Raw genomic sequence first — 44,835 nt, forward strand, 5'->3', positions numbered from 1 at the left:
ACTACAAGGCGGTAACGGCACTTTACGGTGAATATTATTCGTCTTTGATAGTTGGTATTTGTAGTGGTGCCTCTTAGCTTATAGCCAAATTTGATATATCACTACATTTGATGCTACAAAAGTTTTACCTGTTCGGTTTACAATATCAAGTAGCTTGACAATACCTGCTATCAATTTATCATAATTAAGAGCCATACCGACAAGTAACCAAATGGATTCAGTAAACACTATTGTGCCTTATCAATCTGCTTACACTAAGGTTAGGCAACGCAACGGAGAAGATATGGTTCACGTTTGCAAAAATACACACTAGGCATTAACAAGGCTACGGTCATAGATATTGTGATACGAGGAAAATTAAATGAAATGCAAAAAGCTAACTATTGTTGGTACCTTTCTATTACTTGCCTTTCTGACTGCCTGCAATCCGTTGGAGCCCTTATCAGAAACGCCAACGGATGGAGAGTCTGATAGCTCTAAACATAGCAACACTGGTGACAGCGCATCGAGTGAGTTAGTAAGTCCTGTCGATGAGCTGTACGGTTCAGATCACAGTACTCAAAATGTCGTGGATTGGGACGGTAGCTACATTGGCACTTTGCCTTGTGCCAGTTGCCCCGGCATCGAAATTGTGCTCACCATCAATGACGCGGGCTACTATACCTTAAAAGAAACTTACCTCGCAGAAAACGATGCAGTATTCAGAAGCCAGGGGAGATTTGATTGGGATGCATCCGGCAGTCGTATCACATTTCGAGGCGATGACAGACGTGTTTGGGTGATTGGAGAGGGCACGGCGTGGTTGGTGGGAGAAGATAACAAACTCGCTGACGAGTATTCTCTAAATAAGCAGCACGGACAAACAAGCTTCAGTCCCCCCATTGTACAAAATACCGGTACCAAACTAGAATTGATGGTAGGGACAGTTATGATACTTGAAGGCTTGTATACGTGGGGCCATGAGGTCGTGTCATTTGAGCCATGTGGTTCAGGTTCGTATTACTGGGCAACCGGTGAAACAGCAATTATCAAGTCATTAAACGACGCAAGCCTTAAGAAAGCCAAAGCGCAAAACAGCCCCTATCAAGCAGTTTTCATTAAGGCTGAGATCAAAGTATTGCCGTCGGCGACCGACGGGTTTGCCGAGAGTTACGATGGAGTAATTGAAATTTTGAGTGTGAAGGAGTTTTCAGCAGATAGATATTGCAGATCAAAAAATAGTCATAAGATAGCGACGTGATGAACCAACCCTTCCCCACGACCTAGCATTAATGACATAGAGTATAGGTTTCAAATGGGAAGGTTCGCCTTAGGGATCAGCTAGATTTACTGATTAATTCAGGTTCAAATTCGTACTGAGCATAACGGGTAATACAAGCATCTAATAAGTCTTCATCATCATAAAATGCAGAAACCATGTCAACAATTGTATGTAATGCATCTTTATCTTCACTATGAATAGTAAATATCATCGTTTCATCGCCAAAAGTCAGTTTTTCTAATAAGCTTGGGTCCTTCTCTGATAGCATATTTTCTAACAGCAACGCCCAATCTTCACCATCACCTAAAAAGTCATGAGTTTCAAAAGCTTTCCATTTTAAATCACTTAGCATCAAGCTATGGTCGCGTTTGAAAGTTGAAAACAAAAATGGATAGTAAACATTTACTTGCTTCATAATATCTCTCTAATATGATGGGAATTATCATTTAATAACTTCTCCGAAGAGATCAAGAAGTTAAAGTATCTCCACCCTACTCTCTGTATTTAAATTAAATGATAGATGCATCATGTTTTGCCTTATTACCATTAAGAATGGCATATTGAACCACAGCTATTTATGATATTTGTGAGCACAGAGATGACATTAACGAAAAGTGAGAAAATAAGAAGAACTTGCTAAAGCACGTTAATGTAATTCCTAGTACCGACAAAAACTTAACGCAAGAAATAAAGCCAGTGGACAACGACTTCTTTTAACAAAGAATTCATCATCCGCTGGCTTTAATTCTCTCAATTTTGTTACATGGCTTTCGTTATATAAGAAGCATTACAAAATGAGTAACCCCTAGCCTTTCACACCTCCAGATGTTAAGCCACCAACTAACCAACGTTGTGCAAGTAAGAATACGATAGTGATTGGTAATGCAGAAAGCACTGCTGCTGCTGCAAAATCACCCCACAGGTAGTTTTGTGGATATAAATACTGTTGCATGCCAACAGCTAAGGTGTAGTTATTCACATCAGACAATAATAACGAAGCTACTGGTACTTCTGTTACCGCTGCAATAAACGCAAGAATAAAGACCACAGCTAAAATAGGCACTGACAAGGGTAACAACACCAAACGGAATGCTTGCCAAGGCGTAGCGCCATCCAATGCAGCCGCTTCTTCTAATGAACCATCTATCGACTCGAAATAACCTTTAATTGTCCATACATGCAGTGCAATACCACCCAGATAAGCGAAGATCAAACCGCCATGAGTATTCAGCCCTAAGAAAGGTATATACTGGCCTAACTTATCAAACAAGGCATACAAAGCCACCAATGCTAATACTGCTGGAAACATCTGGAAGATCATCATCGCTTTTAAAATAGTGTCTTTACCACCAAAACGTAAACGTGCAAATGCATACGCAGAGGTGGTCGACAACGCCACAATCATCACCGACGATATCGCAGCTACTTTTACCGAGTTCCACAACCACAACAACACAGGGAATGGTGGCGGTGTAATACTGCCATCCGCATTCGTTACCGAGAACCCTAACGCTAAACGCCAGTGATCTAATGTCGGTGATGTAGGAATAATGCCACCCGTCGCAAAGTTACCTTCACGCAACGAAATTGCCACTACCATAACCAAGGGGAAAATAATCACCACCAGCAGTGCACACAGTGCTAGGTGAGCAGCCCATACCCGATATTTTAATGATTTACCTTGTACCATAGCCATACTGTTACTCCTCATATTTTGTAGGTTATTGCTGTCGATTACTTTTCTGACAGTTTGGTGAAACGTAAATTAAAGAGCGCTAAACCACCCACTAATAAGAAGATAAGCGTTGTAATTGCACTGGCCAAACCAAAGTCTTGACCACCAGCACCTTCAAAGGCAATACGATAGGTATAGTTGACTAACAAGTCGGTATAACCCGCCGGCTCGCTGGTCCCAATCATGTTTGGTCCACCCTGTGTTAACAGCTGAATCAATACAAAGTTATTAAAGTTAAACGAGAAGCTAGCAATCATTAACGGCATTAATGGTTTCATCATCATCGGGAACGTAATGTTTTTAAAGTTTTGTAACGGCCCAGCGCCATCAAGCGCAGATGCTTCGTATAAATCATCCGGTATTGATTTCAACATGCCCATACTTAAGATCATCATGTATGGAAAACCAAGCCAAATATTAACCATTAATACCATAGCTTTCGCAGAAATAGGATCCGAAAACCAACTTGGCGAAAGACCAAATAAAACTTCTAACACCATATTAATTTCACCAAAGCTTTGGTTGAATAACCCTTTGAAGATCAAAATAGAAATGAATGACGGTACGGCGTAAGGTAAAATTAACAGCATGCGGTAAATAGCGCGACCACGTAACGCTTCCCATTGCACAATACTGGCCAGCACCAACCCTATGATCACAGTAGCCACCACAGATAATCCAGAGAAAATAATCGTCCAAAAGAAAATACTAATGAAGGGTTCTTTAATACCATCATCTTGCCAAATACGTTCAAAGTTGGCGGTACCGATAACTACCGTAAAACCAGGTGATAATGGATCGCCAATATAGTTCCCCTTGGCATCAATGGTTTGATAAAAACCGGTGTCCATATTCGGGATCAATACCGTTTTATCTTTATTATTGATTAACGTAGTCCCGTCGCTTTCAACACTGTAAAGCGGTTGCACTGCGGCAAATTTACGTAACCCGCTCATGCGAATTTCATTACCATTAGGTAATATCAAATCCACCGAGTTTAACGTTGCACGGTTTTTGACAATTTCTTTTATTTTAGCCTTACTGCCAACAACGGCATCTACCGCGGTAAGCACTAAACGTCGGTTTTCTGGTAACTTTAACTTTAAATTTATCTCGTCAGTCACTAATAATTGTGCACCGTCTTTAATCGCAAGACGGTAGCCATTTTCACTGCGATACAAATCGAATTTATAATTGTCACCGCTTTGATAAGTACTATCAAGTAACACTGACTGTGCACGTTCAAAAGACAGTTGGTTTTTGGCACTGTAATTGGTAAATGCGATACCCACCGTATACACCAGCGGAAAAACAATAAACAAGATCATGCCTGCGACACCAGGGTAAATATAGCGGTGTGCGTAGGTTTTTTTACTACCAAAAATATACAAAGCTAACGAGGTTAAAATAAGCGTTAATACCGCAAATGACGTCTCGCCACGTGAGTACATCAATACCGATGCATAACCGTTCATTAACCCAATAAGTGTGAGGGTGCACCATTTAATAAAATGCGGAGAAAAAAATCTAGAATTGACTTGGTCGCAAGTCTGTTGAGAGTCTGGTGTATCACCCAGAATTTCAGCTACTTTAACAGTCTGCATGGAAGAACCTACCTCATAATACCAATCACACTAAATAGATGATCATTATTTAATGCAACTGGTATAAACAGCAAAAGGAGAGATAATCTATCCCCTTATTTTACAACTTCCTATCACTACAACAGAAAGTACTTAAAAACACTATCTCGTCATCTGTTTTTCTGCATCACTTAATGCAGCATCAATCGATTGACGACCATCGACAATGTTAATAATGGCGTTTTTAGTTGCGCCCCAGAATGCATTCATTTGTGGAATGTTCGGCATGATCTCGCCGTTCATCGCATTATCCATCGTAGCTGCAATACGGCTATCACTCGCTAACTGTGCTTGGTATGACGTCAGTGCCACCGCACCTAATGGTTTGTCGCTATTCACTGTAGCCAGACCTTCATTGGTCAATAAATAATTTTCGATAAACTCAACCGCTAGATCTTTATTTGGTGACGCAGTGCTAATACCCGCCGTTAATACACCCACAAACGGTTTAGAGTGATTACCATTAAATCTCGGTAACTGAGCAACGCCATAATTAATCTCAGACTTGTCTATATTGCCCCATGCCCACGGACCATTAATCGTCAGTGCCACATTGCCTTTGATAAACTCAGACTCTGATACCGAGTAATCCATATCCGGTGAAATGACTTTATCGGCTAATAGTTTTTGTACTAACTGCATACTGCTTTTAACGCCTGCATTATTTACACCCGCATCTTTCACATCATACCCGTTGGCACTCGCTTTAAAAGCATAACCACCGTCTGCAGCCATTAGCGGCCAAGTGAAGTATGGTTCTTTTAGATTCCACATAATCGCAGACTTACCTTGGGTTTTAAGCTGCTTGTCTAATGCTGCGAGATCTTCCCAATTTTTTGGCGGGGTTTTAACTAAATCTTTATTGTAGATAAGTGATAACGATTCAACTGCCACTGGATAGCCGATATATTTACCCTTGTATTTAACCGCATCCCAAGTAAAGGCAATCATGCTGTCTTTTAACTCTTTTGATGGTTTAATTTCGGCTAATAAACCCGCTTGAGCATAACCTCCAAAACGATCATGAGCCCAAAATACAATATCTGGACCATCACCTGTAGCAGCAACTTGAGGGAATTTATCTTGTAAGCTATCTGGATGTGAAACAGTCACCTTAATGCCGGTATCAGCTTCAAACTGCTTACCCACTTCAGCAAGACCGTTGTAACCTTTGTCACCATTAATCCAAATCGTTAACTGGCCTTCTTCAATAGCAGCAAAAGCAGAAAAAGAGTTCATTGCAGTTAGCAGTGCTACCGCTGTTAAGGTTTTTCTCATCACTTATATCCTTACTAAATTAGCTTTCAAACTTACCAGACAAGTTGTCTGCGTTGGAGGATATAGTCATACAATAGTCCATTTCCCACATCCTCCTTTATCCTACGCCTATCCTCTACAAAGCCAAAAGCGTGAACTTGAACAATTAATTTTACTTAGTTGGTTAATAAAGGCGATAAAAATGCGATGGCTCGCACATTAAAATGCGATCAGGTACCTATTTGGAGTGATAATTAGACAGCTGTTGTTAAAATGTGATCCATGCACTCCTCCTGTCTTCTCCACCCTAAAAGTTTTTACCAAGGATGATGCAGTATAAGGGCATATAAAACACACTATCAACATCGAATAATGCTGTGTAAGATATTATAATTAATCATAAAAAGGACTCGCGAGATGGCAAATGTCACGTTAAAAAATGTATGTAAAGCATATGACGATGTACTTATCTCTAAAAACGTAGATCTCGAAATAAATGATGGTGAATTTGTGGTTTTCGTTGGTCCATCAGGTTGTGGCAAGTCAACCTTACTCCGTTGTATTGCTGGTCTTGAAGATATCACTTCTGGTGACTTATTTATTGGCGGCAAACGTATGAATGATATCGAACCCTCAAAACGTGGTGTCGGCATGGTATTCCAATCTTATGCCCTTTACCCCCACTTAGATTTAACCGATAATATGTCATTTGGCTTAAAATTAGCGAAAGCAGATAAACAGCTAATCAAAGATCGCGTTAAACATGCCGCTGACATTCTGCAACTAACACCATTATTAGATCGTAAACCGAAATCCTTATCCGGAGGTCAACGCCAACGCGTGGCGATTGGCCGAACCTTAGTATCACAACCAAAAGTATTTTTATTAGATGAACCGCTGTCGAATTTAGATGCGGCATTACGCGTAAAAATGCGTATTGAATTAGCTAAACTACACAAGCAACTGGGCTGCACGATGATCTACGTGACCCATGATCAAGTTGAAGCGATGACGATGGCCGATAAGATAGTAGTACTCGACGGTGGTGATGTGGCCCAGGTAGGTGCACCATTGGAGATTTATCATTACCCTAAAAATCTTTTTGTTGCAGGTTTTATTGGCTCACCAAAAATGAACTTCATTAACGTGCATATCCAAGCAGTCGAAGCTGAACGTGTTGAAGTACTGTTACCGAATTGCCAGAGTATTTGGATCCCGGTTGACGGAAAAACAGTGAATGCCGGAGATGAAATGCTCCTCGGTATTCGCCCTGAACACTTAGTCCCAGTTGAAGATGCTGATATCGTCATTGCGGGCGAAACTATCGTGGTAGAAAAATTGGGTAATGAAACGCAAGTCTATTTACACATTGAAGGCAGTGACGAAGATGTGATTTATCGTGTCGCAGATACCCTGTCGATTGATGCAGATGAGAAGCTAGATATTGGTATTCCAGCACACCGCTGCCACTTGTTCCATAAAAATGGTTTAGCTTGCCAACGTTTGCATAAAGAAACGACGCGCTAGCCGATACTCTCGCTCACCTCTCCCCACGAACGAGTTAGCTAGCCTTGCTAACTCGAAATATCCCTTTCTGTATTCGCACTTCAACGTCCTCAAAATATACTAATACCAATTTCCCATATATTTTCTCACACTAGAATATGAGTGGCGGTCAGATAAACCAGTGAACAAAACCGATACTTCTAAAGGGTAGTAACAAATGTTGGTTAAATGTTGTATAAATGTGACACAGGTAGATAAAAGTATTATTCGACCAAGCAGTTTTGGTGAAAGCACTTCTATTCATACCATCCGTGATGTAGGGTTTATAAAGTTTATGCAAACTGAGATGCTTGTCAAAAACTTACAACTCAATCGCCTTTTCAACAGAATTTATTAGACAGTAGGTACTTAGCTTGAATTTATTTAAAAACTTAACACTATCATTTAAAATATCAAGCCTTGTCATTGTTTTACTGTGTTCGTTACTGTTTATTTCTGTCAATCTCATCGTTAATAGTCGAGCCGTGGTTGAAAACATCGTCTTAGATTCTGAAATTAGGCAATTTTATTCAAACATTAACAATAAATGGAAAGACATTCTCAAAGCCTATAAATTTTCAGAAGATATGGGTATGAAGTTTTCAGCAAGAGCAGTGGAACAAGCAGAACTAGAAGAAGCAACCACTAAAGTTGAAACGCTGATTAACGATTACGTAACCAGTTTATTGGCTGCGAACACAACGCTTGAAAATGAATGGAATTCGGTACTGAAACTCAGTCAAGAGGACGGCGTATTTTATACTCGGGACCAGCTTGTAGCGCAAGCAGAACACCTTAATTCATCACTAGCAACATTAACCAATGTTTGGCTAACCAAGGCAACGTTTGTAGTCCGAAAAAAAGCAGAAAAGGCGGCTAACCTCGCTTTTCCACCGGTTGTTGAAACCATTGAAGCTATCAATCTGATGCATGACGAATTAGTCAGCATACGGTCAGAAAAAATTATTACAGCTCAAAATAAAATTGTTATTCAATCGACTATTCTAGCAATCAGCATTTTCTTTATCGTTATTATTATGTCCTTCTTAATGCTTCGAAAACTGAAGAGAGATTTACAATCCATTGTGTCAGTGACACATTGCCTAGCCAAGGGTGACCTTAGTCGAACGCTCGAAGCAGGAGACGATTTGGACGAAATTAGTGAAATAAAAAGATCGGTATTCAGCATGACTGACAACCTGAATAATATTTTTAAGTCTGTCACGTTACTCGCTAACAATTTAAACGAGTCAACAGATGGCCTGCTCAGTGACAACAAGCAAAGGATTAATGAAGCAGAATTCCAGCATTCACAAATGACCAAACTTTCTAGTTCTGTCGACGCGCTTTATTCCGTTTCAACACAAGTGTCTGAGCATGCAGACGACGCACTGACTAAATCAGATAATGCGATTGAATCGGCCAAAAAAGGAAAAACAATCGTCAATGAAACCATTACGTCTATTGAAAATTTAGCAGGCGAAATTGAAAATTCAGTCTCTGCCATTCAGCAACTGGATACTGAAGCCGATAGTATTACTAGTATTCTTGAGGTCATCAAAAGCATTGCCGAACAAACCAATCTCCTGGCGTTAAATGCAGCCATTGAAGCGGCTCGTGCTGGTGAACAAGGTCGTGGCTTTGCTGTCGTTGCTGATGAAGTCAGAAATTTAGCGAAACGGACTCAAGATGCGACAGCAGAAATTCAATTGACACTTGAGACGCTTAAGAAGAGTACCCTTGTCGCGGTATCAACCATCAATAACAGTCATACAAAATCACTGGAAAGTGTGGAATATGTATCAAATGCTGGCAACGTGATAGATGAAATTAATATGTCCGTTAACCAAATTAAAGACATTGCTAAAGAGACATCGGCGGCGTCATTACTGCAAACTAACACACTTGATGAGATCCAGACCAATGTCAACGATGTCAATCAAGTCACCGAGGAAAACACGACTCGCGCCCAAGTATCTATGACTTCAGCATCTTCACTATCAGGTCTTAGCAAGGAACTAATCAGTTCGATCAGTTACTTCAAATTAAAGTAACTCGCCAGCTGCGTAATGTAACTAAAAAACATATATTCTACCTAAATATAATTTAGTCTCAAAATTCAGCACAAAACATTGAATTTCAAGATTAAAAGACCAAAACATAGTGCGTAAACAGCTATAGTGAATACCTGTAAGTAAATTGGTTCCACATCAAAAAAGACCATGATTATAAACCAAAAGTCAACTGTTAATATATCTACATTGAGATGTTAATTGTGTTACCTTGTATATCCCCCCTACCGCTTAGTAGGGACTTCTCATATTTTCCGACGTTGTATTTCGGCACTTTTCAGTCGCCCTCCTAAGCCTTAAAGCACTAGGAAATACTATGTCTGATTCAACTCAGAATTTAACGAATATCTTTCCGTTTAATAAACCAAAAAATCTAGAAACAGGTAATTTTATCACACCTACTGCGATTATTTATTGCGAAGGACACTTTGGGGAAATTGATGGTAAAACGGCAAATGGCCTTGTTAGACATTCTCACAATTATCGCATTCTCTCTGTGATTGATAGCAAAACGGCAGGTTTAAATTCAGGTGAAGTGCTGAATGAAGAAAAAAATGACATTCCCATTTTTGCTAACATGGAGGCAGCACTAACACATGCAGGCACAATTCCTGACTACTTCATTTTTGGGATTGCACCATCAAGTGGTTTGTTATCCGATGCAGAAAAAACGATTATTTTAGATGCTATGTCATTAAAAATGAATATAGTTAATGGATTACATGAATTCCTAAGCGAGGACCCTACTTTTTTAGCGGCAAGCATAAAACACAACGTCAGTATTTTAGATATCCGAAAACCTAAAAATAAAGAAGAATTGCAGACATTTAGCGGAGAAATACATAATGTAAAATGTCCACGTATCGCGATTATGGGAACCGATTGTGCTATCGGAAAACGGACGACAGCCACAATATTAACGAATGCACTACAAGAAAAAGGGCTTAACGTTGTCATGATTGCAACGGGACAAACGGGCATTATTCAAGGCGCCCCCTATGGTGTTGCGTTAGATGCAGTTCCTTCTCAATTTTGTGCCGGTGAACTCGAAGCTATTATCGTCAAAGCGTACGAACAAGAAGATCCAGACCTGATCATTATTGAAGGACAAGGCTCATTAAGCCACCCCGCATTTTCTACGAGTTCTTTTATACTCCGCGGCAGCTGCCCAACAAGTGTCATTCTGCAACATGCGCCTAAACGTTTATACCGTGCTGATTTCCCTAAAGAAAGAATGCCTTCAGTCGCTTCAGAAATAAACCTTATTGAAACATTTTCAGATACAAGCGTGATAGGCTTAACACTTAATCATGAAGATATGTCCTCACAAGAAACACGAGGCGCGATTGATGACTTCGCTACTGAATTAAGGATACCAGTTACCGACGCGCTATCCCAACCAACAGACCACCTTGTACAAATCGTTTCTTCTGCTTACCCTCACCTAGAACGCAAAATGATGTTAACGTCTTGAACTACCCTAGGGTAGACATCGACTGCACTAAAATTTACCATAATACTCAAACATTGATAAATCGACTAAGTCATAAAGGCATATCGATAACCCCCGTCACCAAAGTGTGTTTAGGCCACCCTATCATTGCGAATACTTTGATTAACGCAGGGGCCCAGATGATTGCGGATTCCCGTGTCGAGAATATTGAAAAAATGAGGGAGTCGGGCATGTCATTACCGACTATGCTGATCCGAACACCTATGTTAAGTCAGGCTGCAAGCGTTGTTAAGTATTGTAATATTAGCCTTAACAGTGAAATAGCTGTGATTGAACAACTATCCCGTATTGCTAACCAAACAAATATTATCCATGGCATTATCATCATGGTTGAGCTAGGGGATCTGCGGGAAGGCGTAATGCCTAACAATTTATTGGCATTTATCGGTAAGATAATTAATTTACCGAACATAGTAATAAAAGGCATAGGTACAAATTTGGCCTGCCGCTATGGTATATCACCTGATGATGACAAAATGTCTCAACTGTCTGCACTTGCAGATGAAGTCGAAAAAATCTTTTCTATTCAGCTAGACATTATATCGGGCGGTAATTCGGCCTCGATTAGTTGGGCACTTAATCATGGTAAAAACAGCCGCATTAACAACCTACGAATAGGTGAAGCCATTTTTCTCGGTTGTGAACCATTATATCAAGAGCCTATTGAAGGGTTATTTACCGATGCCATCACGCTCACGGCTGAAGTTATAGAGTCGAAAATAAAACCGTCTTTACCTTGGGGTGTTCGCGGAAAAAATGCTTTTGGAGAAAAACAAGCTATCCCAAATAGAGGGGATGTGTCACAAGCACTGATCGCATTAGGTCGCCTAGATGTCAATATTGCAGGGCTAAAGCCGCCGACAGGCATAACAATTGTTTCATCAACCAGCGATCATCTGGTTATTGAAACATCAGGAGAATCCTTGTTCGTCGGCCAAAAAATACAGTTCAACTTAGATTATGGTGCAGTTTTACTTTCTATGTCCTCGCCTTATACGCAGAAATCGTTTAACCATCGGAATTTTGATACATAATTAAAAACGATAACTTTGTATATCACTAAGCGATGACTAACTCGATTCATCTAATAAACTAGATATGACAAAAAATGCCTAACAGTTTTCACTGTTAGGCATTGTTATTATTCGGGGATTTTTGTCTGCAAACAAAAATTAACCCCCTTTAACTATCTTGCTTTCTACTTATGCCAGTTATACACGAGGTATTAGAACCAAGCTTCAACTTGCATACCTATAGTATAGTCGCTGTCACCTTTACTTGATCCCAAAGTAGTTCCTTTATCATCAGTAATATACGACGCAAATACACGCAGTTCAGGTCTAGCCCAGAAACTCTCGCCCATTGACCATGCTTGTGCAATAGTCGCTTTGCTGCCACCTTTATCTGTAGAACCTTGAGATTCAGAGAACACACCTAATTCCAAAATGGTTTTCATGTTCTGGTTCCATTTGTACACAGGACGTACCACAACACTAAACAGCTCATGCTCTTCTTTGGCCAAGCCTACATCAGCAGAATTTGCATACATTAATTGATGACCGACTTCGATTTTATCGCCAACACTAACCACACCCCAGTTGATTATGCGGTAACCTGTCGCATCATTTTGTCTTCCGGAACGGTCAAACCAAGCACCACTGCCTAAGTCAGCCATTTGGGCACCATAAGAACTAGTACCATATTGCAACACGGTTTGGTTAAAGCCGTTACTTAAGCCTTGTTGTAAAATAGCCGTTAACATCACGCCATCATCAGCTTCTAACGTTTGCTCTGCTTTTTCATTAGCAAAATTATAAACGGCTGCCACTTCTAAATTTGCACCACTCCATAATTCAAGACCTGAATAACGGACATCAAAAATATTACCATTTACCTGAGAATCATTAGACCATGAGTGGTCCTGTGATAACCCATTCGAACTCGCTTGACTACCTTCGTCTAGCATCCAAGCGGCAGACAATTTACCAGGACCGACGGTTAAGTTTTCAATACCACCACCAGCACCCGCTGAGGTATTTAAGTAGTAAAAATCAGTAATGTGAATATCTTTACGTTGGTAATAACGTTTACCAGCCCACATCGTGGCTTCTTTATCGCTAGCAATTAGCCCCGTCGCTTGTATGTTGAATTGAGCCACGTTGAAGTCACCATCTTCCCAACCATTATTACCTGAATTCCCTTGCGCAATCATTGCGTCAACAATCCAAGTTTGATCTTCCATTCCTGTTATTTTTGGTAGTTCTTGACGGAAACCAAACTCAGCATAAAGATCATTTTCATTACCTAAACGACCAATTTTATTTTTCTCAAAACTAATATTCTCACCATTATTTCCGCTAATACCAGTACCTGCTCGCATGTAACCATTAAAATCGACAGCGCCAGCCGCAAAAGAAAGTAAGGCTGCAGATACAGCAATCGCAACACGATTTAAGTTTTTCATATAATCTAAATCCTTGAATGAGTTTGGTTTCATTTTTCGATCCGTGACCAAGATACAATTGGCTCAGAAGACAAATTCATAGTAAGGAATTTTAAAATAACCACCTCCTCCGCCCTCTGTTAATTTAAGGAGGATGAAAAAGGCTGAGAAAAAAGTGACTGGCTTATTTTTATGAGGAAGATCACCAAAGTAAGGCGTATTTATATGTTTTTTAAATCATAACATAAAAGACACTGTTAACTGGATCATGTTTAATCGACTAAATCGCTATATTAATGCTCTGAATTACATAAAATGCAGCTAATTTATAAATGTGATCTAAGCTGCAAACTGAAGATTAATGAATTAATACTGATTTTATAAATGAACTCTTCAATCACACGATAGGCAAGATAATCACGACATTCTATCACGCTTGATAACAAGTAAATGAAAACAAATTAACAAAGAAATTGTGTTCTTTGCAAACTGCGAATTAAAATTGCATTTTGCGAAGATCCATTTTTAAAATGCGATTAATTTAACAAAAAAAAAACAACAAAAAAATAAATCTATGTTTTTAAAGTACAAAAAAGATGGCACGAGATATGCGATAACAAGGGTACCTATAATACTTACTTTTATACTTCGCAATCAAGGGACTGCTTATGAAAACATGTCAGTACAAGACACTATTATTAATGTCTACCTGCCTTTATAGCTTAAATGCTACATCGGCGCCTTTTGCTAGTTGCCCGACTGAAGCATTTCTATCCCAATACAAAAATGGCAGTACACATTATAAATCAGTGGACCTGAGTACAGGTTTAATCACAACGCTACAAACCGACGATGGCCTAGGCTCTGACTCAATTAATGCGATAGCCTTCAATAACACAGATAAATATATCTATGGTTTTGACCGCAACCAACTGGCATTAGTCAAATTTGATAGCGATTTTAAAGCAACCGTTTTGAACTTTACTAACCCACCAAACAATAACTTTTTTGTGGGTGATATAAAAGATAATAAGTTCTATTTCTATCGTCGCTACCTTGGTCTTTACTACACAAATCTAGACAGCAGTGCATCCGACTACCTCACCATTACAAAAATAGTAGGGTCGAATAAAAGCATTAGAATTGCTGACTTTGCATTTCACCCTACCGATGGCAACATCTATGCCGTAGAAGGTAGAACAGGTCACTTATATCGTATTGATCCAACGACAGGTGTTGCAACTAATGTAGCCAGCACTGGGTTTACATCCCCGCGCAGTGCATTTGGTGCTGCTTACTTTGACTCTGCTGGTTATCTTTATTTCCTCCGTAACAATGACGGTAATATTTACCGGACTGACATAACCGATCCGAACAATATTACTGGCGCATCCGTGTATTTTGCTAAAGCTTCAGCAAGTAACAGTAATGACGGTGCTCGTTGTTCAGAGGCAGCCGTTGTATCAACGAATACGGATTATGGTGATGCTCCAGATACGTACGGGACAACCTTAGCGGTAAATGGTGCAAGGCATCTCATTGACTACAACAACTATATACTTGGTAGCCTTATTGATTCTGAAGATGATGCTAATCTATCACCCAATTCTGACAATACAGATAACCTCGAAGATGAAGATGGTATTCTATTTCAAACCGCACTCGTTACAGGCCTAGATGCCCAAGTCAATGCAACGATCACAGGCGGTCAAGACAGTGCTTATTTCAATGGTTGGTTTGATTGGAATCAAGATGGTGACTTTGAGGATGCGGACGAGCATGTATTTAATAATCTGCAGTTAGATTCTAATTCACATAACATCGCTTTAACCGTACCAGCTACCGCATTAGTCGGCAATACTTGGTCGCGATTCCGGATCGGTGACCAAGCTAACATAACCAGTAGCGGTGGTTATGCTAATGGGGAAGTCGAAGATTATCCAATTACTGTTGTTGATGGTAATACCACCAGTATTTATTATCCAAGTGAAGACGATTATGTCACACTTGCTTACGAAGATCGCTGGCCTGAACAAGGTGACTATGACTTTAACGATGTCGTTATTTTTTATCGAGTAGTGCAAACAATTAGCAATAATCAAGTTTCTCGTATCGATATACAAGGTGAACTCATCAATTATGGTGCCTCATACTTCAACGGTTTTGCTGTCCACTTAGACGGAATACTACGTAGTAATATTGATCAAGACTTACTACAAGTCCGATATAACTCTGTATCCGCACCCACCACAGGTGTTTTAGAAGCGGGTCAGACCGATGCTGTTGTTATCGTTTCAGATAACTTAAAAACAGCGTTCACCTCGACTTGTGGAGAACTCTACTTTAATACCGAGCCTGCTTGTATGGGCAACACGAGTACTTATTCATTCGAAATTAATATTCCAATGATTAATCCCGTTGATATAGCTAGCATGCCAGCAATGCCACTGAATCCCTTTATCTTTGGCACCGAAAACCATACTAGAAATGTTTTCTTTGGTGAGCCTATTGGACGTGAGTTAGAGATTCATTTACCGGATTTACCTATCACAGATCTAGGTAGTAGTGATTACTTCGGACTACTTGACGATAATTCAAACCCACCGACTACCACATTCAGAACCTCAGCCAACTTGCCTTGGGCTGTTGAGATAGGCAATACAGAATGGAAAGCACCACTCGAAGAAACGGATATTTCTTCCGCTTATCCTGAATTCAATAAATTCATCACCAGTGGTGGCGTCAATAACGAATTTTGGTTTGATAACCCAGTTTTCCATAAAATAGTCGATTAGGAGCAGATCATGAAATTTATTCAAACACTGATTATTTGTAATATTGCCTTTATTTCTGCTTGTAGTGATAGTGAAAGCGACAGTCCGACGGGAAATGTAAGTACCCCCACAGCGAATGTTGTCACACCTGCAATCGATGGTCCTGAACAAGAGTTACTCTCTGACGATGATGGATTTATTTCCACAGAGAGTGATGACCTCAGATTACAGGATATAGAAGCACCGATAACACAAAAATTCACAGCAACTAAACAGCAAGAATTAATCATCACATCACAAGGAACCGACTCATGTTATATCAACGTATACACTCGATATGATAAAACGTCGGGATATAATTTCACCCCTTCAGGAGGAAGTCGCGTTGTACAAGTATATTCAGCAAATTGTGAATATTCGGGTACTATCTATCTATTAAATCAACAACATAAATTATTAATTGAGGTGGTCAATTTAAATCAAGAAGACACAACGAGTTATTATGAGGAAACAATAAAAAATACCGCCATTGAAGTTGCAATACAATAGTGGTGCGAACAGCACGTTAATTTAATTCCAAAAGTAATACTCCAAAAAAACCACCACACAATATTAATTGGTGGTGGTTTTTATTTTATCGCCAACATTCATTTCAGTTTATTTCACGATAAACAACCTCCTCTGTCGCGACCTGCTATTTAATTTTCCATAATCAGTCACAAGCACATATAATGATATTGATTCACTCATTCAAAGGTCACTTAAATGCGTTTAACCATTTTTCATAAATTGTTCATCTCTTTAATGCTAATTAGCTCAATTATGATGATTGGCATGGCATTATTGATTAACAATAGCTTTCAAAATGGTTTTCAACGTTATCTGAATCAAAGTGAAGTCGAACGCATTGAAAATATGGCTGAAAATATCAGTGATTATTATTCATCAGACCAAGGCTGGTACAAACTACAGCAGCAACCTGAATTATGGCGAAGACTATTAAGAAACATTGGTGAGCATCCCAGAAAACCAAAAAAAGTCACTGAAATGACATCAAGGAAAACCAGATCAAATTACAACCAACTCACACCTCGCCTTAACTTGCTAGATATAAATGGCAACACTATTATCGGCGCTCCTAAAAATTTTCATCGTTTACATGCAAATATACAAATTACTAAAGTTGCGATCACCAAAAATGAACAAACCATTGGTTGGCTATCTATTTTACAAAGAGAGAACATCAAGGGCCATTTAGCCGAACGTTTCTTAAGGCAACAACTCGACAACTTTTATTGGATTGCCGCTTGGGCCGCTTTATTTTCTTTTATCGTTGCTGCATTATTAGTTCGTCATTTTTTAAAACCGTTAAAAAAATTACACTCAGCAGCTAAATCACTGTCTAATGGTAATTTTGATTATCAAATTGACGTGCGCGGTAAAGATGAACTCGCCGAACTATCACTCGCATTTAATTTATTAACCACAACCTTAAAAACTCAGAAATTATCACGAGAGCAGTGGCTCGCCGATATTTCTCATGAACTGCGTACACCGATTGCCGTCTTGCTCAGTGAGATAGAAGCGATTGAAGATGGTATTCGTAAACCGGAACCTAAATATATTAAGTCATTACATAATCAAGTCATAACTCTAACCCGCTTAGTTGATGATTTATATTCATTATCTCAATCAGATAATGGCGTCCTTATCGATACATCACACAATGTCGATATCACCAATATAATTAACAATATCGCCAACCAAAACGAAGTACGTTTAGCAGACAAGCATATTGCAATACAACGTTTATACGATCACCGTCAGCCAATGTTATTAAATGCCGATGCCAAATCATTGGCTCAGCTTATCGGTAACCTGTTCGAAAACAGCTACCGCTACACAGATCAAAATGGGCAGATAAAAATCAACTTACAACAAACCAACGACAGCATATTACTAACTATTGAAGATAGTGCACCAGCAGTACCTGACGCAGCATTACCAAAGCTATTTGAACGCTTGTACCGCGTTGATAAATCCCGTAGTCGTGCCAATGGCGGTTCCGGTTTAGGTTTATCCATTTGTGAAAACATAATCAAAAGGCATAACGGTCATATCAGTGCACAGCATTCCAAACTTGGTGGCTTAAAAATAGCGATATCACTTCCGATTAAGGACAATTAACCCATGACAAATTTAGCAAAAAAAATACTTATGGTTGAAGATGAACCTTCCCTTGCTATCGTATTATGTGAATACCTCGCCCAGGCAGGATTTCAAACCCATATCATTGATAACGGCCTCGAGGTTATTGACTGGGTGAAACAAGAAAGTCCTGACCTACTGATCCTTGATTTAATGCTACCTAATCGTGACGGTTTAGATATTTATCGTGAATTACGTACTTTTAGCCAAGTCCCTGTCGTCATGGCGACTGCTCGTGTGGATGAAATAGATAGATTATTAGGACTTGAACTCGGTGCTGACGACTACATTTGTAAACCATATAGCCCACGTGAAGTCGTGGCGCGGATCAAAAATGTATTACGTCGCACTGTAGAGGCTGCTGCACCTCAACAAAATGGCTTGGTTATTAATGATAAACAAATGAAAGTCGCATTTAATGAGCAAGAGTTAACATTAACGCCCGCGGAATTCCGCTTACTGAGTTTCTTTAATCAGCACCCAGGACAAGTATTTAACCGTGACCAAATCATGCAAAAAATTTATGCTGATAATCGCTTAGTCACCGATCGTACCATTGACAGCCACATTAAAAATTTACGTAAAAAGCTACAAGATGCTAACCCAGACGGTGAATACATCAAATCTATTTATGGGGTTGGTTATAAGTTTACCTTGTGATTATCAATACTTTTTTAAATTACGATTAATCTCCATATTTTCTCCATAATTCCTGCGCATTTGTTGCTTATAGTTACCCCATCAACAGATTAACTCACACAGAGTTATCCTGTTTAAGACCAACAACAAGCAACAAAGTGAGATTATGATGAAAAAGACATTCTTTATTACCGCTGCTTTATTAACAGCGATGACAACCACAACGTTTACTTATGCAAATTCAAATAGCGATAACAATCAGCGTCATCACATGTCTTTTGAAAAAATGGACATCAATCAAGATGGTAAGATTACAAAAAATGAAGCGACAGGGCGAGTAGCTGACACCTTTGATAAATTAGATACTGACAACGATGGTTTCGTTAGCAAAGCAGATTTACCAAACAAAGGCAGGCATCACCGAGGTAAAATATTCAAAGAAATGGACACCAACAACGATGGTAAAATTTCCCGTGAAGAAGCAACCGGCCGTCTAGCCGAAGACTTTGATAAATTAGATAAAAATAGCGACGGCTTCATTACCAAAGATGAACTACCAAAACGTGGTAAACACCATAAAGGCATGATGTTCAAGAAAATAGACACCAACAATGACGGTAAAATTTCAAAAGAGGAAATGAATCAATACTTTGATAAATTAGACACTAACGGCGATGGCTTCATTTATAAAGATGAATTAATGAAACAACATAAAAAACGTTAATATAAAGGGGGACTTTGCTCCCCTATCCTCTAAAATACTATTTCTATTTAGCTGACCATTTTTCTTCATGAATGGCAGCCTCTATATCGCGACGTGGTAACCAACCTAACTTTTCTAGTTCCGGTTTATCATTGAAGTGAGAAACATACCCAACACACAAATAAGCAACAATATTAATCTCTTCGGGAATGCCTAGTGCATCTTTCAACACCGAATCATGGATAATACTGACCCAACCAACACCCAAGTTTTCTGCTCGTGCCGCTAACCACAAATTTTGAACTGCACATACCGTACTATATAAATCCATTTCATGATTAATGGTTCGGCCAATAACAGTAGGACCATTACGACTACGATCACAGGTAACACAAATACCCAATGGTGCGTCTAAAATACCTTCTAACTTCAACTTTCGATATTGCTCTGCTTTTTCATCGGTAAACATAGCGGCTGATTCAGCATGAGCTGATTCAAAGCCCGCTTTTATTTTTTCCTTCGTAGCACTGTTTTTAACCAAAATAAAATCCCAAGGTTGCATAAAACCAACACTCGGAGCATGGTGAGCGGCAGTTAATACCCGTTTCAATACATCATCAGGAATGAGCTCGGGTTTAAACTGGCCGCGTACATCTCGTCGAGAAAATATGGTTTTATAAACCGCATCTCTTTCATCTTCAGTTATTTTCATTCAGTCACGATCACGATAGTAATAAAATAGTGTATTGATTATCTAATTAAATAATAGAAGAAGTAAAGCCAGTGATACCGCCGTTTCCGAATAACTTAAACTACCAAGCCTCTAACTAGCCGTGTTTACATCATTTTTAAACGCGCATATGAAATATAATGTTAACTTGATCATGTTTATTCGTGTAAAAGCTCCTTTTAACGCCCTGAATTACATAAGATGAAGCTAACTTATGAATGTGACCTAGCTAACAAACTGAGTGATTTATGTCAAAACCTTATCCCCTTGGTGCGCACTTACAACAAGCCAACAATTTAACAAAGCAAGGCTGTAACTTCGCGATATACGCACCAGATTGCCGCAATTTGCAGTTGGTATTGTTTAATGACAAAACACAACGTAGTTTCACGATCAAAAACAAATATGCGGGTATTCACCATATATTTATCCCAGCTGTCACCGCTGGACAAGAGTATGGATTCTCAACCAATATTGACGGACAAGACTGGCTATTACTCGACCCTTATGCAAAAGCAGTCAGCGAAGCGCCTTATTATCAGCCTCCTTACGATGCTGAAAAAAGTTGGCTTCTAACTAAAGCTATTGTCATCGATAACGCGTTTGACTGGCAAGCTGTCCCCCAGCCAGATGTCCCCTTAGCTGAAACATTATTGCTAGAAACGCATATCAAAGGATTCACTCAATTAAACCCCGCTATTACCTCGGCAGAGCCAGGTACTTATCAAGCACTCGCCGATCCGGCCAATATTATATTATTAAAACAACAAGGCATCACTAGCGTACAACTCTTGCCTGTTGCAGTTTGCATGCACGAACCGCACTTATTAAACCAGCAAGGTGTAAATTATTGGGGCTATAGCACTCTCGCCTTTATGGCGCCAGATCCCCGTTTCGCTAGCAAAGATGCAGTAATCGAATTAAAAACAGCGATCAGAGAATTACATAAACACGGCATCGAGGTGATTTTGGACATGGTATTCAACCATACCGCAGAAGGTGGCCAAGATGGGCCAATATTCAACCTTAAAGCCTTGGACCACCGTTATTATTTGCATGATGAAAACGGCCTGAGAAACTACACTGGTTGTGGTAATAGCTTGGATCTAACCCACCAAGCTAGCCTTAATTTAGTCATGGATAGCCTACGTTATTGGGTAACTGAATATCATATTGATGGCTTCCGTTTTGATTTAGCCGCAACACTTGGCCGTAATGGCGACCGTTTCAATCAACAAGCACCATTTTTCCATGCTGTTGCACAAGATCCTATTTTACAGCCTACAAAACTTATCGCCGAGCCGTGGGACATTGGTCCTGACGGTTATCAGCTAGGATATTTCCCTGATGGCTGGAATGAATGCAATGATAAATTCCGTGATACAGTGCGAAGTTTTTGGCGAGGTGATAACGGTTATCTAAAAGATTTCGCGACGCGGCTCATGGGCTCTCGCCACTTCTTTAGTGGTGGACGTTGGCCACACAAACTCCCGGTAAATTATATCGCTTATCATGATGGATTTACTCTGCAAGATTTAGTGTCTTATAACGATAAGCATAATAACGCCAACGGTGAAAACAACCGCGATGGTCATGATGACAATCGATCATACAATTGCGGTATTGAAGGTAAAACAAATGATTTAGCTATTATCGCTTTTCGTGAAAAACAAAAACGTAATCTGATCACCACGTTAATGTTTAGTTTTGGTATTCCACATATATTAGCAGCCGATACAGTTTCTCATACACAAGATGGGAACAATAATGCCTACTGCCAGGATAATAAGATCAGCTGGCTCAACTGGGAAATGGACGAGGTAAAACAAGATTTTCAAGATTGGTTGAGTAAGATGATCAAAGCGCGCAACCAATACATGCTGCCGTTCATTAATGCGTTTACGGGTGATGGCCGTAATGACCACCGTATTAATTGGTACTGCAGTGATGGTAGTACCATGCAACAACATGACTGGGAGCACCAAACCTGCATGGGGTTACATCTAGGTCTAGACACTGATGGCGATGAATTATTATTATTATTCAATCAAGTCGATATCCCAGTCGATTTTAAGCTGCCTAATGTACCGCCAATTTGGCATCGTGTTTGTGATACCAGTTCGATGCAATTAGCAGCTCTAAATGTAAACGATCACTATCAATTATCAGGCCGTTCGATGGTGGTATTACAGCGCAGTGGGCTTGATTCCATCTAATGCACTAACCCGCTTAATTTCCTGAGGGGTAAAGTAAATCTCCCGCAATTGTGTAATTTCCAGCTGTTGTTGCTCACTAGTCGTATCATTGTCGCTATTATTAGTAGCGCTAGTAATCACAGCAAGTTGCTCTTTGTATTCATCTAGCTTGGCTTGCCACAGCTGACGCTTTTCATCAAGTGTTGCTAATCGATCAGCCACTTCGGGTGAAAATGACTGTTGAGTGAAGTCTTTCAATTCAGTCTGACTCGCCCCTTGTTCTTGCAGCGTCTTATATTGATCTCGGTATTTATTTAACAGATTGGCATTACGCTGTTGCGCCAATAACCACTCAGGTGCAGCAGCATCGAGTGCTGCTTTTGCTGATTGCTTTTCGGCAGTATCTAATTCATTATTTTTATTAATCATAGCCAGGCTTAACATGTAATCTTCGTACTCATCAGCTTGACCAAAAAATGCATCAATCACATCACTATCAAGATAACGGGTCCGAGCATCAAGTACCATTTCACGGACTTGAATAACATTATCTAGTGCATACTCACCCGTATTATTTGGGTCAATATTCTGTTCAAACTGCTGCTTAATTGCCGAAACTTCATTAAGGTACTGTAAATAACCCGTTAATATTTCCATGCCTTGTGTCAGTGCTGGATCAACGAGTTGCGATGTAAGGCTGTGTTTAATGCGTGTAACTATAATGTCTAAACTTTCCTCACCCATAGCTGATAGGTAAAAGTCGAATAAATGCTGAATTTTTTTATTAATGATCAGTTCCCCACTTTCACTAACATCAAGTGTTAATGGTAGCGTTGAACCCAATAATGAGCTTGGTAATAACAAAGGTATTACTTGTACTGGTTGAGAATCCAGTTCCTGAATCGAACTATCTCTTGCCACATTAACTAGCGCGTTAATTTTCTCCGTTGATAATGGATAAATATCTTGATTAGGCTCTAACGTTGGGGTTGGTTCTATGGCAATCGAGTTAGTATCACCTTCCGATAGAAATAATGAACCGCCGCCAACAATAGCAATACCACAGAATAATACAGTGACAACAAGAAGTGCGTTTGGTTTTAACGACATAACAAGTATCCTACGTAACTAAGCACTGCAATACATTTACAGTGCTTAGCCTTTTATTAAGATAAGTTGATTACAGGCCTGCGCTCGTTAAACGCTTAGCATGTGCAACATATAACGGTAATGGACTTGTACTACCTAAACCACGTAGACCAAACATACCATTAATTTCATCTGCATGGTTCATGGTATAATCATCACGGATTACTTTACCTAAATGTGTTGAACAACGACCCACAACACCATCATTTGCTTCATCAATCGTTAAATAGGTAACAGCAAGTAAACCATCAGCAAGGTCGAGTACGTTTGAATTGAATAACGGGTTGTATGTGCCACCCCATGAATAATACGACACACCATTCACATTATGGTCACCATCATTAACTGAATAGTCATACACCCAATTTGGCCACCACCACGAACCTGCGTTATAACTTGGCGTTGCTTTACACTCACCTTGTCTTAAACCTTCAGGATATTTGGCATTGAAAATAGCCGCATCTTTAGAATTCAAGGCTTCGAGTGAACCCATCGCATTGGCTTGCTGAGCATTATTACCAGTTACAATAGATAGCAAGCTTGCGACTGCATTGCCAATGGCCATCGCTGGACCTTCTAATGGTGAATCCTTAATTAAATCGGCAGTACCAGAACCACGATGTGGAGAGCCAACAGAGGTAACCGAAGCCACAAGTCCAGGTCGAACAGAGGCAACATAACGTGAATCAATCCCACCTTGAGAGTGACCAATTAAGTTAAATTTATTCGCGCCAGTAATAGCACTCAGTTCTTCTAAATAACTAAGTAACTGTTCGCCACGTACTTCGCTGGTATCATAACCACTGACTTGTGGTGTATATACTTCAGTCGCGCCAACATCTGCTAACGCTCCCTTCACACCATAAAAATAATCTGCTAACACACTATCAAATCCCGCCAGTCCATGCACTAATACCACCGGATATTTGGTTTTACCCGAGGTGTCAGCTTGAACAGGTGCGACGATGAAACACAAGGCTCCAACTAAGATAGGGAGTAAAGTCCGAGTTTTTTTTAACATATCTAATCCTTTATTTTTGAGTTATCGCAAAATAGCGCACCCGATAGTGACAACCTGTCTCGATTTGAGTGCAGGAAAGTTATAACGCAAAAAAATAACAGGTACAACCAGATTGAATCAGGGAGTGTTATTCATCAAACTAACAGATATACGAGAATCAAATGGTAAGTTTAAAGTCAAAAATTAGCACTAACAATCACAAAAAGTAAAAATAACCGCACAATGAACCAATATTGATAAATTCCTACAGTTAAATATTTCGTATCATTAATTTTATGATTTTTAATAAGTCATTGTTAATAAATGACATTATTATGGAAAATCAATATTTAAATTAAGCTTCATTTTTATTAAAATATTTATAGTTATCAGACATAGATCATACTAAGGTATGACTTTAACGTTAAGCAGAGCAAATAAATTAAATTTATGTGGATATCAAGTTGGCACTTTATTAAAAGATGTAATCTTAATTACAGCAAATAATAGACGAAAAAAAACCAGCAATATAATCGCTGGTTTTAACTGGAAAACAGCATTAATTCATAGTTCAGAATTAACGAGCTTCGTTATTAATAATCATTTTATCGAATATCAATGTTTATTGATCGCATCCCACATGCTAAGTACTAGCTCTTGTTTGTGAGGGGTTAACTCATTAGCAACAAGCGCATCTCGCAAACTGTGCACGACCTGAAATTTAATGTCGTGGGGATATATTTTACCTATATTTTCGCACTTCGCTGTTGCGAAAGTGACGTGGCCGTGTAAATATTTAGCCGCAAATAGTTGATCCGACGTTCCTTGTTCTACAAATCCATCAAGCTTTTCCATTAGCTTGCTTTGATAAGTAGCTTTAGACAATGATTATTCCTCATACTCTGGGTTGGCGACACGATACATGATGTAATCACGATAACCTGTAGTTACACGAATAAAACCTGATAATGCTTGGTCTAATTCAACATCCCCCGTGTCTACAATTAAAGGACGTCCTGCTAATGCCGACAGCTTCGTTTTAGTTGCCAGCACAATAATATTTTCTTTGCCGATTTGTTTAATCAACTGCGGCGACAGTTGCTGATTACCACGACCAAAAATATGGCCCTGACCACCAATTAAGGTGATCACTAATTTACAGGGCTGGTCTTTCGTCAACGCTATTAACTGCGCAGCCGTTTGGTCCAAAGCGATCAATTCATGCTGATGCACAACATCAACACCTAATAAGGTATTATCCAATCCCAGTTCGGCCATTGTGAATGCCACGGTTGAGCCGGACCCCATAATATAATATTCATCTTCCATATCTGCCATCACATCGGCAGCTATGTCTGTTAGCACTAACTCATCTGATTCAATACCACCCATTTTAACGCTTTGCACATAACGTAAATCAGACGGTACCATCATCTCACCATAACGCTTCGCTTTTACTGTTCCTTGACGAAATGCGACTTCGTCAATATCCATAACATCAGCGTCAGCCAAGGTAACCAATTCGCCTAAGATCAGTCGACGAACAACGCAACCAGCAGCTTTAGGTGTAACACCATAAACACCTGAGTGGATCTTACAGCCTGCTGGCACGCCTAGTACAGGGACGGCATCGTTAATGGTGGCGCAAATATTACGCGCAGTACCATCACCACCAGCAAACAATAATAAATCAATATCTTGCGTTAATAATGCATCAACTGCAGCATAGGTGTCTTGCTCAGTTGTAACATTATTTTCAGGTCGATAAACGACTTCAACATCAAAGCCTAATTCTAAACTACAGCGCTCGCCCATTTCACCGCCTGCAGTAACAACCGTAAAACGCTGAGCAAGATCAGCAAACTGACCCAATGCTTGTAACATACGATTGTTCGCTTGCGGGATCGCACCTAAACTAAGCGCTTGCTGGGCAACATTATCACTGCCTTTTAATGCCACGCTGCCACCAATTCCAGCAACTGGATTAACAATAATACCTAGTTTAAATGGCTTAACGTTCATACATAACTCGATAATCAAAATCTGCTAATGTTAGCGGTTTGGTTTTGTAAAACGCTTGTAGTGCAGCGACCAAAGCTTGCGTGCGCGTTGATAAGCCTTTTTCGAAATAGGTTTGTACTTGCTTGTGTATCTTGTGCTGAAAAGCCAACCGGTCAATGACAATATCAGATAAGTTATCTGCGCTGACGCGAAACTTAGCACCTGCAGCAACACAAATAATCCATTCAATCGCCTGTGGCACAATTTCTACTTTTTCAAATTCAGCTTGCTGCTGCGCATTACGACCATCAGCAATATACCAGTAACCAAAATCCACCAATTGATGACGCGTTAATCCCGCCACTAACCAATGCGAAATTTCGTGCATACCACTCGAAAAAAAACCATGGGCAAAAATAATACGGTGATAATCACAACTTACATATTGTTCAAAGTCAGTATTAGCCGGTATATAAATAGGCTCATCATCGCCTTTGACTAATTGAGTATTAAATTCGTTTAAAAACGTGTGGTTAAAAATACGAATCAAATCTTGGTACTGATGCTGTTGCTCATCTTCCTTTAGAAAGCCTTGTAAATCGTTTTGCATACTGCGCCTAGCTAATCATTAAATCACAGAGTACGCTATTAATGAGCAGGATTATACCTCTATAGTAGTGGTGTGTCCGCTAATATATCGCACTCAAATTGGTAATTTTCGCTAGTAGAATACTCCTTTACGCGATATTAATCTAATATTGTTAACGAACTTAATGTCACAATACCAACACGTCCAGCAATCCCCCAACTGGCTTCAGCCGTCAGTAATAATTGCTGATCACCTTGCCAAAGAATACTTTCCCATTGTCCATAAGGTGCAAGGTTAAAGCGCTTTGCCAAATCCCAATTCAAGTCTTTATTTTCAACAGGAATAATCCAAATGAAGGGGTGTTTGTAAATAATATTGTCATCATAACCAAGTAAAACCAGTTGACCTGTGGCAGCATTATAATCTGCCGCCGTTATCAACCCATCCACATTCAGTGTTTGGTCTGGAATCACAGGGATTACCTTATCACTTGCAGTACCGCTAGTAATCTCAATTAAATCTAGACGATACAAGCGACTTTGAAAGTCCGTCCAATTTTTGCTTAAGACCCATAATTCTTCATCAACCACCGCCGACGCCTCACAATCATAATCATGCATATACATGGTTAACGCTTCTTCAGGTTTATCCGCCATTGAAAAACGAGTAGTGTTAATCGCAGCAATACTTGAACCGTCCTCAGCTGTCATTAGTACGTTAGTATCTATGTTAATAATGGTACGACTGTCACGGGTTCCCTGATTGTTACCGCAATCCATAACGAATAAATTACCGGCATCTTGCGCTAGCGATTCCCAGTCATAACTGATGACGTCATTGACATACACCTGTTTAATAACCTGCCCTGTTTTCTCATCTATTTGATATAAATTAGCACCGTCTCCACTATCATTAGCCGTCCAAGTTTGGCCGCTAAACTGAGCCAGTGAAGAGCTTTCCTTCACAATATCTTGTAGTGATGTTTGTACCTGGATCTCAAGTACAGGATAATTTTGCAGAGGTCTTGACCAATAAAAATGGCCAATGACAGCAACAACGCCTGCAATCAATAAGCCCCACACGACTATTTTCAGTGTCCATCTCAATACTGTCATAACAATTATCTATAACCCTCTTAATTCTCTATAAAATCCACGATAAGGTCTCTACAACCAACATATAAAATAATATAGTAACTATTATAATATTGATAATAGTACTTAATCTTATATATTTAGCCATTTTACAATACTAAAAAACAATAGAATGAATTTATTGCCTTTAAATTAAAATAATTTAAGCGTACACTTGTAAGCCTAACTGGTAGGACAACTAAACGAGGATGATGTATGTCACGCAGTGCTACACCAATAATAACGAATATAGGCACGGTAGCCACCCCTTATAGTGCAAAAGAAGAAGCCGCGAACACTTGGTCTCATATCATAGGTGCATTACTGAGTATTGCCGCGCTTATCGCACTATTAGTACCCTCAATACAACAAGCAGATCCTTGGCGTATTACCAGTTTTAGTATTTATGGAATCTCGATGTTTTTATTATTTTTTGCATCAAGTGCTTATCACTATGCATCGAATCCAGCGACTAAAGCGAAATTAAAGACCCTCGACCATTGTGCTATTTTCTTATTGATCGCAGGTACTTATACGCCATTGTTACTGATTGAACTACGTGGTGTACTGGGCTGGAGTATCTTCGGTGTAGTCTGGTCTATGGCGCTATTTGGTATCATAGCTAAAGTCTATTGGGCTGAACGGTTTAAGAAGGTATCGCTATTTTTTTATCTTATTATGGGTTGGTTAATTGTTTTTTCTGGCGATGAATTATTAGGTAAACTCGCCACCGGCGCACTGTATTGGTTAATTGCCGGCGGAGTAGCTTATTCAATTGGTGCGATCTTCTATGCCAATAAACGTATTCCGTATAACCACGCTATTTGGCACATATTCGTGTTACTTGGTAGCGCTTGCCACTTTATAACAATTTACCTTTATATACTGCCAGTAAGCCACTAATCACGATGAGCGAATTCTCTTAACAATGAATTAACTCACCAGGGTAATGGCAATTTCACAACTTGCCATTACCCGCTTAATTTCGGGAATACAAGAACCACACCCTGTCCCCGCTTTGCTGCAACCACCAACGGCCTCAACACTATCAGCGCCCGATTCAACGGCTTTAATAATGTCATTCTCGGTAACTTGATGACACGCACATACCATTCGACTTGGCGGTGTTTCCGCTTCCCCTTTTAGCGTTGCACGTAAACCAACATCAGGCGTTAGCATGGTTAAGTTGGCTAACCAAGAATCGTCATCAATATCATTAGCGGGGGTTACCATTAAGCTAACATCTAAATTGTCCTGAAAGCTCATAGCAAAACGGTATTTTTGTTCGGCAGCATTATTATAATCAACTTGCTTGGTCATATAGCCATTATACAAAGCTAATTTTAATTGCTGAAAGAAAGTTGCAGGCTCAGCAACACTCGCAAGGTAATATAAGAAGCCTTGTTCTAAACGACGCTCAATCCAGTAATCCACCATAGGTAATATCTTCGCGACTTGCAGACGACGCTGACTCCATAAACCTGCGCGGGATGAATGCGCCCAAGCACTGACTCTCACGGGGGTATACTTGTTTTCCGGTTGTCCAGATAATGGATCCGTATGTCCTGCAACTAAACTAGAAATTGCACCAGCACTGGCGTTTTGGCGACTCCAGTGAATAGGTAAAAATAACTCACCAGGGTTTTGGCTCACCGTAGCATGGGTACGCACCAGTAGCTTACCTTGTAAACTTTCAACCGCAACTAAGCTACCGTCAACAAGACCGCGTTCGGTGAGATCTTGTGGGTTAATCGACAATAACGGTTCAGGCATATGACCGTTAAGTTTTGTTGCTAACCCTGTTCGGCTCATGCTGTGCCATTGGTCACGGTTACGACCGGTATTTAAGATCATGGGATAATATTTACAGACTTCACTTGCCGCTGATTTATAATAAAGCGGAATGAAATTAGCTTTACCAGACGGTGTTGAAAACTGCCCATCAGTGAATAGTCGCGCTTGTGACTCGTCCCCATGTATTGGCCACTGCATAGGCTGGTGCTCTTGATAATCTTGATCTGCTAATACCGCGATATCTAAACCTCGCGGTAAAGTGTCTTGTTTAAATCCGGTCATCTGCGCATATTCAGCAAATACGTCTGCTTCGCTGTCAAAGCTAAATGCTTTACCAAATCCCATGCGTTTGGCCACTTCCGCTAATAACCACCAATCGGCTTTTGCTTCACCGACACTCGGCAAAAAGCCACGTTGGCGTGATATACAGCGTTCTGAGTTAGTCACTGTACCGGTTTTTTCACCCCAACCTTGCGCAGGTAATAATACATCAGCACAGGCGATGGTATCTGATTTAGCGATACAATCAGAGACAACCACCAGCGGACAATTTAATAACGCCTGCTGGATTTTGTCTGAATCCGGTAAGCTTACGACAGGATTAGTACCCATGATCCAAATTGCTTTGATCTTGCCCTGATGCACTTGGTCAAACATATCAATGGCTTTAGCACCAGTATTGGTCGCCAATTTATCGGTATGCCAGAATTCACTCACTAGCTTATGACTCTCTGGTGTAAAGTCCATGTGCGCAGCTAGCATACTGGCAAGGCCACCCACTTCACGGCCACCCATGGCATTAGGCTGACCGGTCACAGAAAATGGACTGGCACCAGGCTTACCGATACGGCCAGTTGCTAAATGGCAGTTAATAATGGCATTTACTTTGTTCGTACCACTGGTTGACTGATTCACACCTTGGCTAAATAACGTCAAGGTTTTATCAATATCGGTAAAGCGACGGAAAAAATCTATCATGGTATCGAGTTCGAGATTACAGAATTCAGCCAGTTCAACCCAACTTGGTGTTGATTGATAAGCAGACGCAAGTGCTTCTGCAAAACCTTCGGTATGTTGAGCGATATAATTGAGGTCACATGCGTTTTCTTGATCAAGAAATTCTAACAAACCATTGTAAAGAGCGACATCGGTACCCGGTCGAATGGCTAAATGTAAACTCGCTATATCACAAGTGTCCGTGCGGCGCGGGTCGATGACGGTTATTTTTAAATTCGGATTTGCCATTTTCGCCTGTTTAATACGACGAAATAAGATGGGATGACACCAAGCGAGATTAGAACCTACTAAACAAATATGTTCAGCTGCTTCGATATCCGCATAACAGGCAGGCACCGCATCTTCACCAAAGGCTCGTTTATGAGCGACAACGGCAGAAGACATACACAGACGTGAATTAGAATCAATATTACTGCTGCCAATAAAGCCTTTCATCAATTTGTTAGCAATATAGTAATCTTCGGTGAGTAACTGCCCTGATACATAAAAGGCAACAGCGTCAGGACCATGTTCGGCAATCACTTTGTTAAACGATGATGCAATATAGCTTAATGTGGTTTCCATACTCTGCGCTTGGCCACGAATATAACATTCAGTAAGACGTCCTTCTGGGACTAGGGTATCGGCTAGCGTTAATCCTTTAGAGCAAAGATTACCTAAATTGGTTGGGTGTGATTCATCACCACGAATAGTAACTGAGTTGTCTTGATTTACTTGCGCTTCGACACCACAACCGGTACCGCAATAAGGACATGTCGTTTTAACCCACTTGGGTATTTTTTTTAGCTTCTGCATATGTTCATCCTTGTTTACGCATATTCATATTCATATTCATATTCATATTCATATTCATATTCATTTATATATAGATAAAGCAAAAATCCAGCCAAGTCTATAGTTTGGGGGGAAGTAGGCGTAGATCACGAAGAAAGTGTATTGAAAATGCGTTAAAATAAGGGTTGCACTAAATTTTAGTACTTTGAAATAAGGTTTAAAAGGACGATAATAGTGCTTGGGATTGTTAAGCGCACCAAGTCGGTGCGCAAAATCATAATAATAAAAGTCGACTTACTGAGGCAATGATGCCTGATGGACCAAAATAAAGGCGTCCATCTCTGCCTGAGCTCGAGCCTGAACACTATCTAAACTATCTTCAGCTGTCATCGTTTCGACTACTTCATAATAACATTTAATTTTAGGTTCAGTGCCTGACGGCCTAACAATCACGCGCGAGCCACCTTCTAACTTGAAGATAAGCACATCACTAGCAGGTAAATCAATTGACTCTGTAGACCCATCTTTAAAGATTCGCAGACCACGGCTAATGTCATCTGTACTCAAAACCTGTTTATTAGCAATCTCTGTCGGTAGATCTTTACGCAGACAATCCCCGATGTTCGGCGTCGTCGGTTTAAGGGCAATACTCACCTGAGTGTTTAAGTGAAAACCATGCTCACGATAAATCTCTTCTAACCGATCCCAAACAGTCTGTCCTTGGCTAGCCAACTCTGCCGTTAACTGGGCAAATGCCACGAGTGCAGATAAACCATCTTTATCCCACACCATAGATCCAACCATATAACCTAAGGCTTCTTCATAGGCAAACAAACACTGATTATCATCACTTTGCTCAGCCATAGCCACATTCGTTAGCCACTTAAAACCAGTCAGAGTTGTCAAACAAGTCGCACCTAAGCTCGCTGCTACTTTCGATAATAAACTAGAGGAAACAATCGTTGTGCAAGTTAAACGATTATGTTCACTTGCATGATTCATGAGGTAATGACCCAATAATACGCCGACCTGATCGCCAGTGAGCATCTGGTACTTACCTGTCTCTGTACGCACTGCCACAGCAAACCTATCCGCATCAGGATCGTTAGCACAAGCCAGCGTTGCATCATACTTCTGCGCCTCGGCAATAACGAGGTCCATTGCTCCTTTCTCTTCAGGATTAGGAAAATTTACTGTCGGAAAATCGCCATCAGGTTCTCGTTGCAACGCCACCGAATAAACCTGAGATACACCAGCATCATTAAGCACTGTTTCGGCCATTTCTGCGCCAACACCATGCATCGCGGTATAGGATAGACTCACTAACTCTGGCTGGGTATGGTTCTGCAGTACAGCCGCATCCTTTATCCCTTTGCGGTAGCTTTGATAGTAATCATCTCCCAGCATAATAAGTCGACCTTCAGCACTCCCGGCTTCCAGTGTCAGTAAACGAATACTTTCTGTTGCTGCTTTATCGATACATGCTGCGATTCCAGAATCATGAGGCGGGATGATCTGTGCACCGTTCCCCCAATATACCTTATACCCATTATACTGAGGCGGATTATGACTAGCAGTCACCACAATACCCGCGGCGGCATTAAGGTGAGTAACCCCAAATGCAACTAACGGTGTCGCCGCAACCTTACTGGTCAGATAGACTTTAATTCCCATTGCAGTGAGAACACCTGCAGCATCGTGGGCAAACTGTTTTGAATCATGACGGCCATCGTATCCAATGACAACACCTCTAATCTCAATATCTTTTATCTGTTGTTTAAGGTATGCCCCTAAGCCCGCAGAAGTTTGTTGCACTACTAAGCGATTCATTCTCATAGGGCCAGCAGCAACAATGCCTCGCAGCCCCGCAGTACCAAATGCGAGTCGACCCGAAAATCGTTGCTGTAACTCAGCTTCATTACTCGTATCCAGAAGCGCCTGCAATTCCTGTCGAGTACGAGGATCGGGATCATTTTCAATCCAATGATTAACTTTAAACTTTAATTTTGTGTCCATAATTTACTTCACCTAATATCAATTGTACTGCCCAGCCAAAACCGCAACAGCAAATGAAAATAATTATCATTACACTAATCCTAGCATCCATAGAGAACAAGGAAATTTTCACTTTAGAAGAAAGGGTAGATAAAAAAATATGATATTAATCATCATAGGCGACTTACAGCTCAAACAAAACCACAAAGATTAAAAGAAAGAAGACATTAATAGTACCGACTAAAATTACCACACCTGGCAGTTTATATAGCCCATTATTCAGAATATACGAATAATGATTTCGTTTTCAACCCAATTATAAAAATAAAATAAATGAATATAATGATAATCATTCATATAAAGTAATAAATCGGAACAAACTATGAGCCATAAAAAACTAACTTACGTAATCATCGGCGGTACATCCGGTATCGGCGAAGCAGTAGCAAAACACTTCGATAATAGCGAGAATATTGTTCATGTTGCCAGCCGTACGACAGGTCTTGATATCAGTGATGAAAAGGCGGTGCATTGTTACTTCGAATCTATCGGTCCTTTTGACCATCTCGTCGTTACAGCAGGCTCATATGCTCCAGCGGGAAAAATTACAGATGTAGTCATCGAGGATGCAAAAAAAGCATTCGATACTAAATTCTGGGGGTCAATCAATGTCGCTAAGCATGCAGCTCGCTATATGAAACCAAATGGCTCTATCACGTTAACAACCGGAATGCTCTCACGCAAAGTTGTTGCCAATACTTACACAAAAACAGCGATTAATGCAGCTTTAGAGGCGGTGACAAAAGTACTAGCTAAAGAGCTATCACCTATTCGTGTTAATGCTGTCAGTCCTGGCCTAACAATGACTAGCGCATATAAAAACATGGATGAATTATCTCGTGACGCTATGTATGAAAACGCAAAAAATAATTTACCCGCAGCTAAAGTAGGTGAGGTTTCAGATATCGCGATGGCTTACGTTATGGCTATCACCAACCAATATATGACAGGTTCAATCATCGATGTCGATGGCGGTGCTTTAGTCAACTAACATGCAAACCTGCTATTTACGGATGTACATATTTACGTCCGTCAACACCGAATTATAAACAGAGAAAACTAATAATGAAAAAAGAAAAAATGCCGTTCCAAGTTTGGATATTGACACTCGCAGCATTCGCAATCGGCACCGCAGAATTTGTTATCGCAGGTATCCTACCTCAAATAGCGACATCACTATCAATCACAGAAGGTGAAGCAGGTTACTTAATCAGTGCTTACGCATTAGCCATTGTTGTTGGCGGCCCAATCTTAACGATTTATTTAGCCCGTTTTAATAAGAAAGCGGTACTAACTGGACTGATGGCACTATTTATTATAGGTAATATACTGTCCGCATTTGCGCCAACCTACAACTTACTATTAGTTAGCCGTGTGATTGCAGGACTAGTTCAAGGTCCATTCTATGGTATTGGTGCTGTTGTTGCGACTAACTTAGTATCAGAAAAAATGGCGGGCCGCGCTGTTGGCCAGATGTTCGCAGGTCTTACTCTTGCTAATGTACTCGGAGTTCCAGCTGGCACTTGGATCAGCTTACAGTTCGGATGGCATAACACATTTCTTACTGTTGCCGCATTCGGTGCCGTAGCGATGGTTTCAATTCTAATGTCAATTAAATCAACTGGGCACGGTGAAGCGAAAAATATTAAAGCGCAACTTATGGCATTCAAAAACCCAATGCTACTAATTAGCTTAGCAATAACAGCTTTTGCATGGTCTGGCTTTATGACCTTATATGGATATATTGCACCAATTGCTATGCATATAACAGGTTATAGCGAAGATGCGGTTACTTGGATTCTCGTTATTGTTGGTCTTGGTCTCATTATTGGTAACACTCTTGGCAGCCGTTCTGCAGACAAAAATCTTAACAAAGCATCGATGTTCTGGGCTATAGCAATGATTATTTCACTGATCATCGTAGGTCTTGTCATTGACAACAAAATCTTATTTGTAATCGCGGCCTTTGTATTCGGTATTGCATCATTTGCAAACGTACCAGCGATGCAACTTCGAGTAATGAATCATGGTGGTGAAGGTCAAGAACTAGCTGCAACAGCAAATATATCGGCATTCAATTTAGCAAACGCATTTGGTGGAATCCTTGGCGGCATGGTACTTGATAGTCATATGGGAGCAAGCATGATCCCTTACTCAGCAGTCATTGTACCTGTGATTGGCTTACTGCTTATCGCTAAAGCAAACAGCCGTGAAAAATCACAAGATAAATTAATATCCGCTTAGCTAGCGACTAAATAAAATGGCCCACAAGGTGGGCCCTCTATCAAAGAAGATGCCTATGAATACTTTTGATAAAATTTTAAGATTTCTTACAATCATAACTTCAGTTACCACTGTTTATCTTTCAATAGATGCATTGATAACAAATGAACTAAGTCTATGGGTATTTGTTTCAACAATCATTTTTACAATCGTTCTTTTTGTCTCGTTATACATTACATATCAAAAAAGAAATATTGAGTTCTTTGGTTTGATTGGCACTTTGCTTGGCGGACTTACTCTTGGTCGATTGTTTTCAACAATACATCTAGAGACAATTAATTTATCTGCATTATCATCCCTTGACCCATTAATGGTTGCTGAAACAGGCAATGGCATTCAAAGTATTGAGTATTCAAGTACATTGCTCTTTATTATTTTATCCATCCAGTTGATTAGATTACCTTGGTTAAATAAAACTGCCGTCCAAAGCAGTTCAATTGGAATGCCAACTAGTTATGAGTGGGGAATGACTTTAATCAGAATCTATATAGGCATGATGTTTATAGCCCACTTTACTGGTCATATCCTAGCAGGTGGCGCACCTTTCGCTGTCTTTACTGATTACTTTAGAAGCGTTGGTTTACCTTTCCCTCAAGGGTTTGTCATTCTCGCTGGAGTCATCGAGCTTTCATTGGCTGTCATGCTTTCATTTGGATTCATGACTAGGTTAGCTGCATTTAGTTCCTCCATTTATTTATTCGTCTCAGTTGGTCTTGGCGGCCACTATGCCGTGGGTTATGTTTGGGTTCTTCCCACTGGCGGATGGGAGTTCCCTGCATTTTGGATCTTTGTTTCAGGAATATTCATATTGAGTGGAGGTGGTCAGTCTTCCGTAGATCGATGGTTAAAAAACAAATATCAGGGAAATACTAACAAATTTAAATTCTTAATAAGTTAACAACAAAATTTAATTTCAGTTGTTAACGATCAATTTACCAAGGAAATATTATGAAGCTTTATATCTATGAACATTGCCCATTCAGTGCCCGCGTACGCTTCGTTGCTGGCATGCTAAACTTGGCAGTTGATATTCTAACTATTGATTATGATGATGACAAAACAACCACAGATATAATTGGTAGTAAGCAAGTGCCAGTATTAGTAAAAAGTGATGGTAAAGCACTTTCAGAAAGCTTAGATATCATCAATCACTTTTTAAGCCTTGCCGATTCAGTAGAAACACGTATCCCATCTGAAGCTGTACTTGAGTGGCAACGTTCTGCGTTTCTACCTCTTCAGAAAATTGGATATCCACGTTGGTCATCAATGAATCTTAAGGAGTTCACAACCGATTCATCTAAGAGAGCATGGCGAAGTAAGAAAGAAACTGAAGCATTAAATTTTGGCTCACTACTTACTAACACACCAGCTATAGCAGAAGAAATTGAAATCTTGATTTGGAAAGCTGCTAATCTGCTTAACCTTGATTCAGATGACCACGCCACATTAGTAGATAAGGCCATTGTATTTTCGATTCTCCGTGGTTTTTTCAGTGCTCCAGAAATTAATTGGGAGCAATCTGTTAAAGAATGGATGGAATCAGTAAGTCATCAAACGAGTGTTGAACTACTAAAATAAGGTAAATAAAATGCATGAATACTTATACCTATGTATAAGTATTCCACCAAAACCGAATATTATTTACTTATCGCCAAGTACGTACCTGCCGCGATCATAATACCACCAGCACCTCTGTTTAATCGTTGATGCGCAGCTGGAGTCTTTAATAGATTGGCCATTCGACTCGCACCAAAAGCAATTAACATTAATCCAGACATTAAGGCTATTGATGACAACACAGATACTAACGCAATATCTTGCGCAGTTAGCACGGTCAGATCGATAAACGTTGGCAAAAATGAAATATAAAACAAGATCACTTTCGGATTTGAAGCTGAGATTAAAAAACCTTGGGTTAAACTCGCTAACATTGCTTTTTCTTTCTGCGCTGTGGTTTCAGCTTGAATGTCACTTTTAATCTGAGGTAAGGCTTTCAGCATTTTATAACCAAGATAAATCAGATAACTGGCACCTAAATAACGAATAGCGGTGAATACTTCAGACCAATTTTCAGCAATGGTTGCAAGACCCAAACAGGCTAATATCAAATAAAGCACATCGCTACCAATCATCCCCATTGCTAGCATGATACATTTTTTTGGTCCATCAACCATGGCTCGCGCCAAGATCGCAAATACACCCGGTCCAGGTGTGACACCAAAAATAAATATCGCGATAAAAAATGTAATTGCAGACTCAAGTGACATTACAACTCCTTATGAATAGGTCTTTTAAAGATATTATACAGATACCTGCATCGTTCCGATTTTATTCGCGACACCACCGACTTGAACGCTGGCTATTTTTCCCCCCTGAAAGCCAACAGATGCGGTAATCACTGAAGCACAGTTCATTGATCTACCTTGTTCAAAAATATAGTCATTGGCTAAAGAAAGGTGCTCAGCCAAATAACAAGCTAACGCGCCACTTGCACTGCCAGTAGCCGACTCCTCTGGAATACCGAACAATGGCGCAAAATTACGACAGCTAGCTGTAAATGGGCTTTCTGATGTACAAAGTTCAAAAATATGAAAACCAACAATATCGTGTTTCTGACAAAAATCAGTAATCGCTAAATCATTGGATTTAATTAAATCTAACTGCCCAGTAGGTACTGGAATAATAAGGTCTGCTAGACCTGTTGATATCACTTCAATGGGTAATTTAGTACTTGCTAATACTTCGCTATCAATACCAATGACAGTTGAAATTTCCTGATAGCTAAATCCACCTGACTTTACAGGTAACTGTAGATTCATGATCACCTGACCATCGGTATTTATGGCTACAGGCAAGATCCCAGCTTTAGTACGCTGCACATAATCGTTAGCAGTAAGTATTTCCATTTGATGCATAATAGAAAATGTTGCTAATGTTGCATGACCACAAAAATCAACTTCATTAGTGGTGGTAAAAAAAGACACCTCAAAATCAACTTCATCATCATTCGACACAAAAGCCGTTTCAGAATAGCCAACCGCTTGCGCTACATTTAGCTTTTGTGCATCTGATAGCTTATCGGCATTAAGCACCACTCCAGCAGGGTTTCCACCTTTACCATTCGCGGTAAAAGAATTAACCAATAAAACCTCTATATCCATCAGAACCTCCTTTTCTGTATTAACTGACATATTTTTAATCGATTATAACTTACTCAAATATCTCATAATGTCTCTCTACATTAGCGGCAGCCTTGCCCCATGCTGAGTTTTTAACCCTGACTTGGTGCTGTTCAAACGCAGCCTTATTAATGAATTCTTCATACACATCAAAACGGTTAAGGTTAATTTCAGATTGAGTGACGTTAAACATCAAACATCCTGGTTCATTACGCGTTAACTCTTTATGACTTATTAGCGCTTTCTTAATCGCAGATAAATCAGCCGTTGGGACTATGATAAACCCTTTTAGAATTACTTTATTCATCCATATCTCCGTGCTTATTTAAAAGTGAAACAACCTACACTTTAAAATATAACGTAAAACCTTTTACTCAAATTATAATGTACGATATTTGCGATCTTGCCAAAATAAAAACGGCTTCAAACATACATTTGAGGCCGTTGACTTTTATTGCATTAATGTTTTTAAAATTTAAATCTTAAAACCACACCATTATTTGTATAAATGACGTTCTGAGTTCAGGCCTTTAATTAGGCTGACACACATAACGAGTAGTACAAAAGTAAATGGTAGTGCCGTAGTCACAACTCCTGCTTGCAGCGCTTGTAATACTTCCGTACCACCCACCCATAGCATAACACCCGCAATTGTACCTTCTACAGTCGCCCAGAAAATGCGTTGTGGCACTGGCGCATCAATCTTACCACCCGATGTGATACTATCGATCACTAACGAACCAGAGTCTGATGACGTGATAAAGAAGATCAATACCAAGATGATAGATAATACAGATAGTACATCGCCAAACGGCAGTGCATCGTATACATGAAATAAAGACAGTGAAATATCAGTTAAACCATTGGTACCCAATTCACCGAGCTTATTAACAACTTGATCGATAGCAATACCACCGAATGTAGCCATCCACACAAGTGTTACTAACGTTGGAATAAAGATCACAGCGCAAAGAAACTCACGTACTGTACGGCCTTTAGAAATACGCGCAATGAACATACCTACGAATGGTGACCATGAAATCCACCATGCCCAATAGAATACAGTCCAACCGTGCATCCACGTCGTATCGTCACGACCATGTGGGTTACTTAAACTAACAAAGTTTTGTGCATAAGCAATAAAGGTTTCAGGGATTGACGACGTTATCACATCAAAACCAATGATCATGACAAAAATAAGTAATGCGAACGCAAAAAGCATATTGATATTACTCAATACTTTAACGCCACCGTCAATACCACGCATGACCGAAAAAATCGCAATTAAGGTTACAAAGGCAATCACAATCAATTGTAAGCCAATACCGCCATCAAAACCAAATACATGGTTGATACCACTCGCCGCTTGTTGAGCGCCCAGGCCAAGCGATGTCGCTAGACCAAATAACGTCGCCAATACAGCCATGATATCAACAATGTGTCCAGCCCAACCCCACGCTCTGTCACCAATTATCGGATAGAATACCGAACGAATTGATAGCGGAAGTCCTTTGTTATAAGCAAAGAAAGCCAGCGATAATGCTACAATACCGTAAATAGCCCAGCCATGGATACCCCAGTTATAAATCGTTGCGGCAAGTGCTAACGATTTTGCTTCTGGCGTTAATGGCTCAACATTAAATGGTGTTCCCCACCAGTTAGTAAAGTAAGCAGTTGGTTCTGCAACCCCCCAAAACAACAGACCAATCCCCATTCCGGCGGCAAATAACATTGCCATCCAAGAAATAGTTGAATGCTCTGCTTTTGCTCCGACACCACCAATACGGATCTTACCAAGCGGTGATAAGATCAATACCATAGTGAAAAATACAAAGAAGTTAGTAGACCACATAAAAAACACATCAAAATCTGCCATGATGCTATTTCTAACACTGTTTAATGTTTCTTTAGCGGTAGTTGGGTCTACGAGGAGGAGTGCAGCAAGGAAGAAAAAAATAAGACCGGCACTAATGCCGAATACGGGGTTATGTATATCGAAACCCCACTTTTGAACGTTATCTTGACCGACTTGGTAGTCAGTGGTTTCAATACTGTATTTGTTGAACGTACTATTTCTGTTTAACGAACTATCCATAAATTATGCTTGAGCATATCTCCTGCAATACTTTTTGATCGAAAAGTAAAAACGAAAGGTTCATCAGCTATAACCATGATGATACCAGTGATAAAACACCTATCAGAGTAGCAAAAATACCATGAAAACTCAAATAAACTCTATTTACAGAGCTTTCAACATGATAATCAAGTGAAAACCATATAAATATAACATTCCAATTAGTAAGGTTACTACTAGGTCTGTAAAATCTTTTATAATCACTTATCGCCTATACCAATGAAGTGATTAAACCTTGACGTCATCATCGAGTAAGATAGCTTGTACAACGGCAGCTAAATCACCGCGTATTCCTTCACCATTGTCATTAAATACCGTTGCAATACGTTTAATATAATCAGGTGATGGATTTGATGACACCAAGCGCTGGATCAGCTGACGGCTAATAAAAGGCCCGACATTGGGATGATTAAATAATATATCGAGACTGACAAACAATTCCTTATCTGCTTTCATTCCCGCAGTGATACTCTGACCAAATAATACTTTCTCGTTGTAGTCATGCTGTTTAGGCGACAACGCCATAAAGGTGTCATAACGCCCACGACGACGATGACCATAGCGTTTATTTTCGACTAAATCCCAACCTGTAAATACCCGAGCTAAATTTTCAACATCAGCTTGTTGATAGCTATCGACTTTATTTCCATTGCCATCTAAAACAGCTTGTCCACTGATATCTAATTGATGCAAGCCAATACTAAATAACTGCATCACTTCACGGGCATAGTTTTCGTCTGGGAACGTATTTTCATTCAGATTAGCTTTACGATTACCTTGCATCGACAGGTAAATCCCCATCGCGGGAGACAAGGTGATATCTTGTAATAAATCACGATAATTACCAAAGCTATGCTTCACAAAAAGATCGTAATACCAAGCTAAACCATCACCGTATTTAGCCAATGTAGATTCTTGGCTCGATACAACAAAGATCTGCGACAAAGCAAATGCCACACGCTGACGTAATTGATCTTTCGCCGTTGATGCATGTTCTAGCCAAACTGATTCTTGCGCTTTTAAACAAACACGATATTTTTCCTGTTTAGTATTGCTCACGCTATTAGCGTTTAAATTACGCTTATTGTCTGCTGAATTAAATTGTGACGTAACAACGCGCTGACAATATTGTGCCGTTAACGGATAATGCCAACTGGGTGCCAATTGCATCTGCGCAGTAATCCATTGTTGGCGTGTGATTTTTTGAGCACTTAGTAATGTTTCAGGTGTAGGCCCAAAACTAGCTTGATACAATAATTTTTCCGCCGTATTGCCATTTTCCGTAGCAATTTCCGTATTAGAGCTGGCAATCGCAGGCGCTGAATTTAAACAAGCAAGCAGAGCACAACTGATACCGTTTATAAATAAAGACTGACTCATCCTAGAACACATCCTTGATACCGGTAACCATCAATATATGCTGTTTTTGTTTTGACGACAGTGATCAAGCTCTCACTCATAGACAGATACACTAGACTTGATTATGGTAACTTTATCCCCCATATGTCTTTCATATACCGAATTTATATCGATACGCAATTTGATGGAGCTAATCAGTGCAGAATTATATCCTTGACCTTACCAGTGAAAATTTTCAAGAGATCTTACTACAAGGCAAATACTCGCAACCAATCGTCATTGATTTCTGGTCTGAACGTGCGCCAGAAAACCAAGTAAGTGCCCGCCTATTAAATATCGCTCAAAGCTTAAATGGCCAAATAATTTTGGCTCGATTAAATTGCGACCGTCATCCAGAATTAGTTCAGCAGTTTGGCATTAAAAGCCTACCAACCATTGCCATCTTTAAGGATGGTAAACCCGTTGATAGCTTTGTCGGAGAGCAAGAAGAAGCGGCTATCCGTGAAATCATTAGCCGCCATTTACCAAAGCAAGAAGAGGTATTATTGCAGCAAGCACAGATGTTGTTAATGGACAGCAAATTTACAGAAGCTGTGCCACTAATGGGCCAAGCTTACGAACTGGCACCGGATAATACCGATATCAAAATTGCTTATGCACAAGCACTACTTGGTTCGCATCAAGTTGAAGCCACTGAAGCATTACTTGATACATTTGCTGAAAATGAACAACAAAGTAATCAATATCAAACGCTACGTTCACATTTAGATACAGCTAAAAAATCAGCAGAAACACCGGAAATCATCGCATTAACAGCTGCGTATGAAGCAAACCCAGATGATTTACAAATTGCTTATGATCTAGCACTGCAACTGCAAATTGCCAACAAACATAACGATGCAATGGTATTGTTATTTAAGATTTTAAGCACGGAATATGATTTCTTAGAGGGTCGTGCAAGAAAAGTTTATTTAGAATTATTATCGGTAATACCTGATGCTGTACTCGTGGCTGACTACCGCCGTAAACTGTATAGCTTGATGTATTGATAGTTAAATCATAAACCCTGATGCGCCAAGCTCAGGGTTTTATTGTTCTTTATAGCTCTCCCCTAAGGCTCACTAACATCAATCGATTCAAGTGAATCAAGATCGAATTTTCGGCTGTATGTTTATAGGTGCGAGAACATTACTGGCAGCTATCAGTAAAAATTAATGTTCGCTTTTAATCAATCCAAAACTGTCGTTTTAAATATTAATTAGAAGGCAGTTTAGTTTTTTTTCGACTCAAATGTGACATCAAAACACCGCTTAAGATGAATTTCTAAAAATATACATGTGCTTCACATCTCAATATTGACCGTTAACGAAAAGCTATTTGACAAAGTATTCCTCTTCAGAAAAACCTCTTAATTCTGTCTTCAAATTTTCAACAACAAAACATTGCCCTGCATTATAGTGAATATGTCGATTACAAAACTTTTCAATTTAACCACATAATTATTATGGTTCCTTAAACCAACGCAGCATTTTATTCCACAAAAACTAATTTTTTAATTTCATGACCCTATGTAAGTAAATTACTTAAGAATAAAAATCGTTAACAGCTCTATTTATACAAAAAACTTATATATATATAATTTACAGCAAG

The 44,835-nt window shown here is 39.8% G+C and carries 36 protein-coding genes; 17 read left to right on the forward strand and 19 right to left on the reverse strand.

Going from position 1 to position 44,835, the window contains the following annotated elements:
- Positions 1-361: 361 nt before the first annotated feature.
- Positions 362-1,240 carry a copper resistance protein NlpE gene (locus BT797_RS04000; RefSeq protein WP_052678368.1) on the forward strand — a complete coding sequence of 293 codons (879 nt, stop codon included), beginning with the start codon at positions 362-364 and terminating at the stop codon, positions 1,238-1,240.
- A gap of 76 nt (positions 1,241-1,316) precedes the next feature.
- Here the strand turns inward: BT797_RS04000 and BT797_RS04005 are convergent, their stop codons facing one another.
- The 4 genes from BT797_RS04005 to malE form a co-directional block, all read right to left on the reverse strand.
- On the reverse strand, positions 1,317-1,676 hold the full coding sequence (locus tag BT797_RS04005) for an Imm51 family immunity protein (protein ID WP_045111235.1): 360 nt from the start codon (positions 1,674-1,676) through the stop codon (positions 1,317-1,319).
- 390 nt (positions 1,677-2,066) lie between these two features.
- Positions 2,067-2,957, reverse strand: coding sequence for a maltose ABC transporter permease MalG (gene malG / locus BT797_RS04010; protein WP_045111236.1), 891 nt, complete (start codon positions 2,955-2,957; stop codon positions 2,067-2,069).
- A gap of 38 nt (positions 2,958-2,995) precedes the next feature.
- Positions 2,996-4,600, reverse strand: coding sequence for a maltose ABC transporter permease MalF (malF, locus tag BT797_RS04015; RefSeq protein ID WP_045111237.1), 1,605 nt, complete (start codon positions 4,598-4,600; stop codon positions 2,996-2,998).
- Positions 4,601-4,741: 141 nt separating this feature from the next.
- Positions 4,742-5,917, reverse strand: coding sequence for a maltose/maltodextrin ABC transporter substrate-binding protein MalE (malE, locus tag BT797_RS04020; protein ID WP_075471142.1), 1,176 nt, complete (start codon positions 5,915-5,917; stop codon positions 4,742-4,744).
- Between the two features lie 396 nt (positions 5,918-6,313).
- Here malE and malK point away from each other — a divergent pair, with 396 nt between their 5' ends.
- The 4 genes from malK (at position 6,314) to BT797_RS04040 (ending at position 12,060) form a co-directional block, all read left to right on the forward strand.
- Positions 6,314-7,423: a maltose/maltodextrin ABC transporter ATP-binding protein MalK gene (gene malK, locus BT797_RS04025; protein ID WP_045111239.1), complete on the forward strand. Its 1,110-nt coding sequence runs from the start codon at positions 6,314-6,316 to the stop codon at positions 7,421-7,423.
- Positions 7,424-7,815: 392 nt separating this feature from the next.
- Complete coding sequence (locus BT797_RS04030; RefSeq protein ID WP_045111240.1) at positions 7,816-9,495, forward strand: methyl-accepting chemotaxis protein; 1,680 nt, start codon at positions 7,816-7,818, stop codon at positions 9,493-9,495.
- A gap of 334 nt (positions 9,496-9,829) precedes the next feature.
- Positions 9,830-10,987 (forward strand): N-acetyltransferase DgcN family protein, encoded by a 1,158-nt coding sequence (locus tag BT797_RS04035; RefSeq protein WP_045111241.1) that lies wholly within the window; start codon positions 9,830-9,832, stop codon positions 10,985-10,987.
- Positions 10,984-12,060 (forward strand): alanine/ornithine racemase family PLP-dependent enzyme, encoded by a 1,077-nt coding sequence (locus BT797_RS04040; protein WP_075471143.1) that lies wholly within the window; start codon positions 10,984-10,986, stop codon positions 12,058-12,060. Before BT797_RS04035 ends, BT797_RS04040 begins: the two co-directional genes overlap by 4 nt.
- A gap of 191 nt (positions 12,061-12,251) precedes the next feature.
- On the opposite strand, the gene lamB is transcribed toward BT797_RS04040, so the two are convergent.
- A complete protein-coding gene (gene lamB, locus BT797_RS04045; protein WP_075471155.1) occupies positions 12,252-13,490 on the reverse strand; it encodes a maltoporin LamB in 1,239 nt (412 codons plus the stop codon).
- 647 nt (positions 13,491-14,137) lie between these two features.
- Between lamB and BT797_RS04050 the strand changes: the two genes are divergently transcribed.
- The 5 genes from BT797_RS04050 to BT797_RS04070 all read left to right on the forward strand — a co-directional run bounded on the left by BT797_RS04050 (position 14,138) and on the right by BT797_RS04070 (position 19,814).
- On the forward strand, positions 14,138-16,264 hold the full coding sequence (locus tag BT797_RS04050) for an LruC domain-containing protein (RefSeq protein WP_075471144.1): 2,127 nt from the start codon (positions 14,138-14,140) through the stop codon (positions 16,262-16,264).
- Positions 16,265-16,273: 9 nt separating this feature from the next.
- Positions 16,274-16,792: a hypothetical protein gene (locus BT797_RS04055; RefSeq protein ID WP_075471145.1), complete on the forward strand. Its 519-nt coding sequence runs from the start codon at positions 16,274-16,276 to the stop codon at positions 16,790-16,792.
- Between the two features lie 216 nt (positions 16,793-17,008).
- Positions 17,009-18,430 carry an ATP-binding protein gene (locus BT797_RS04060; RefSeq protein ID WP_045111243.1) on the forward strand — a complete coding sequence of 474 codons (1,422 nt, stop codon included), beginning with the start codon at positions 17,009-17,011 and terminating at the stop codon, positions 18,428-18,430.
- A gap of 3 nt (positions 18,431-18,433) precedes the next feature.
- Complete coding sequence (locus BT797_RS04065) at positions 18,434-19,111, forward strand: response regulator (protein WP_045111244.1); 678 nt, start codon at positions 18,434-18,436, stop codon at positions 19,109-19,111.
- A 145-nt stretch (positions 19,112-19,256) separates the two neighbouring features.
- On the forward strand, positions 19,257-19,814 hold the full coding sequence (locus BT797_RS04070; RefSeq protein ID WP_075471146.1) for an EF-hand domain-containing protein: 558 nt from the start codon (positions 19,257-19,259) through the stop codon (positions 19,812-19,814).
- 43 nt (positions 19,815-19,857) lie between these two features.
- On the opposite strand, the gene bluB is transcribed toward BT797_RS04070, so the two are convergent.
- On the reverse strand, positions 19,858-20,505 hold the full coding sequence (gene bluB / locus BT797_RS04075; RefSeq protein WP_045111247.1) for a 5,6-dimethylbenzimidazole synthase: 648 nt from the start codon (positions 20,503-20,505) through the stop codon (positions 19,858-19,860).
- 266 nt (positions 20,506-20,771) lie between these two features.
- Here bluB and glgX point away from each other — a divergent pair, with 266 nt between their 5' ends.
- Complete coding sequence (gene glgX, locus BT797_RS04080; RefSeq protein ID WP_075471147.1) at positions 20,772-22,739, forward strand: glycogen debranching protein GlgX; 1,968 nt, start codon at positions 20,772-20,774, stop codon at positions 22,737-22,739.
- Here the strand turns inward: glgX and BT797_RS04085 are convergent.
- The 6 genes from BT797_RS04085 to BT797_RS04110 form a co-directional block, all read right to left on the reverse strand.
- Complete coding sequence (locus BT797_RS04085; protein ID WP_075471148.1) at positions 22,710-23,828, reverse strand: lipase secretion chaperone; 1,119 nt, start codon at positions 23,826-23,828, stop codon at positions 22,710-22,712. The genes glgX and BT797_RS04085 overlap by 30 nt on opposite strands.
- A gap of 70 nt (positions 23,829-23,898) precedes the next feature.
- Positions 23,899-24,888, reverse strand: coding sequence for an esterase/lipase family protein (locus tag BT797_RS04090; protein ID WP_045111250.1), 990 nt, complete (start codon positions 24,886-24,888; stop codon positions 23,899-23,901).
- Positions 24,889-25,482: 594 nt separating this feature from the next.
- Positions 25,483-25,752, reverse strand: coding sequence for a YfcL family protein (locus BT797_RS04095; protein ID WP_045111251.1), 270 nt, complete (start codon positions 25,750-25,752; stop codon positions 25,483-25,485).
- A gap of 3 nt (positions 25,753-25,755) precedes the next feature.
- Positions 25,756-26,889: an ATP-NAD kinase family protein gene (locus BT797_RS04100; RefSeq protein WP_075471149.1), complete on the reverse strand. Its 1,134-nt coding sequence runs from the start codon at positions 26,887-26,889 to the stop codon at positions 25,756-25,758.
- Positions 26,879-27,478, reverse strand: a complete 600-nt coding sequence (locus tag BT797_RS04105) for an elongation factor P hydroxylase (RefSeq protein WP_075471150.1) — start codon at positions 27,476-27,478, stop codon at positions 26,879-26,881. The genes BT797_RS04100 and BT797_RS04105 overlap by 11 nt, the downstream gene beginning before the upstream one ends.
- A gap of 137 nt (positions 27,479-27,615) precedes the next feature.
- Positions 27,616-28,572 (reverse strand): hypothetical protein, encoded by a 957-nt coding sequence (locus tag BT797_RS04110; protein WP_045111254.1) that lies wholly within the window; start codon positions 28,570-28,572, stop codon positions 27,616-27,618.
- A 234-nt stretch (positions 28,573-28,806) separates the two neighbouring features.
- Between BT797_RS04110 and trhA the strand changes: the two genes are divergently transcribed.
- Complete coding sequence (gene trhA / locus BT797_RS04115) at positions 28,807-29,493, forward strand: PAQR family membrane homeostasis protein TrhA (RefSeq protein WP_075471151.1); 687 nt, start codon at positions 28,807-28,809, stop codon at positions 29,491-29,493.
- Between the two features lie 30 nt (positions 29,494-29,523).
- Here trhA and BT797_RS04120 read toward each other — a convergent pair whose 3' ends face one another.
- Positions 29,524-32,196 (reverse strand): nitrate reductase, encoded by a 2,673-nt coding sequence (locus BT797_RS04120; RefSeq protein ID WP_075471152.1) that lies wholly within the window; start codon positions 32,194-32,196, stop codon positions 29,524-29,526.
- Between the two features lie 273 nt (positions 32,197-32,469).
- Entirely contained in the window at positions 32,470-34,191 is a 1,722-nt protein-coding gene (locus BT797_RS04125; protein ID WP_045111287.1) for a phospho-sugar mutase, read from the reverse strand.
- Positions 34,192-34,552: 361 nt separating this feature from the next.
- Here BT797_RS04125 and BT797_RS04130 point away from each other — a divergent pair, with 361 nt between their 5' ends.
- The 4 genes from BT797_RS04130 (at position 34,553) to BT797_RS04145 (ending at position 38,091) form a co-directional block, all read left to right on the forward strand.
- Complete coding sequence (locus BT797_RS04130; protein WP_045111288.1) at positions 34,553-35,221, forward strand: SDR family oxidoreductase; 669 nt, start codon at positions 34,553-34,555, stop codon at positions 35,219-35,221.
- Positions 35,222-35,295: 74 nt separating this feature from the next.
- On the forward strand, positions 35,296-36,474 hold the full coding sequence (locus BT797_RS04135) for an MFS transporter (RefSeq protein ID WP_045111289.1): 1,179 nt from the start codon (positions 35,296-35,298) through the stop codon (positions 36,472-36,474).
- Positions 36,475-36,529: 55 nt separating this feature from the next.
- The gene (locus tag BT797_RS04140; RefSeq protein ID WP_045112632.1) at positions 36,530-37,411 is read left to right on the forward strand and encodes a DoxX family protein; all 882 of its coding nucleotides are present in this window, start codon (positions 36,530-36,532) and stop codon (positions 37,409-37,411) included.
- 50 nt (positions 37,412-37,461) lie between these two features.
- Positions 37,462-38,091: a GrxB family glutaredoxin gene (locus tag BT797_RS04145; protein WP_045111290.1), complete on the forward strand. Its 630-nt coding sequence runs from the start codon at positions 37,462-37,464 to the stop codon at positions 38,089-38,091.
- Between the two features lie 59 nt (positions 38,092-38,150).
- Here BT797_RS04145 and BT797_RS04150 read toward each other — a convergent pair whose 3' ends face one another.
- The 5 genes from BT797_RS04150 to BT797_RS04170 all read right to left on the reverse strand — a co-directional run bounded on the left by BT797_RS04150 (position 38,151) and on the right by BT797_RS04170 (position 43,206).
- A complete protein-coding gene (locus BT797_RS04150; RefSeq protein WP_045111291.1) occupies positions 38,151-38,780 on the reverse strand; it encodes a LysE family translocator in 630 nt (209 codons plus the stop codon).
- Between the two features lie 33 nt (positions 38,781-38,813).
- Positions 38,814-39,674, reverse strand: coding sequence for a PhzF family phenazine biosynthesis protein (locus BT797_RS04155; protein ID WP_045111292.1), 861 nt, complete (start codon positions 39,672-39,674; stop codon positions 38,814-38,816).
- A 49-nt stretch (positions 39,675-39,723) separates the two neighbouring features.
- Positions 39,724-39,999 carry a putative quinol monooxygenase gene (locus tag BT797_RS04160; protein WP_075471153.1) on the reverse strand — a complete coding sequence of 92 codons (276 nt, stop codon included), beginning with the start codon at positions 39,997-39,999 and terminating at the stop codon, positions 39,724-39,726.
- A gap of 189 nt (positions 40,000-40,188) precedes the next feature.
- A complete protein-coding gene (locus tag BT797_RS04165; RefSeq protein ID WP_075471154.1) occupies positions 40,189-41,787 on the reverse strand; it encodes a BCCT family transporter in 1,599 nt (532 codons plus the stop codon).
- Between the two features lie 267 nt (positions 41,788-42,054).
- Complete coding sequence (locus BT797_RS04170) at positions 42,055-43,206, reverse strand: DUF1800 domain-containing protein (protein WP_244534151.1); 1,152 nt, start codon at positions 43,204-43,206, stop codon at positions 42,055-42,057.
- A 176-nt stretch (positions 43,207-43,382) separates the two neighbouring features.
- Here BT797_RS04170 and BT797_RS04175 point away from each other — a divergent pair, with 176 nt between their 5' ends.
- Positions 43,383-44,234: a tetratricopeptide repeat protein gene (locus tag BT797_RS04175; protein WP_045111295.1), complete on the forward strand. Its 852-nt coding sequence runs from the start codon at positions 43,383-43,385 to the stop codon at positions 44,232-44,234.
- Positions 44,235-44,835 lie beyond the last annotated feature (601 nt).

Source organism: Moritella viscosa (genome assembly GCF_900120065.1).
GTDB lineage: Bacteria > Pseudomonadota > Gammaproteobacteria > Enterobacterales > Moritellaceae > Moritella > Moritella viscosa.

Bases quoted from the DNA above. Each gene is read 5' to 3' on its own strand.
- BT797_RS04065 (WP_045111244.1), top strand. From the start codon at position 18,434: ATGACAAATTTAGCAAAAAAAATACTTATGGTTGAAGATGAACCTTCC.
- BT797_RS04100 (WP_075471149.1), bottom strand. From the start codon at position 26,889: ATGAACGTTAAGCCATTTAAACTAGGTATTATTGTTAATCCAGTTGCT.
- BT797_RS04160 (WP_075471153.1), bottom strand. From the start codon at position 39,999: ATGAATAAAGTAATTCTAAAAGGGTTTATCATAGTCCCAACGGCTGAT.
- BT797_RS04050 (WP_075471144.1), top strand. From the start codon at position 14,138: ATGAAAACATGTCAGTACAAGACACTATTATTAATGTCTACCTGCCTT.
- lamB (WP_075471155.1), bottom strand. From the start codon at position 13,490: ATGAAAAACTTAAATCGTGTTGCGATTGCTGTATCTGCAGCCTTACTT.
- BT797_RS04070 (WP_075471146.1), top strand. From the start codon at position 19,257: ATGATGAAAAAGACATTCTTTATTACCGCTGCTTTATTAACAGCGATG.
- malF (WP_045111237.1), bottom strand. From the start codon at position 4,600: ATGCAGACTGTTAAAGTAGCTGAAATTCTGGGTGATACACCAGACTCT.
- BT797_RS04130 (WP_045111288.1), top strand. From the start codon at position 34,553: ATGAGCCATAAAAAACTAACTTACGTAATCATCGGCGGTACATCCGGT.
- BT797_RS04005 (WP_045111235.1), bottom strand. From the start codon at position 1,676: ATGAAGCAAGTAAATGTTTACTATCCATTTTTGTTTTCAACTTTCAAA.
- BT797_RS04170 (WP_244534151.1), bottom strand. From the start codon at position 43,206: ATGAGTCAGTCTTTATTTATAAACGGTATCAGTTGTGCTCTGCTTGCT.
- BT797_RS04105 (WP_075471150.1), bottom strand. From the start codon at position 27,478: ATGCAAAACGATTTACAAGGCTTTCTAAAGGAAGATGAGCAACAGCAT.
- BT797_RS04140 (WP_045112632.1), top strand. From the start codon at position 36,530: ATGAATACTTTTGATAAAATTTTAAGATTTCTTACAATCATAACTTCA.
- BT797_RS04155 (WP_045111292.1), bottom strand. From the start codon at position 39,674: ATGGATATAGAGGTTTTATTGGTTAATTCTTTTACCGCGAATGGTAAA.
- BT797_RS04090 (WP_045111250.1), bottom strand. From the start codon at position 24,888: ATGTTAAAAAAAACTCGGACTTTACTCCCTATCTTAGTTGGAGCCTTG.
- malK (WP_045111239.1), top strand. From the start codon at position 6,314: ATGGCAAATGTCACGTTAAAAAATGTATGTAAAGCATATGACGATGTA.
- BT797_RS04055 (WP_075471145.1), top strand. From the start codon at position 16,274: ATGAAATTTATTCAAACACTGATTATTTGTAATATTGCCTTTATTTCT.
- BT797_RS04085 (WP_075471148.1), bottom strand. From the start codon at position 23,828: ATGTCGTTAAAACCAAACGCACTTCTTGTTGTCACTGTATTATTCTGT.
- BT797_RS04125 (WP_045111287.1), bottom strand. From the start codon at position 34,191: ATGGACACAAAATTAAAGTTTAAAGTTAATCATTGGATTGAAAATGAT.
- BT797_RS04035 (WP_045111241.1), top strand. From the start codon at position 9,830: ATGTCTGATTCAACTCAGAATTTAACGAATATCTTTCCGTTTAATAAA.
- malG (WP_045111236.1), bottom strand. From the start codon at position 2,957: ATGGCTATGGTACAAGGTAAATCATTAAAATATCGGGTATGGGCTGCT.
- BT797_RS04135 (WP_045111289.1), top strand. From the start codon at position 35,296: ATGAAAAAAGAAAAAATGCCGTTCCAAGTTTGGATATTGACACTCGCA.
- BT797_RS04060 (WP_045111243.1), top strand. From the start codon at position 17,009: ATGCGTTTAACCATTTTTCATAAATTGTTCATCTCTTTAATGCTAATT.
- BT797_RS04145 (WP_045111290.1), top strand. From the start codon at position 37,462: ATGAAGCTTTATATCTATGAACATTGCCCATTCAGTGCCCGCGTACGC.
- malE (WP_075471142.1), bottom strand. From the start codon at position 5,917: ATGAGAAAAACCTTAACAGCGGTAGCACTGCTAACTGCAATGAACTCT.
- glgX (WP_075471147.1), top strand. From the start codon at position 20,772: ATGTCAAAACCTTATCCCCTTGGTGCGCACTTACAACAAGCCAACAAT.
- BT797_RS04150 (WP_045111291.1), bottom strand. From the start codon at position 38,780: ATGTCACTTGAGTCTGCAATTACATTTTTTATCGCGATATTTATTTTT.
- BT797_RS04110 (WP_045111254.1), bottom strand. From the start codon at position 28,572: ATGACAGTATTGAGATGGACACTGAAAATAGTCGTGTGGGGCTTATTG.
- bluB (WP_045111247.1), bottom strand. From the start codon at position 20,505: ATGAAAATAACTGAAGATGAAAGAGATGCGGTTTATAAAACCATATTT.
- BT797_RS04165 (WP_075471154.1), bottom strand. From the start codon at position 41,787: ATGGATAGTTCGTTAAACAGAAATAGTACGTTCAACAAATACAGTATT.
- trhA (WP_075471151.1), top strand. From the start codon at position 28,807: ATGTCACGCAGTGCTACACCAATAATAACGAATATAGGCACGGTAGCC.
- BT797_RS04000 (WP_052678368.1), top strand. From the start codon at position 362: ATGAAATGCAAAAAGCTAACTATTGTTGGTACCTTTCTATTACTTGCC.
- BT797_RS04120 (WP_075471152.1), bottom strand. From the start codon at position 32,196: ATGCAGAAGCTAAAAAAAATACCCAAGTGGGTTAAAACGACATGTCCT.